Source organism: Cystobacter fuscus, from assembly GCF_002305875.1.
Taxonomy (GTDB): domain Bacteria; phylum Myxococcota; class Myxococcia; order Myxococcales; family Myxococcaceae; genus Cystobacter; species Cystobacter fuscus_A.
The window spans coordinates 5,164,866-5,221,589 of sequence record NZ_CP022098.1 but is presented as its reverse complement, the minus strand read 5'-3'; the positions used below and the strand labels follow the sequence as shown (position 1 = coordinate 5,221,589).

At 65.9% G+C, this 56,724-nt stretch carries 50 protein-coding genes and 2 pseudogenes (1 of these 52 cut by a window edge); 14 read left to right on the top strand and 38 right to left on the bottom strand.

The features are described 5' to 3' along the window. Window positions 1–892 carry the 3' portion of a lysophospholipid acyltransferase family protein gene (locus CYFUS_RS21515; protein ID WP_198316670.1) on the top strand. It extends 749 nt beyond the left edge of the window, so the window shows 892 of its 1,641 coding nt (coding positions 750–1,641); the start codon falls outside the window, past its left edge; it ends in the stop codon at window positions 890–892. 272 nt (window positions 893–1,164) lie between these two features. On the opposite strand, the gene CYFUS_RS21510 is transcribed toward CYFUS_RS21515, so the two are convergent. From CYFUS_RS21510 to CYFUS_RS21500, 3 genes are all read right to left on the bottom strand, one after another. Further along, entirely contained in the window at window positions 1,165–1,572 is a 408-nt protein-coding gene (locus CYFUS_RS21510; RefSeq protein WP_095986920.1) for a hypothetical protein, read from the bottom strand. Next, entirely contained in the window at window positions 1,562–3,022 is a 1,461-nt protein-coding gene (locus tag CYFUS_RS50780) for an RHS repeat-associated core domain-containing protein (RefSeq protein ID WP_232537697.1), read from the bottom strand. The genes CYFUS_RS21510 and CYFUS_RS50780 overlap by 11 nt, the downstream gene beginning before the upstream one ends. 570 nt (window positions 3,023–3,592) lie before the next feature. Next, a complete protein-coding gene (locus CYFUS_RS21500) occupies window positions 3,593–4,186 on the bottom strand; it encodes a hypothetical protein (RefSeq protein ID WP_095986919.1) in 594 nt (197 codons plus the stop codon). Window positions 4,187–4,648: 462 nt separating this feature from the next. On the opposite strand from CYFUS_RS21500, the pseudogene CYFUS_RS52815 reads away from it, so the two are divergent. Continuing rightward, window positions 4,649–4,843 (top strand): annotated as a pseudogene (locus CYFUS_RS52815) (IS5/IS1182 family transposase); the annotation flags it as partial. A gap of 4 nt (window positions 4,844–4,847) precedes the next feature. On the opposite strand, the gene CYFUS_RS50775 reads toward CYFUS_RS52815, so the two are convergent. Both CYFUS_RS50775 and CYFUS_RS21490 read right to left on the bottom strand, forming a co-directional pair. Then, window positions 4,848–5,168, bottom strand: a complete 321-nt coding sequence (locus CYFUS_RS50775; RefSeq protein WP_157758569.1) for a hypothetical protein — start codon at window positions 5,166–5,168, stop codon at window positions 4,848–4,850. Then, on the bottom strand, window positions 5,165–11,215 hold the full coding sequence (locus CYFUS_RS21490; RefSeq protein ID WP_232537696.1) for an RHS repeat-associated core domain-containing protein: 6,051 nt from the start codon (window positions 11,213–11,215) through the stop codon (window positions 5,165–5,167). Before CYFUS_RS21490 ends, CYFUS_RS50775 begins: the two co-directional genes overlap by 4 nt. A gap of 800 nt (window positions 11,216–12,015) precedes the next feature. On the opposite strand from CYFUS_RS21490, the gene CYFUS_RS21485 reads away from it, so the two are divergent. Beyond that, entirely contained in the window at window positions 12,016–12,420 is a 405-nt protein-coding gene (locus CYFUS_RS21485; RefSeq protein ID WP_232537695.1) for a hypothetical protein, read from the top strand. A gap of 224 nt (window positions 12,421–12,644) precedes the next feature. On the opposite strand, the gene CYFUS_RS21480 is transcribed toward CYFUS_RS21485, so the two are convergent. From CYFUS_RS21480 to CYFUS_RS50760, 4 genes are all read right to left on the bottom strand, one after another. After that, on the bottom strand, window positions 12,645–13,055 hold the full coding sequence (locus CYFUS_RS21480) for a hypothetical protein (RefSeq protein WP_095986917.1): 411 nt from the start codon (window positions 13,053–13,055) through the stop codon (window positions 12,645–12,647). Between the two features lie 40 nt (window positions 13,056–13,095). Continuing rightward, window positions 13,096–13,494 (bottom strand): DUF4288 domain-containing protein, encoded by a 399-nt coding sequence (locus CYFUS_RS50770; RefSeq protein WP_157758568.1) that lies wholly within the window; start codon window positions 13,492–13,494, stop codon window positions 13,096–13,098. Between the two features lie 391 nt (window positions 13,495–13,885). Then, window positions 13,886–14,206: a hypothetical protein gene (locus CYFUS_RS50765; RefSeq protein WP_157758567.1), complete on the bottom strand. Its 321-nt coding sequence runs from the start codon at window positions 14,204–14,206 to the stop codon at window positions 13,886–13,888. Continuing rightward, complete coding sequence (locus tag CYFUS_RS50760) at window positions 14,203–14,613, bottom strand: hypothetical protein (RefSeq protein WP_157758566.1); 411 nt, start codon at window positions 14,611–14,613, stop codon at window positions 14,203–14,205. Before CYFUS_RS50760 ends, CYFUS_RS50765 begins: the two co-directional genes overlap by 4 nt. 68 nt (window positions 14,614–14,681) lie before the next feature. Between CYFUS_RS50760 and CYFUS_RS53995 the strand changes: the two are divergent. Continuing rightward, a pseudogene (locus CYFUS_RS53995) lies at window positions 14,682–14,945 on the top strand (transposase); the annotation flags it as partial. Between the two features lie 67 nt (window positions 14,946–15,012). After that, a complete protein-coding gene (locus CYFUS_RS53990; protein WP_269770275.1) occupies window positions 15,013–15,429 on the top strand; it encodes a transposase in 417 nt (138 codons plus the stop codon). Window positions 15,430–15,752: 323 nt separating this feature from the next. On the opposite strand, the gene CYFUS_RS21470 is transcribed toward CYFUS_RS53990, so the two are convergent. The 7 genes from CYFUS_RS21470 to CYFUS_RS21445 form a co-directional block, all read right to left on the bottom strand. Then, window positions 15,753–16,064, bottom strand: coding sequence for a hypothetical protein (locus tag CYFUS_RS21470; protein WP_095986916.1), 312 nt, complete (start codon window positions 16,062–16,064; stop codon window positions 15,753–15,755). Window positions 16,065–16,489: 425 nt separating this feature from the next. Next, window positions 16,490–17,452 (bottom strand): hypothetical protein, encoded by a 963-nt coding sequence (locus tag CYFUS_RS21465; RefSeq protein ID WP_095986915.1) that lies wholly within the window; start codon window positions 17,450–17,452, stop codon window positions 16,490–16,492. Window positions 17,453–17,621: 169 nt separating this feature from the next. Continuing rightward, window positions 17,622–18,869, bottom strand: a complete 1,248-nt coding sequence (locus CYFUS_RS21460; protein ID WP_420042700.1) for an IS701 family transposase — start codon at window positions 18,867–18,869, stop codon at window positions 17,622–17,624. Window positions 18,870–19,577: 708 nt separating this feature from the next. Beyond that, on the bottom strand, window positions 19,578–25,028 hold the full coding sequence (locus CYFUS_RS21455; protein WP_232537694.1) for an RHS repeat-associated core domain-containing protein: 5,451 nt from the start codon (window positions 25,026–25,028) through the stop codon (window positions 19,578–19,580). A gap of 1,537 nt (window positions 25,029–26,565) precedes the next feature. Further along, on the bottom strand, window positions 26,566–26,886 hold the full coding sequence (locus CYFUS_RS50755) for a hypothetical protein (RefSeq protein ID WP_157758565.1): 321 nt from the start codon (window positions 26,884–26,886) through the stop codon (window positions 26,566–26,568). Window positions 26,887–27,005: 119 nt separating this feature from the next. Then, window positions 27,006–27,908, bottom strand: coding sequence for a hypothetical protein (locus CYFUS_RS21450; protein WP_157758564.1), 903 nt, complete (start codon window positions 27,906–27,908; stop codon window positions 27,006–27,008). 165 nt (window positions 27,909–28,073) lie between these two features. Then, window positions 28,074–28,781 (bottom strand): immunity 53 family protein, encoded by a 708-nt coding sequence (locus tag CYFUS_RS21445; protein ID WP_157758563.1) that lies wholly within the window; start codon window positions 28,779–28,781, stop codon window positions 28,074–28,076. A 302-nt stretch (window positions 28,782–29,083) separates the two neighbouring features. Here CYFUS_RS21445 and CYFUS_RS21440 point away from each other — a divergent pair, with 302 nt between their 5' ends. Further along, a complete protein-coding gene (locus tag CYFUS_RS21440) occupies window positions 29,084–30,160 on the top strand; it encodes a TauD/TfdA family dioxygenase (RefSeq protein WP_095986912.1) in 1,077 nt (358 codons plus the stop codon). A 71-nt stretch (window positions 30,161–30,231) separates the two neighbouring features. Here the strand turns inward: CYFUS_RS21440 and CYFUS_RS21435 are convergent, their stop codons facing one another. Beyond that, on the bottom strand, window positions 30,232–31,110 hold the full coding sequence (locus CYFUS_RS21435) for a GGDEF domain-containing protein (RefSeq protein WP_095986911.1): 879 nt from the start codon (window positions 31,108–31,110) through the stop codon (window positions 30,232–30,234). Window positions 31,111–31,152: 42 nt separating this feature from the next. Beyond that, complete coding sequence (locus CYFUS_RS21430) at window positions 31,153–33,357, bottom strand: carboxypeptidase regulatory-like domain-containing protein (protein WP_157758562.1); 2,205 nt, start codon at window positions 33,355–33,357, stop codon at window positions 31,153–31,155. Between the two features lie 126 nt (window positions 33,358–33,483). On the opposite strand from CYFUS_RS21430, the gene CYFUS_RS21425 reads away from it, so the two are divergent. Both CYFUS_RS21425 and CYFUS_RS21420 read left to right on the top strand, forming a co-directional pair. Further along, window positions 33,484–33,777, top strand: coding sequence for a DUF721 domain-containing protein (locus tag CYFUS_RS21425; RefSeq protein ID WP_095992147.1), 294 nt, complete (start codon window positions 33,484–33,486; stop codon window positions 33,775–33,777). Window positions 33,778–33,785: 8 nt separating this feature from the next. Beyond that, window positions 33,786–35,291, top strand: a complete 1,506-nt coding sequence (locus CYFUS_RS21420) for a CAP domain-containing protein (RefSeq protein ID WP_095986909.1) — start codon at window positions 33,786–33,788, stop codon at window positions 35,289–35,291. Between the two features lie 17 nt (window positions 35,292–35,308). Here CYFUS_RS21420 and CYFUS_RS21415 read toward each other — a convergent pair whose 3' ends face one another. Then, a complete protein-coding gene (locus tag CYFUS_RS21415; protein ID WP_002625343.1) occupies window positions 35,309–35,545 on the bottom strand; it encodes a hypothetical protein in 237 nt (78 codons plus the stop codon). A gap of 382 nt (window positions 35,546–35,927) precedes the next feature. On the opposite strand from CYFUS_RS21415, the gene CYFUS_RS21410 reads away from it, so the two are divergent. Beyond that, window positions 35,928–38,075: a transglycosylase SLT domain-containing protein gene (locus tag CYFUS_RS21410; RefSeq protein ID WP_095992146.1), complete on the top strand. Its 2,148-nt coding sequence runs from the start codon at window positions 35,928–35,930 to the stop codon at window positions 38,073–38,075. Window positions 38,076–38,164: 89 nt separating this feature from the next. Here the strand turns inward: CYFUS_RS21410 and CYFUS_RS21405 are convergent, their stop codons facing one another. After that, window positions 38,165–39,085, bottom strand: coding sequence for a pseudouridine-5'-phosphate glycosidase (locus CYFUS_RS21405; RefSeq protein WP_095986908.1), 921 nt, complete (start codon window positions 39,083–39,085; stop codon window positions 38,165–38,167). A 93-nt stretch (window positions 39,086–39,178) separates the two neighbouring features. Between CYFUS_RS21405 and CYFUS_RS21400 the strand changes: the two genes are divergently transcribed. Further along, window positions 39,179–40,087, top strand: a complete 909-nt coding sequence (locus CYFUS_RS21400) for a DMT family transporter (RefSeq protein ID WP_095986907.1) — start codon at window positions 39,179–39,181, stop codon at window positions 40,085–40,087. A 21-nt stretch (window positions 40,088–40,108) separates the two neighbouring features. Here the strand turns inward: CYFUS_RS21400 and CYFUS_RS21395 are convergent, their stop codons facing one another. Both CYFUS_RS21395 and CYFUS_RS21390 read right to left on the bottom strand, forming a co-directional pair. Beyond that, the gene (locus CYFUS_RS21395) at window positions 40,109–40,612 is read right to left on the bottom strand and encodes a protein-tyrosine phosphatase family protein (protein ID WP_232537693.1); all 504 of its coding nucleotides are present in this window, start codon (window positions 40,610–40,612) and stop codon (window positions 40,109–40,111) included. A gap of 34 nt (window positions 40,613–40,646) precedes the next feature. After that, complete coding sequence (locus tag CYFUS_RS21390; protein ID WP_095986905.1) at window positions 40,647–42,347, bottom strand: sigma 54-interacting transcriptional regulator; 1,701 nt, start codon at window positions 42,345–42,347, stop codon at window positions 40,647–40,649. A gap of 146 nt (window positions 42,348–42,493) precedes the next feature. Between CYFUS_RS21390 and CYFUS_RS21385 the strand changes: the two genes are divergently transcribed. Then, window positions 42,494–43,126: a hypothetical protein gene (locus CYFUS_RS21385; protein ID WP_095986904.1), complete on the top strand. Its 633-nt coding sequence runs from the start codon at window positions 42,494–42,496 to the stop codon at window positions 43,124–43,126. A gap of 3 nt (window positions 43,127–43,129) precedes the next feature. Here the strand turns inward: CYFUS_RS21385 and CYFUS_RS50750 are convergent, their stop codons facing one another. Genes CYFUS_RS50750 through CYFUS_RS21375 form a run of 3 tightly spaced genes read right to left on the bottom strand, consistent with a single transcriptional unit; the run spans window position 43,130 to window position 45,078 of the window. Next, a complete protein-coding gene (locus CYFUS_RS50750; RefSeq protein ID WP_157758561.1) occupies window positions 43,130–43,276 on the bottom strand; it encodes a hypothetical protein in 147 nt (48 codons plus the stop codon). A gap of 18 nt (window positions 43,277–43,294) precedes the next feature. Next, window positions 43,295–44,467 carry a DUF2314 domain-containing protein gene (locus CYFUS_RS21380; RefSeq protein WP_095986903.1) on the bottom strand — a complete coding sequence of 391 codons (1,173 nt, stop codon included), beginning with the start codon at window positions 44,465–44,467 and terminating at the stop codon, window positions 43,295–43,297. Then, entirely contained in the window at window positions 44,464–45,078 is a 615-nt protein-coding gene (locus tag CYFUS_RS21375; RefSeq protein WP_095986902.1) for a deoxynucleoside kinase, read from the bottom strand. The genes CYFUS_RS21380 and CYFUS_RS21375 overlap by 4 nt, the downstream gene beginning before the upstream one ends. Window positions 45,079–45,300: 222 nt before the next feature. On the opposite strand from CYFUS_RS21375, the gene CYFUS_RS21370 reads away from it, so the two are divergent. The 3 genes from CYFUS_RS21370 to CYFUS_RS21360 are packed head-to-tail and all read left to right on the top strand — an operon-like array spanning window position 45,301 to window position 48,245. Then, the gene (locus CYFUS_RS21370) at window positions 45,301–46,089 is read left to right on the top strand and encodes a lysophospholipid acyltransferase family protein (RefSeq protein ID WP_095986901.1); all 789 of its coding nucleotides are present in this window, start codon (window positions 45,301–45,303) and stop codon (window positions 46,087–46,089) included. 29 nt (window positions 46,090–46,118) lie between these two features. Continuing rightward, entirely contained in the window at window positions 46,119–47,510 is a 1,392-nt protein-coding gene (locus CYFUS_RS21365; RefSeq protein WP_095986900.1) for a tetratricopeptide repeat protein, read from the top strand. 48 nt (window positions 47,511–47,558) lie between these two features. Next, complete coding sequence (locus tag CYFUS_RS21360; RefSeq protein WP_157758560.1) at window positions 47,559–48,245, top strand: hypothetical protein; 687 nt, start codon at window positions 47,559–47,561, stop codon at window positions 48,243–48,245. Between the two features lie 96 nt (window positions 48,246–48,341). On the opposite strand, the gene rplQ is transcribed toward CYFUS_RS21360, so the two are convergent. The 13 genes from rplQ to rplR form a co-directional block, all read right to left on the bottom strand. Then, window positions 48,342–48,770, bottom strand: a complete 429-nt coding sequence (gene rplQ / locus CYFUS_RS21355) for a 50S ribosomal protein L17 (protein WP_095986898.1) — start codon at window positions 48,768–48,770, stop codon at window positions 48,342–48,344. Window positions 48,771–48,949: 179 nt separating this feature from the next. Next, complete coding sequence (locus CYFUS_RS21350) at window positions 48,950–49,993, bottom strand: DNA-directed RNA polymerase subunit alpha (RefSeq protein WP_095986897.1); 1,044 nt, start codon at window positions 49,991–49,993, stop codon at window positions 48,950–48,952. A gap of 165 nt (window positions 49,994–50,158) precedes the next feature. Further along, window positions 50,159–50,785, bottom strand: coding sequence for a 30S ribosomal protein S4 (gene rpsD, locus CYFUS_RS21345; RefSeq protein ID WP_071900177.1), 627 nt, complete (start codon window positions 50,783–50,785; stop codon window positions 50,159–50,161). Between the two features lie 69 nt (window positions 50,786–50,854). Continuing rightward, on the bottom strand, window positions 50,855–51,298 hold the full coding sequence (rpsK, locus tag CYFUS_RS21340) for a 30S ribosomal protein S11 (RefSeq protein ID WP_002625363.1): 444 nt from the start codon (window positions 51,296–51,298) through the stop codon (window positions 50,855–50,857). A 68-nt stretch (window positions 51,299–51,366) separates the two neighbouring features. Beyond that, on the bottom strand, window positions 51,367–51,750 hold the full coding sequence (gene rpsM / locus CYFUS_RS21335) for a 30S ribosomal protein S13 (RefSeq protein WP_095986896.1): 384 nt from the start codon (window positions 51,748–51,750) through the stop codon (window positions 51,367–51,369). 51 nt (window positions 51,751–51,801) lie between these two features. Continuing rightward, window positions 51,802–51,918: a 50S ribosomal protein L36 gene (gene rpmJ, locus CYFUS_RS21330; RefSeq protein ID WP_043321360.1), complete on the bottom strand. Its 117-nt coding sequence runs from the start codon at window positions 51,916–51,918 to the stop codon at window positions 51,802–51,804. Window positions 51,919–51,997: 79 nt separating this feature from the next. Beyond that, window positions 51,998–52,216, bottom strand: a complete 219-nt coding sequence (gene infA / locus CYFUS_RS21325) for a translation initiation factor IF-1 (protein ID WP_043409051.1) — start codon at window positions 52,214–52,216, stop codon at window positions 51,998–52,000. Window positions 52,217–52,670: 454 nt separating this feature from the next. Next, entirely contained in the window at window positions 52,671–53,318 is a 648-nt protein-coding gene (locus CYFUS_RS21320) for an adenylate kinase (RefSeq protein ID WP_095986895.1), read from the bottom strand. A gap of 138 nt (window positions 53,319–53,456) precedes the next feature. Beyond that, on the bottom strand, window positions 53,457–54,803 hold the full coding sequence (secY, locus tag CYFUS_RS21315; RefSeq protein ID WP_095986894.1) for a preprotein translocase subunit SecY: 1,347 nt from the start codon (window positions 54,801–54,803) through the stop codon (window positions 53,457–53,459). 126 nt (window positions 54,804–54,929) lie between these two features. Then, window positions 54,930–55,448, bottom strand: a complete 519-nt coding sequence (gene rplO / locus CYFUS_RS21310; protein WP_095986893.1) for a 50S ribosomal protein L15 — start codon at window positions 55,446–55,448, stop codon at window positions 54,930–54,932. A gap of 17 nt (window positions 55,449–55,465) precedes the next feature. Then, window positions 55,466–55,729: a 50S ribosomal protein L30 gene (gene rpmD / locus CYFUS_RS21305; RefSeq protein ID WP_002625371.1), complete on the bottom strand. Its 264-nt coding sequence runs from the start codon at window positions 55,727–55,729 to the stop codon at window positions 55,466–55,468. Between the two features lie 2 nt (window positions 55,730–55,731). Beyond that, a complete protein-coding gene (rpsE, locus tag CYFUS_RS21300) occupies window positions 55,732–56,250 on the bottom strand; it encodes a 30S ribosomal protein S5 (protein ID WP_002625372.1) in 519 nt (172 codons plus the stop codon). Window positions 56,251–56,277: 27 nt separating this feature from the next. Then, a complete protein-coding gene (rplR, locus tag CYFUS_RS21295; protein ID WP_095986892.1) occupies window positions 56,278–56,634 on the bottom strand; it encodes a 50S ribosomal protein L18 in 357 nt (118 codons plus the stop codon). Between the last annotated feature and the right edge of the window lie 90 nt (window positions 56,635–56,724).

Below are 56,724 nucleotides of genomic sequence, written 5' to 3'. Positions count from 1 at the left end.
GCCGCCACGGATGCGGACGCGGATGTCGGGGCTGCTCTCGTTGGCCAGGCAGATCGCCTTCCAGACGCTGGCGAGCGAGCGGGTGAGCCGGACGGTGGTGTCGGCGCGGGGCATGGTGGACGCGGCGCTCACGAGCCTGGGGCTCGGGGGGAGCACGTCGGTCGACGAGTACGGCAAGGACGCGGCGCTCGGAGGGGTGCTGCAGCCAGTGGTGGACTTCCTCTACGAGCACTACTGGCGGGTGTCGGTGCAGGGGGCGAGCCACGTGCCGACGGGGCCGGTGCTGCTGGTGGCCAACCACTCGGGGGCGCTGCCCTTCGACGGGCCCATGTTGCAGCAGGCGCTCTCGCGCGAGCGGCCGGACCTGCAGGAGGCGCGCTGGCTGGCGGAGGACCAGGTGTTCCACGCGCCGATGATGGGCACGCTGATGAACCGGCTGGGGGCGGTGCGCGCCTGCCCGGAGAACGCGCTGCGGCTGTTGGACGAATTGCGCCCGGTCATCGTCTTCCCCGAGGGCAGCCAGGGCATGGGCAAGCCGTTCGCCCAGCGCTACCAGCTCAAGCGCTTCGGCCGGGGAGGCTTCGTGAAGCTGGCGCTGCGCACGGGCGCGCCCATCGTCCCGGTGGCCATCGTGGGGGCCGAGGAGACGGTGCCGCTGTTGGGCAAGCTGCCGGCGGGCTTCCTGGGTCTGGACTACCTGCCGGTGACGCTGCCGCCTCTGCCGGCGCGCTGGACGCTGCGCTTTGGCGAGCCCATCAGCATGGGCGACCTGCCCCCCGAGGCCGCCGAGGACCTCTCCCAGGTGCAGCGGCTCACCGAGCGCACCCGCGAGTCCATCCAAGGCATGTTGCAGGCCCTCCTCAAGGAGCGCCGCTCCGTCTTCTCGGGGTGAAGGGTTTCAAGTGCGCCACCAGTAGCCGCTCTGAGGGCTCAGAGCAGCTGGTGGGCATCGTCGTCCGATGCGGGAGCGCGTTACGGACCACTACCCGCTGGGTACTCGCGGATATCCTGCGCGTCGTTCCACCTGCATCCCGCGTCGAGGCACTGGTCGATTCGCCACCAGTGCCCGCAGTACGGGACCGCGAGCACGAGCAGCAGGAGCAGGACCACGGCCAGTGCAAAAGAGAGCCGACGATTCATGAGCCCCCTCGGTACATCAGTGCTCTAGGAGTCCAAACGAGCACTGGTGAAGGTGGGAGGAAATTCTGTCGCCACATCAATACAGTCCTCGCCTGTGTAGAGGGCGTAATGACGGAGGTTGACGTGGTCCAGAACGCCTCCCGACTCCTCTCGAAGCCACTCCAGCCAACGAGAATGAGCCACCAGGAAAACCCCCTCCGTGGAATAGGGCCTGCGCTCGTGCCAGGTTCGGAGGCGGAAGCTCTCGTTGATGTTCCGGTACCCCACGAACCCCTCGAAGGTCAGCTCGACAGCGCGCTCGCTGGCGACATCGGCGAGGACAATTTTCAAGCCCAGGCGCGTGTCGGTCAGGCTCATGCATTCAAGATGCTTGAACCCCGAGGTGCCCACGTCGATGGGCTCATACGTCTCCGTCATGAGGTCATGGGCCATATCGAATTTTTATCCTCTTCTTTCCATCTTGAATTTCCAGGGTGGGTCTACCATCCGAGCTTTCCGGCCTGACGACCACCGTTCTTCCATCGGGAAGCCATCCGACCCTACCTCTTTTATCGGGGATGTCACGCACCCCAGTTGGCCGCAGGGCATCAAAGTCAGCATTTGCGTTGTCCGCATTGCCAGGAAGTATCCATTGGTCTGCCCGGCCCTTGGTCTCGCGCCCGGGAGTTGCGCTTGCCATAATGTCTTCAAGAGACTTGGAGTCATCCTGTCCATCAGCGGGGCAAGAGTCGTCGTCCTTCTTCTCGTTGAACCAAGCACCCAACTCAGCTCCGGCCCAGGCTGCTCCTATGGTCGCGCCAGTCCACAGCAGTGCGGAACCCGCCGCAGCGCCTACAGCCTCACACCCGCCAAAGGCGCAGAGTAACAACGCAATGGGATTCTTCCCAGTCGGGTCCACGAGGTTGACTGGGTTGTTTCCAGCGTACCCGTATAGGGGGAGGTTTCGCGCTCCCTGGACGTACCATTTGAGCATTTCCGGCCGCTGCAATATCGGCTCAGGCTGCAAGTACCTGCCAATACTCGGGTCGTAGTAGCGGTTCCAATTCTCGAAGAGGTCCGTCTCCGCGTCGTAGTACTGGCCGGGGAAGCGCAGCGGCATCCAGAAGGGTTGGGCCCCCGTCTGGTAGCGCTGGTATTCATAGCCCTCCAACACCACTCCCTGGGACGTCGTGTTCGCCGGCCCACCGGGCCAGGCCAGCCTCACGTTCGCGCGCCCCGTGGAGGGCGTCACCCAGTCCGACCAGGTCCGCCCCCGACCCGTTCCCGACACGGACGCCAGCACCGTGCCCAGATTCGCATCCACCACCTCCACCTGGCCCGCCGTCAGGTCCACCTTGTGGAACAGGGCCCGCATCTTCACGGAAGTCGCGTTGTTGGCCAGCGGCGATGTCCCCGTGGGCTGTTCCATGGCTCCCAGCGTCTGGCTGGAGGCACTGTTGTTGTTGAGCGGATGCGCGGTCTCCGCCACCAAGCCCACCCGGTTGACATGGCCGAACGGTTCGTAATCTACCGCTCCCGACACCCGCCCACTGTCATCCAACATCAGCACCGGCTTGCCCAGGTGGTCCGTCACCGGGAAGTACACCCCACACGCCGCTGCCTCCCCGTTACGCGAGCAGTCCGCTGACGTGTCCGCCAACCGCGCCCACGTATTGCTCAGCTTGCCCCGCACCAGCACCACCGGCCGCCCCTCCAGCCACACGTAGTCGTCCTGCGTGTAGTGCGCCACGGGCGCCACCACGTCGCTGCTTTCCCGGTCCACCAGCAACTGGTTGGCCCCCATGTAAAAGAACTCGTCGCTCGTCCCTCCCGGGTAGCTCTTCTGCCTCCAGCGTCCCAGCCCGCCGTAGTAGTAGTTGTAGAAGGCCCCATTCACCTCCACCGCCCGGAAGACGCTCTCCGTGGCCAGAGCCCACCTCGGTGTTCACTTCTCACGCGAGGTGAGCGCGCCAGGGAACGCTAGGGACTTGGAGACGAAGTCATGCAGACGCAACGAACACGGATACCACAGGCGTCCGCTTCAGCGCCACACTTCAAATCCAAGAGCTGCTGGCCGTTGCGGACAAGCTGACCACTGGATTCCGTCGCAGGCTCCTCGGCCGAAACATTCTCCCACCCACTGCGCAGGGTGCATGAGGATTCATCATGACTGAGCGTATATGAGCACTCTCCCTGTAGGTACTTGGGGAGAGACAGGGGCTTCTGTGCTCCCGCGCATGCGGCGACCCCCATGCCAAGAATCATTGGCAACCAAGAGATTCTCTTCCCAGGCAGACGGAGGTGATAGCGCATGTCGAGCATGTATCCTTTGAGTTGTCGGTGACCGGCCTACCTGTCACCGAACTGTGTTACCGCGCAGCTTAGATGAGGGAAATCGGCCCGGAATCGGACCGACTGGATGAGGGGAGGAGCCGTAGGGGCGTAGGGCGGCCCATCACCCAGGAGGTTCGGGTCAAGGCATGACGGGTGAGGTAGTGCGCAAGTCCCAGGAGGGCGGGGCCCACGAGGCAGGAGATGCCGCTCCGAGGGCCCGGACTGGGCGCGGAGAAAAGGAGGCCACCGCCCGGAAGACGCTCTCCGTGGCCACTCCCACCGACTGCCCGTACTCAAACGCCAGGGTGGTGTTCTCTCCAAGGTCCGCCTTGCGCGTGACGCGTCCCTCCGCGTCGTACTCCAGCGTGTACCCCAACTGGCTGTTGGCCTCGCTCGAGCCCCACCCCACCAGCCGGTCCTTGTGCCCGCTGTCTGTCGCGTAGTTCAGCGAGAAGGTGGCTCCGTCGCTCGTCATGGCCGTGCGGTTGCCCCGTCCGTCATACGTATAGGCTCGCGAGCCAAACGCCCCACCCGTCGCGCTGAAGTTGCCCGCCGTCCGGCCCGCTCCCGTCAGGCGCAGCGTCCTGTCGTAGGCGTACGTCTCCTGCATCGGCGTCGCATTCTGCCCCAGCAGGCACGTGTCCGTGCGCACCACCTGGTCCGCCTTCCACGTGTACGTCCGCTGGTAGATGTCTCCCGTCCCCGCCCCCATCGCCACCGTGCCCGAGGACACGCGCAGGCTGCGCAGCCGCCCCGTCAGGTCCGAGCTCGGCCGCGGAGGAGAACCTTGAAAACACCCATGGAGGCAACCTTATACGTTGTTCCTCCATGGGTAGAACAAAGTGTTCAGCTTTTTCCGAGGAACTCTACCACTCGACCAAGATATCTGAGGCATGCAACCAAGTGGTCGCCTTGAGACTCCCTCAGATACAGTTCGTGCCATCCATCAGGCGGAAACTCATGCTTTACGTCTCGCAGCCACTCTCGGAATCGTACATATTCTTCATCGAGTTGCCCCATACGCAAGGCGGCCGACTCCAAACCCAAGACAAAACCATACAAAATCTTGACATCAGGCCGTCCGATGAATGGCAAGAAAAAAGGGCGATCTCGTCCATCCCAGATCAGAAGCAAGGTATTCAAGACGGAAAACCCACTCATATTCTATCCTATCCGGAGGGCTACTGGAGTGCGCCTCCAGCCGCGCATTGCTCGCCGTGGCATCGACGCCTCGAAGGGTTTGGACCGCCACCGTTGGGTGGCGGAGCGAACTCTGGCGTGGCTGCCACGCTACCGTCGGCTCACCATCCGCTACGAAGTGCGTGACAACGTCCACTTCGCCCGCCTCCAGCTCGCCTGCCGCCTCATCCTCTTCAGTCAGTTGAGTTAGCTACTCAAGGTGCATCCTCAACTCTGACCACGACTCCGGAGCCGATAGTCTTGCCTTCCCACATAGAGAACCTGACACCTGGCCTCACGAAGGGGAGGAGTTCATCTGCTGAAAGAAATAGCAGAGCGACTTCATCGACGGCCCCACCTGGAGGAACGGGCTCTCCGTATTCCGCAAGCAGCATCCGACAATCATAACCGTGGGATTGAAGCTCTGGGACGTTCTCAAAGAAAACTGGGCACCCGAAGGTTCTCGGAGGAATGGGCTGACTTCTTCCTCCCTCCTCAGTCCGCTTGAGACGGATGTTGGTAATGAACCGCTTCATGGCAGTCTCCACGGTATGGGTGAGTAATTGAGGATCTGAGGTTGAAGGCCTGGCAACGCCTCGGTCGGGAGAACATAGGCAGGGATACCACGGTCTACCGTTGCACTGATCCCCGGTGTGCGCAGAACGCTCTCAGGTACCTGTGTCCGCACGATGGTGTACGGGGCGTCGCCAAAGGCCTGAACGGCTTGACGAGCGTAGCTTGCCGCCGCTTCGCCGCTCGTCGTGAAGTATTTGCCTTCCAGCCCAGGCAAGTTCCTGAACGCTCCGGTGGCTAGGATATCTTCAAGCTCATCTGGACCAACAGCGCGGTAGATGTCAACGAGTTTTTCGCCTCCGCCCTTTGCGGCCTTACCGCAGAGGCCAGCAACTTTCGAGGCACCCGCAGGGACGTAGGGCACAGCCATCGCGGCCACATCGAAGCCGAGTGCCGTCCAGTCTCCAACAACGATATCATAGATGACGTTTCCGACGTCCCAAACGGTGTCGATTGGAATAAGGCCATTGGGGTCGACGAAATGGAGAGGGTTGTTCAGTGCGTATGCGTATGGCGTCAGAACTTGGCCCTGCCGAGCAAAGCCATGAACTATCGTAGGCATTTGCAGCACCGGCTCCGATTGCAAGTACCGACCAATGCTCGGGTCGTAGTAGCGGTTCCAGTTCTCGAAGAGGTCGGTCTCGGCGTCGTGGTACTGGCCGGGGAAACGCAGCGGCGTCCAGAAGGGTTGGGCCCCGGTCTGGTAGCGCTGATACTCGTAGCCTTCCAGCACCACGCCCTGGGACGTCGTGTTCGTCGGCCCACCGGACCAAACCAGCCTCACGCTCGCGCGTCCCGTGGAAGGGGTCACCCAGTTCGACCAGGTCCGCCCTCGGCCCGCTCCCGACACGGAGGCCAATACCGTCCCCAGGTCCGCATCCACCACGTCCACCTGTCCCGCCGTCAGGTCCACTTGGTGGAACATAGCCCGCATCCTCACGGATGTCGCGTGGTTCGCCAGCGGCGACGTCCCCGTGGGCTGCGCCATGATGCCCAGCGTCTGGCTGGAGGCACTGTCGTTGTCGAGCGGATGCACCGTCTCCGCCACCAGTCCCACCCGGTTGACGTGGCCAAACGGCTCGTAATCCACCGCTCCCGCCACATGGCCGCTGCCATCCAACATCAGCACCGGCTTGCCCAACTGGTCCGTCACCGGGAAGTAGACTCCGCAGGCCGCGGCCTCCCCGTTGCGAGTGCAGTCCGCCGACGTGTCCGCCAGCCGCGTCCACGCGTTGCTCAGCTTGCCGCGCACCAGCGCCACCGGCCGCCCGCCCAACCACACGTAGTCGTCCTGCGTGTAGTGCGCCACAGGCGTCACCACGTCGCTGCTTCCCCGGTCCACCAGCAACTGGTTGGCCCCCGTGTAGAAGAACTCGTCGCTCGTCCCTCCCGGGTAACTCTTCTGCCTCCGGCGTCCCAGCCCGTCGTAGTAGTAGTTGTAGAAGGCCCCATTCACCTCCACCGCCCGGAAGACGCTCTCCGTGGCCACCCCCACCGACTGCCCGTACTCAAACGCCAGGGTGGTGTTCTCTCTCATGTCCGCCTTGCGCGTGACTCGTCCTTCCGCGTCGTACTCCAGCCTGTACCCCAGCTGGCTGTTGGCCGCGCTCGAACCCCACCCTACCAGCCGGTCCTTGTGCCCGCTGCCTGTCGCGTAGTTCAGCGAGAAGGTGGCTCCGTCGCTCGTCATGGCCGTGCGGTTGCCCCGTCCGTCATACGTATAGGCTCGCGAGCCAAACGCCCCACCCGTCGCGCTGAAGTTACCCGCCGTCCGGCCCGCTCCCGTCAGACGCAGCGTCCTGTCGTAGGCGTACGTCTCCTGCATCGGCGTCGCATTCTGCCCCAGCAGGCACGTGTCCGTACGCACCACCTGGTCCGCCTTCCACGTGTACGTCCGCTGGTAGATATCTCCCGTCCCCGCCCCCATCGCCACGCTGCCCGAGGACACGCGCAGGCTGCGCAGCCGCCCCGTCAGGTCCGAGCCCGCCGCGGAGGGGAAACTGGTGGAGCAGCCCGCGGGCGGCACCGAGCCGTCATCCCCCAGTCCGTACTCCACCGTCATGGAGCCATTCGCTCCGGGCGGGTTCAACGTGTAGCCCCGCAGCCCTCCATACGGCTCCCACGTGACGTTGCTCAACAGCCGCCGTGTGATCCACGCCGTCCCGTCGTACAGCGTCACGTCCACCGCGCTCACCCGGTTGGTGTTGCCTCCCGTCCCGTACACATACGTCACCGTCCGCCCGTTCGGGTACGTCACCGACTGGAGGTTGCCGTTGAGCGTGTAGGTGTAGCGAGTGTGCGGGTTCGCATTGACTTCGGTGCCACACGTCGTGGCCCCCGCCCTCACGCGAATCTCCCCCAGCAGGTTGCCCCACAAGTCATACGAGAACCAGGTGGTGCCGAAAGAGTCCTCGCGGTGGCGAAGCCGGCCCTTGGTGTATTCCACCGCCGGACAACTCGAGGGAGGCGTTCCCTGGGCATCGTAACCCAGACGATAGAGAAGCTCGCTTCCCGTGGCATGCACTCGCTGGACGGAAACCAGGCGCGAGAGCATGTCGTAGGTGGAAAATACATACTCGCCGGCCTGACGCATCGCGGCCGTCTCCTTCACCACCTGGTTACCCTGGGCATCATAAGCGTAGCGCACCGGCCCATCGGCGTGCGGCAGGGACACCTCCACCACCTGGCCGAAATCGTCATGCGTGTACGTGGACACGGGCTGAGCGCAGGTCGCGAACGTGTCCGTGGACTGGCAACCCACCTTCACTCCGGACACGTTGCCCTGCACGTCATAGGTGAAGAGCGTGCGCTGGGAGACGCCGTCCTCCGGGAACTCGTCCACCTGTACCAGCCTGTTGGCCCGGTCATAGGCCAGCGAGGAGCACAGCTGAGACAACGGCGTACCGTTCTCCAGCGACCCCATCCCCGTCTTCACCCCGCCACACCACGCGGGCGGATTGTTGAAGGCGTGCCCCACTCCCGTCAGGTTGTCCGCGCCATCGAAGGACTTCGCCGCGCTGAAGCTCCCCGCACCTTCTCCCCACTTGCTCCACGTCGGCCGCTTGTGCGCATCCGCCGCGTACTTCATCACCCGCCTCGTCTGCGTCCCGCTCCCCGTCTGGCTCAGGAATCGCTCCTCTTTCAGCGTTCCATCGGGCCAGTAGGCGTAGACGGTCTTCTCCGTCCAACCCGTCCCATCCGCCCCACGGGCTCGTGCCACCCACTGGAGTTTGTCCGACATCGCACCACTGGTGCAGCGCCCGTCCGGCGAGGTACCGGTGCGGTAGCAGAAGACATCGAAGTCTCCCTCGGGATGGCTGATGTAGCTCAAGTACTTGTCGCTCTGATAGCCGTAGGTGATGAGTTTCGACCGATACGCCTGATAGGCGCCATCCTCCGTCCTCACGAGCCGGTCTTCATCGTAATAGTTCGTGGTGGTCCGTCCATTGGCGTCGATGACGGTCTCGATTCGGCTCCAGTTGGAATTGAAATCGTAAAGGTGCCCGGTCATCAGACTGACCGAATTCGGACCCACCGGGCCTCCGGCGGGGTAGACAATCTCCTGGGACAACCGGTTGGCATGCGCGCTAGTGGCGTTCGGCTCGAAATACACGTAGTGCGTCACGGGATGGGGCACCGTCGTGGGACAATCCGTGGCGGACTCACTGCTCACCCAGCATGGACCATGAACCTCCCTCACCCGGCCAAATGGATCCTCCTCGGTTCCATTGATGGTAGTGAAAAAGAAGGTGCCCACGAAACGGCGTTCGGTCGTCCAGGTGCCGTTGCTGCCGCGGACCCGCGTCCAACCAGAGCGAATGAGGGCCTTCTCGCGGTCCGTTCCGGGGGCATAGACGTGAAGCGTGCGCTTGAGATCCGCGGCCCCTCCCAGGACACTGGCCTCCTCCTCCACTTGCGGCAGTTGCTGGCCGTTGGCGTAGATATAGGTGTACCGTGTTTCCTCCAGGGCCCCCGTCCCGAGCATATCCGAGGCACCCCGCTTGACACTGGCGAGCTCCAATCGTGGAGAGGCTTCGGGTGACAAGGAATAGCCAAATACCTGCCAGTTGTCCCGCTTGTCCTTGCGCGCGATTTCCTTGCCGGGATTTCCGGGCGACGAGCAGGTCCACTCCGAGCGGACCGAGCCCGGGCTGCAAGCTCCACTCACCGCGCACTCATCCTGCGTCTGGTACATGCGCGGCGCATTCTCCTGGCCATAGTTGGAGAGCGTCGCATAGGTGCTCAACACGCCGGCGGCCCCCTCATTGCCGTCACCCCGTCCCGCGTAGGAATCCACCGCCTGGCGCACCTGGGGCATCCGGCCACAGCAATTGGAACCCGGTTGGCAGGCCCCCGCCGTGGGCTCCCAGGAAAGCGAGGCGCCATGGCCTCCTCCTGTCGCCGAGTCCACACGCCCATCCGACCCGTACGTATGCCGCACCAGCAGCACTCCCGCCTCCGAGCGCTGAAACTCTCCCGCCGCGTAGAGATAGCGCTCCAGGCGCGCGCGTTTTTCCGCCTGTGCGATACGCCCTGGTCGCTCGATTCCCCCGTGTGTGGTGTAGGCGTACACCACCGAATCCTTCGGTTTATCCTGGTAGGCAAGAGTGCGCACCCGATCGATGACACAGTCCACGCCCCCCGTGGAACGCGCAAGCGCACGGTACTCGAAGCTCAGGCTCGCTCCCGCGGGACTCTGCACGCTGGAGAGATAGGGTACTCCTGGACTGCTTCCCGGCGCGCCCTGCGCGCAATCATTCAGGTTGGGCTGGGCATAGTTCAGCTGCGCCAGATCGACTCCCGCCCCGGAGACCACCCGGGACAAGAAATAGCGGCGCCTCCCCTCTCGCGGTGCCAGGAAGAGGGCTTCATAGACCAGCAGCGTTCCATCCGACTGGCGCAGCTCATAGCCCGTGGGGGTCCGCTTCAAGCGCTCTGGACGGGACTGGTTTCCTTCCGCGGGCGCGGCCTCGCAAGTCGAGCCCGAGCACGGGAGGAAACGCAACAAGCCTCCATCCGGCGTACGGACACTCCAGTGGTACTGGTGTTCCACCACGACGCTCAGCCAGTTGTGCCACCATTCCACGGACTCGGGATTGTTGGGGCTTCCGCCAAAGGGCTTGGGCACTCCCACCAGGGGGGCATCGTATATCCACTCATCGCCCCGGGAACTGAACGTCCGATCGAAGGTCAAGGTGGTGAAGCCATCCTCTATACGCAGATCCTCCACCTGCTCGAAGCTGGAGCCCGAGGCGAGATTGACGGGATCGTATCTGTAGAGGCATCGATTGCTTCCCACCGGCCCGCCCCCATCGAGTTCTCCGGGCATGCAGTCCTCGTCCACCGCACCATCACAATCGTTGTCCTGACCATCCGCGCAGATTTCCGCTCCACAGAACAAACCACCGTCACCGCCCGCGTCAGGGATGGTCGCGGTCCCACCGTCCTGCAGGCAGACCGTCCCACCGAACCCGTCTTCATCCGTCTGCCCATCGAGATCATTGTCCTTGCCATCACACACCTCGGATTCCGGCACCGGGTAACTGCACATCACGATGGGATCGAAGAATTCATTTCCACTCGCGGTCTCCGTCAGTTGAGCAGCAGGATTGACGACACACTGACCCTGACCAAAAGCGCCTGGCTTCACGCAATCCAAGTCGCTGTTGCATTCCCACTGAGGCCCCTTCGCACAGGCATTGAGGCCCAGGGTCCCAAGGAACAGATAATCTCTTCGAGCGTCGGGAGACACGTTGCCCGCACCATCGGTGGCATAACGAGTACACCGCTGACTCCCCACGGTTCCGCCGGGGCAACTGCAGTCCCAGGTGATGATGGAAGCACCGATTCCATCGGGATTGGAGCGCAGTTCGTGGTAGCCAAAATCATGGGCGTGAGCGGAAGTCATGACCAACAAACAAAACAGCATGACCAGACAAGCAGCAGACGGCCAGGACGCTCCAGACGACGCAAGGAGCCCATTGAACCAAGGAAAATCTCTATTTTTCATGAACAAATATCCAGAAGAAAGCCAAATCTGGCTTGAGAACGTAGCGCGCTCCTACTCAACAACTCTCACCGAAAGAGGAGCTCACGGCGCAGAGGCAGCATCAACCCTCGTTTGAGGGTGGAACGCACGATCTCCCCTTGGGAGATGGGTAGAGCTGAGAGCAGCGCCAGCCCCCGGGACAATCTCCGTGCCCCTGGCAGGGCTGGCTGCACACGTATCCCTCGCGGCGGCCGGGCTTCACGTGGAGACAGATGCCAGACAGACATGCGCTGGACCCATTCTCCCCGCAGTCCTCGCCTATCTGCTTCGTGGCCTTCTCTGCCCGTAGCACACGAGGCTCCGCCAGCGGTTCCTGGTGCACGACGAACTGGGGCTCGCTCTCTGTTCTCCCACAGCCGCCCCCAAACACAGTGGTAAATCCCAACGCGACAACAATCCATCTCATGGGCAAAACTCTCTTCCACCTTCAGAACAGGCACGGTCCTTCACGCCAAACCTCGGCTCGGGAACCAAGCGACCTTCGAGGTCCATCCACCGTTGCGGCAACCACCCCAAGTCACTCGAGATCCACAGACAAGCACGTCTCATGCCAACCTGCTCGCCCCCTCTGTCCCCGACTGTTCCGCCACCACACCCCATCGCGTTCCCGACCCGGCGGGTGAGCGTGGAGCAGGACGGTAGTCTCGGCACAGAGACTCTGGCCATGACGTCCACGAGCGCGCCGATGATGGGGACGCTGATGAACCGGCTGGGGGCGGTGCGCGCCTGCCCGGAGAACGCGCTGCGGCTGTTGGGACGAGTTGCGCCCGGTCATCGTCTTCCCCGAGGGCAGCCAGGGCATGGGCAAGCCCTTCGCCCAGCGCTACCAGCTCAAGCGCTTCGGCCGGGGAGGCTTCGTGAAGCTGGCGCTGCGCACGGGTGCGCCCATCGTCCCGGTGGCCATCGTGGGGGCCGAGGAGACGGTGCCGCTGCTGGGCAAGCTGCCCGCGGGCTTCCTGGGCCTGGACTATGTGCCGGTGACGCTGCCGCCCCTGCCGGCGCGCTGGACGCTGCGCTTTGGCGAGCCCATCGGCATGGGCGACCTGCCCCCCGAGGCCGCCGAGGACCTGTCCCAGGTGCAGCGGCTCACCGAGCGCACCCGCGAGTCCATCCAGGGCATGTTGCACGCCCTCCTCAAGGAGCGCCGCTCCGTCTTCTCGGGGTAGGCACGCTGCCACGTTGCACGGTGATTGACCCAGACGAAAGCCAACTCGCGGCGACCACTCCGAGGAAACCAGAGCGGCTCCCCACCACACCAGTCCGATGAGACCGCCCTACGCGCTCTCCGCCCGCACAGCCCCAACGCGAGGCAGGACGGTACGTGGAGCGCCGGGAGAGAGGGGCAGGAGCGGAGTTCCGGCTCCTTGCCTACACCAACAACCGACTCTACTCAGTCCTTGGAACGTGGCACCCAATCAGGTGAACCGGGATCGTACCAGTCTTGGGCCCGCAGCCAGTCCTCGTACCGAACGAAAATAGAGCGCATCCCGGTTGGTCGCTCGCGTTCTGAGAGGAACTCGTCGAGAGTCGAAAACAGGAAGGCGACCCGCGCCTCCTCCGTTGCAGCAGAAGGATCGCCAGCCCGCTCTGACTGGTCAATCCTCAAGAGGATCTGGGACCACGCCAGGTTGTTCCCGTCGTTCAGCCTCAACACCAGCCACTCCCTGAATCCGACGAGAAGGCCACCATTCGTTGCGACATCGAAACCATCCACGAATGCAACGGCGACATCAAACTGTACGCACCGCAAATACATGCCGGGGCACCTTCTCACCATCTCCAACACGTGCGGCAAAGGCATGTTTGTCTCCAGAACCCAAAATTGAGGTAACCAGATGCTTTTAGCCTTCGTCATAAAGAACGGCAACAGATTCCCCTCGAATCAAGGCATCCAATTCAGCCTTGCTATTGACCGTGAACGAAGAATAAGTGGCCTCGACTCCGTCGTGAAGCCTTGTGACCAATGCCTGATTGGAAAGGATTGGGTCCGCCGCACACGTAATCAGCTTCCTGATTCCACCAAAAACAATCTCAGCGGGCTTTCCATTCCATGTGATTTCGTCTTGTGGGTCGGTCGCCTGCCGTCCGCGCTCCTCAGCACGAGCCAGCGCCTCTGCTGGAGTCCGCGCAGCAATCAAATAGACATTCTCCCAGACGGTGAATTTCCTTTGACGGCCGCTCTTGAGTCGAAAAAACAAAACAACACTGGCAGCATACCACGTTTTCGCTTTGCCTCTCAATTGTGCTACTCCCTCTCATTGGCGTTACGACAATCCGTGAACTTTTGCGCTTACTGAATCGCCCGGACTCTTTCCTCATCCATACTTTTCCTAGGCTTGCTTTCTCCTCCCGAAGGAGCCCAAGCAGATGCTCACATGGATCTCTACCCGTCCCCTGAATCTTCTTTTTCATCTCTGACGTGGTGTAGTTTCTCCATCGATCCCGATTAGGGCCACACGTCCCGTCCGCAAGGTCAGCCGGCATGACAAGTGCATCCAGAGGAGTCATGAGAACATTCGTCTCTACGCCCACCCATTCGCCTGGTCCTGGACCAGTCCCAAAATACATGAGTGGGTGGAGAGACACCGCTCCTGGCTATGGCCAACAATTTCGGTTGCAGTCCATAGCTGCTCAAGGTGCATCCTCAACTCTGATCATAACTCCAGAGCCGATGGCCTTGCCTTCCCACAGCAAGAACCTGACACCTGGTCTCATGTGAGGGAGGAGTTCGTCTGCTGAAAGAAATAGCAGAGCGACTTCATCGACGGCCCCACCTGGAGGAACGGGCTCTCCGTATTCCGCAAGAAGCATCCGACAATCATAACCGTGGGATTGAAGCTCCGGGACGTTTTCAAAAAAGACTGGGCACCCGAAGGTTCTCGGAGGAATGGGCTGACTTCTTCCTCCCTCCTCAGTCCTATTAAGACGGATGTTGGCGATGAACCGTTTCATGGCAGCCTCCATGGTATGGGTGAGTAGTTGAGGATCTGAGGTTGAAGGCCTGGCAACGTCTCTGTCGGGAGAACATAGGCTGGGATACCACGGTCCACCGTTGCACTGATCCCCGGTGTGTGCAGAACGCTCTCAGGAACCTGCGTCCGCACGATGGTATACGGGGCGTCGCCAAAAGCCTGAACAGCTTGCCGAGCGTAGCTTGCCGCCACTTCGCCGCTCGTCGTGAAGTATTTGCTTTCCAGCCCAGGCAAGTTTCTGAACGCTCCGGTGGCGAGGATGTCCTCAAGCTCATCTGGACCAATGGCGCGGTAGATGTCAACGAGCTTTTCGCCTCCGCCCTTCGCAGCCTTACCGCAGAAGCCGGCAACTTTCGAGGCACCCGCAGGGACGTAGGGTACAGCCATCGCAGCCACATCGAAGCCGAGTGCCGTCCAGTCTCCAACAACGATATCATTGATGACATTTCCGATACCTGCCGCTCTACATCTTCGCAGGCTACTTCCTGCTGTGCGCCAGGCTGCGCACCGCAGACCTCGACGCCGTCGCGGGCTCGCTGGAGGAAGTGCAACGCATCGTCTCGCGCATCCGCGCGCGCTGGCCGAAGACGCGCATCCTGCTGCGTGCGGATTCCGGCTTCGCCCGGGATGAACTCATGACCTGGTGCGAGTACAACGGCATCGACTTCGTGTTCGGTCTGGCTCGAAACGCCCTGCTGGAAGCCATGATAAGCGGGGACCTGAAGCTGGTGCGCGCCGTCTTCCGCCAAGAGCGCGAAGGCGCACCGGGAACTTCGCTACCGCACGCTGGAGTCTTGGACGCGCGAGCGCCGCGTTGTCGCCAACGCCCAGGAGCACGAGGCCCGGGATCTGTACGAACAGCTCTACTGCGCCCGCGGCGACATGGAGAACCGCATCAAGGAGCAGCAGTTGGACCTCTTCGCCGACAGGACCAGCGCCCACTCCCTGCGCGCAAACCAGTTGCGCCTCTGGTTTGCCTCCGCCGCGTACGTCCTGCTGAACCTGCTGCGCCACTTCGGCCTACGCGGCACCGAGATGGAGTGGGCGCAGGCGAGCACCATCCGGTTGAAGCTGCTCAAGGTTGCCGCCATCGTCCGCGTCAGCGTCCGCTGCGTCGTGCTCTCGCTCAGCGCGGCTGCGCCGGTGAAGGACCTCATCGCGTGCATCGCCCAACAGCTCCGCCAGGTCCCAACTCCCTCCTGACGCCTCGCAGCTCTCTGACAACCTCGACGGGCCTCAACGCCGGCCGGTGCAGGCCACTGTCATGCCCGCAGTTCGCTGCCGTGTGTCCATTCGCCACGCGCCGCGCGCAGACGCCGCCAATCCACTGGAATCCTCATAGAAGAGCAAGGATTCCGAATCAACCAACAAGGGCTCGGGCTGCAGGTGCCTGCCGATGCTCGGGTCGTACGTAGTAGCCATCAGCTTAGCGCACGACCCGGAGGGCCCCCCATCAGCAGCCCTCCTTGGCCCCTCTGCATCACATCTCCCCATTCGTTATGCGTCCGGCTCAGCGCGTTTCGAACTCACACGTATGGATCAAAGTCGAACTCGGCCTTAGCCTCAGCCAACAATTGAACTGTTTTTCCGCTCAAATGCAGAGACGGACGCACAGACTCATGCTCATCGACAAAGAGATCCACGAAAACCTGCCACATTGCCAGCATGCCCGACTCCCGCCTCTTCTCTTCATCCGAGGATAGCGCATTGGTCAGACACTTTTGCACCAAGTCCTCAAGATGGTCTGGGTCGTATCGATCTGACTCCAATCGCGCCAGCTCCAGATCGGAATGAGTCATCATGTCCGTTGCAAAGACGTGAACAACAAGCTTGGGCATGTGTTATCTCCAGGTATATTCGGTAGTCGCCACAATGGGACCTTTGCAACCATGCGCCTTGATAACAACCTGACCATCTCGACATCCGCAAAGGTCATATCTTGATATAGGCGCTTTCTTGCCAAGCCATTCGCGCTTCACATCGTATTCTTTTCCATAGATCCCAGCCTGTTTCAACTGCCACTTCGACAGAACGGTGTCGCAGGGATCATCGCCATTGCCGTCATCACATTTCTTCTTGTCAGGAGGCGGGCGGCATCGTTCACCATTGGGGCCGCATGCACTATCTCCAAGCTCGGAAGGCCATAGTCGGGTCGTAGTAGCGGTTCCAGTTCTCGAAGAGGTCGGTCTCGGCGTCGTGGTACTGGCCGGGGAAGCGTAGGGGCATCCAGAAGGGTTGGGCTCTTGTCTGGTGACGCTGGTACTCATAGCACCCCCTGGGACGTCGTGTTCGCCAGCCCACCGGGCCAGGCCAGCCTCACGCTCGCGCGCCCCGTGGAGGGAGTCACCCAGCCCGACCAGGTCCGCCCTCGGCCCGTCCCCGACACGGACGCCAACACCGTGCCCAGGTCCGCATCCACCACCTCCACATGGCCCGCCGTCAGGTCCACCTTGTGGAACAAGGCCCGCATCCTCACGGACGTCGCGTGGTTCGCCAGCGGCGATGTCCCCGTGGGTTGAGTCATGGTGCCCAGCGTCTGGCTGGCGGCGCTGTTGTTATTGAGCGGGTGCGCGGTCTCCGCCACCAGGGCCACGCGGTTGACATGGCCGAAGGGCTCGTAATCCACCGCGCCCGCCACCTTCCCGTTACCATCCAACATCAGCACCGGCTTGCCCAAGTAGTCCGTCACTGGGAAGTACACCCCACACGCCGCCACTTCCCCGTTGCGCGCGCAGTCCGTCGACGTGTCCGCCAACCGCGCCCACGTGTTGCTCAACTTGCCCCGCACCAACACCACCGGCCGCCCGCCCAGCCACACGTAGTCATCCTGCGTGTAGTGCGCCACCGGCGTCACCACGTCGCTGCTTCCCCTGTCCACCAACAACTGGTTGGCCCCCGTGTAGAAGAACTCGTCGCTCGTCCCTCCCGGGTAACTCTTCTGCCTCCGGCGTCCCAGCCCGTCGTAATAGTAGTTGTAGAAGGCCCCATTCACCTCCACCGCCCGGAAGACGCTCTCCGTGGCCACTCCCACCGACTGCCCGTACTCAAACGCCAGGGTGGTGTTCTCGCCCAGGTCCGCCTTGCGCGTGACTCGTCCCTCCACGTCGTACGCCAGCGTGTACCCCAACTGGCTGTTGGCCGCGCTCGAGCCCCACCCCACCAGCCGATCCTTGTGCCCGCTGTCCGTCGCGTAGTTCAGGAAGAAGGTGGCGCCCTCGTTCGTCAATTTCTCGGCCCAACAATATACTACAGTTGGACCTGCATTCCAGGCGCCCTGTGGCGGTAATGATAGAGCTTGGCGAGCGCCTGATGACGGCGCCGCCATCGACTCCACTGGAGAATGAAATTCAACGCGGGCTTTACCACCCACTTCGCGAGCTTGCACAGCAGGTGCCTCACTTCTTGAATACTGAAGCGGATGAGCACAGGCCCTGCCGCCGTCGAAACGCTTCCATGCGGCTTCTTCGGTGCGGCGGGCCCAGGCGTTTTGGGATGGGTTTTTCCTCGGGTTTGTTGGCCTCCACCCTCGCAGCGGCCAAGAACGCATGGGCTACCAAGCACAACGTCATGTGCCGATACCACCCTCTCCAGCGCCTCACTTCATACTCGTCCAACCCCACCTCTCCCTTGGCCGACTCAAAACATTCCTCCACGGGCCATCGGTTGCCGGCCGCTTCCACCATGGCGGCCAATGTCGTGGTGTCTGGTGCATGGACCAGATAGAACGCCACGTCCTTTTCATCCGACAAGTTTTTGCGGAAGAGAAACCATCGCGCCTGGGTCCCTGCATGCGCGTTGACCCGCACTCGCGCCCAGTTGTACCACCGCGGTCCTTTGGCTCCCGCTCCCGCCGACAGCCTCGTCCATTCTTGTTTCTCCACCTCTTTCAATACCCTGCCCGCTGTGACTTGCTCTATTCCGCGCCATGCGTAGGTGTTGGACGCCACCGCCAGCACATACCGTTGCGCGTGGCTCTCCAGAAACCGTCGCAACTCTCCATCCCGTCCATACACTTCGTCTCCCACTATCCAGGCCGGACGAAGCCCCGCGCTCAACGCTCGCTTCACCATGGCTCTTGCCAACTCGGGCTTGGTCGCGAAGCGCTTGTCCTCTGGAATTCCTGCCTGGCGACATCTCTCCGCGTCCTCCAACCAATGCTCGGGCAAGTACAATTCTCGGTCCACCAGCGTATGCCCCTTGGGGGTGACGTAGGCCAGAAAGACGCCGACCTGGCAATTCTCAATGCGTCCCGCTGTGCCGGTGTACTGCCGGGCTACTCCCGCGGACTTGTCTCCCTTCTTCAGGAAGCCTGTCTCATCGACAGCCAGTATTCCCCCTTCTCCCAACTGCTCTCGGGCATACGTCAACACGTCATCGCGCAGCGCCTCCTCGTCCCACTGCGCTCCATTGAGCAGATGTTGAAAAGCATAGGGCGTCGCCTGGCCCATCTCCTCGCTCAAGCCCCAGGAATTCTTGCGCTCCACTCGTGCCAGCAAGCCCTGAAGGAACGACTCGACCGAGGCGCGTGTCTCCGGCCGCGCGAAGTGCCGTTGGACCCATCCCTGGACCTTGCGCCAGGCCTGAGTCCATTTGCTCACGAGAACCACCTCTTGGTGGTCAGAAACGACTGCGCTGCTCGACATGGCGGCCCCCGGGTGATGGTGACTTCTCCCATGGGTTGTAACCGCTCCACCTCCAGAGTCACGGTCCCTTTTGTTTGCTTCCTCTTCTGGCTGCCCACCAGACAAGTTGTACCCGCGACCCCACCTCCGCAGTTGCGCTCGCCTCAAACTGCGTTATCTCAGGATTGGAGTGGAGAGCATCGAAGGAGGTAGTGGGCCGACGAGCGATGGCTTCGCGCAAGACGTTAGGAGGTGATGCCTCGACCGACAGCGGCCAGGGGCTTCTCTATCTACTTCGAAAGTCCGACTGTAGTAAATATGAGGGGATAGCTCAGGGAAGAGACATCAGGCATTGAAATGTAGCGGCAAGCCTCGACTACTCCATGCTTGCGAAGCTTGCCGCTTGGCTTCATGGCTGCGCATCCCCATGCATCGCAGTATTAAAGTAGAGGATTCAATTCACTTTAAAAACGAGCTTGGAGGATGGCAACTGTCATTACAATTCGGGCGGCTTCAGATGGGGATGCTCTTTGTAGAGTGGACTCATCACACCATCCATCATAAGCCCCATGAGTCTTGCAACCTGAAGCCGGTAATTCCGAAACACTTCATCTGACTCGGTTGTCTGGACCAGCCGAACAGACTCGTTTAGTTGTGCTCCAATGGACAACATGAGTTCAGAAACCGATTTTGCCGTTGATTCTGTCATCTTCATCTTCCGCGGTCCCTTCAATACATACCAGGTGTGCAACCATTCCGCTCCAAACAGGCATTTCTGCACTTCCAGTAGGAGAAACCATGATCGGGCGTTGGTAGCATGTCAATACATTCCAGTGTGCACTCCTCAGCCACCTGTTTGCAGCGCTCATCGGCTGTTTGCCGGGGAGGCGATCGTGGCGAGTCCTCACACTGATCCTTCGGCGGATCCTTGGGCCTACAGATGCCCGATCTGATGCAGTAGTCGAGCAAAATACCGGTGCCAATGGTGGCGCCACCACCGATGATGAGTTCTTCCAGGGCGATGCCACTGATGATGATAGGTACTGCGCGTCCATCAGGGTCCGTGAATCTGACTGGATTGTTCAGGGCGTAGGTGTAGGTGGGCGCTGAATAACCCGCGAGAGCCTGCGTCTTGACGTACTCGGGGTTCAGCGCCAACGGCTCCGGCTGCAGGTACCTGCCGATGCTGGGATCGTAGTAGCGGTTCCAGTTCTCGAAGAGGTCCGTCTCCGCGTCGTGGTACTGGCCGGGGAAGCGCAGCGGCATCCAGAAGGGATGGGCCCCCGTCTGGTAGCGCTGGTACTCGTAGCCTTCCAGCACCACGCCCTGAGACGTCGTGTTCGCCAGCCCACCGGGCCAGGCCAGCCTCACGCTCGCGCGCCCCGTGGAGGGAGTGACCCAGTCCGACCAGGTCCGCCCCCGGCCCGTTCCCGACACGGACGCCAACACCGTCCCCAGGTCCGCATCCACCACCTCCACTTGGCCCGCCGTCAGGTCCACCCTGTGGAACATAGCCCGCATCCTCACGAACGTCGCGTGGTTCGCCAGCGGCGAAGCCCCCGTGGGCTGTGCCATGGTCCCCAGCGTCTGACTGACGGCACTGTTGTTGTCGAGCGGATGCGCCGTCTCCGCCACCAGTCCCACCCGGTTGATGTGGCCAAACGGCTCGTAGTCCACCGCTCCCGCCACGTGGCCGCCGCCATCCAACATCAGCACCGGCTTGCCCAGGTGGTCCGTCACCGGGAAGTACACCCCACACGCCGCCGCTTCCCCGTTGCGAGCGCAGTCCGCCGACGTGTCCGCCAGCCGCGTCCACGCGTTGCTCAGCTTGCCGCGCACCAGCACCACTGGCCGCCCGTCCAGCCACACGTAGTCGTCCTGCGTGTAGTGCGCCACCGGCGTCACCACATCGCTGCTTCCCCGGTCCACCAGCAACTGGTTGGCTCCCATGTAGAAAAACTCGTCGCTCGTTCCTCCCGGGTAACTCTTCTGCCTCCGGCGTCCCAGCCCGTCGTAGTAGTAGTTGTAGAAGGCCCCATTCACCTCCACCGCCCGGAAGACGCTCTCCGTGGCCACTCCCACCGACTGCCCGTACTCAAACGCCAGGGTGGTGTTCTCGCCCAGGTCCGCCTTGCGCGTGACTCGTCCCTCCACGTCGTACGCCAGCGTGTACCCCAACTGGCTGTTGGCCGCGCTCGAGCCCCACCCCACCAGCCGATCCTTGTGCCCGCTGTCCGTCGCGTAGTTCAGGAAGAAGGTGGCGCCCTCGTTCGTCATGGCCGTGCGGTTGCCGCGTCCGTCATACGTGTAGGCTCGCGAGCCGAATGCCCCACCCGTCGCACTGAAGTTGCCCGCCGTCCGGCCCGCTCCCGTCAGACGCAGCGTCCTGTCGTAGGCGTACGTCTCCTGCATCGGCGTCGCATTCTGCCCCAGCAGGCACGTGTCCGTGCGCACCACCTGGTCCGCCTTCCACGTGTACGTCCGCTGGTAGATATCTCCCGTCCCCGCCCCCATCGCCACGCCGCCCGAGGACACTCGCAGGCTGCGCAGCCGTCCCGTCAGGTCCGAGCCCGCCGCGGAGGGGAAGCTGGTGGAGCAACCCGCGGGCGGCACCGAGCCGTCATCTCCCAGGCCGTACTCCACCGTCATGGAGCCGCTCGCTCCGGGCTGGTTCAGCGTGTAGCCCCGCAGCCCGCCAGAGGGCTCCCAGGAAACGTTGCTCAGCAGCCGCCGCGTGGTCCACGCCGTGCCGTCGTACAGCGTCACATCCACCGCGCTCACCCGGTTGGCGCTACCTCCCGTCCCATACACATACGTCACCGTCCGCCCGTTCGGGTACGTCACCGACTGGAGGTTGCCGTTGAGCGTATAGGTGTAGCGGGTGTGCGGGTTCGCGTTGGCCACGGCGCCACACGACGTGGCCCCCGCCCTCACGCGAATCTCTCCCACCACGTTGCCCCACAAGTCATACGAGAACCAGGTGGTGCCGAAAGAGTCCTCGCGGTAGCGCAGCCGGCCCTTCGTGTATTCCATGGCCGGGCAGCTCGAGGGAGGCGCTCTCTGCTCATCGTAGCCCAGACGATAGAGCAGCTCACTTCCCGTGGCATGCACCCGCTGGGCGGAGAGCAGGCGCGAGAGCATGTCGTAGGTGGAGAATACATACTCGCCGGCCTGGCGCATGGCCGCCGTCTCCTTCACCACCTGGTTGCCCTGGGCATCATAGGCGTAGCGCACCGGGCCATCCGCGTGCGGCAGGGATGCTTCCACCACCTGGCCGAAATCGTCATACGCGTACATGGACGCGGGCTGGGCACAGGTGGCGAACGTATCCGCCAACTGACAGCCCACCTTCACGCCGGCAACATTGCCCTGCACGTCATAGGAGAAGAGCGTGCGCTGGGAGACGCCGTCCGCCGGGTACTCATCCACCTGCACCAGGCGGTTGGCCCGGTCATAGGCCAGCGAGGAACACAGCTGCGACAGCGGCGTACCGTTCTCCAGCGGCCCCACTCCCGTCTTCACCCCGCCACACCACGCGGGCGGATTGTTGAAGGCATGCCCCACTCCCGTGAGGTTGTCCGCGCCATCGAAGGACTTCGCCGCGCTGAAGTTCCCCGCGCCTTCTCCCCACTTGTTCCACGTCGGACGCTTGTGCGCATCCGCCGCGTACTTCATCACCCGCCTCGTCTGGACCCCACTCCCCGTCTGGCTCAGGAAACGCTCCTCCTTCAGCGTTCCATCCGGCCAGTAGGCGTAGACGGTCTTCTCCGTCCAGCCCATCCCATCCGCTCCGCTGGCACGCGCCACCCACTGGACTTTGTCCGACATCGCGCCACTGGTGCAGCGCCCGTCCGGCGAGGCGCCGGTACGGTAGCAGAAGACATCGAAGTCTCCCTCGGGATGGTTGATGTAGGTCAAGTACTTGTCGCTCTGATAGCCGTAGGTGGTGATTCTCGATGGAGCCGAATTATAGACGCCCTCCTCCTTCCTCACGAGCCGGTCTTCATTGTAATGGTTCAGGGTGGTCCACCCACTGTTGCCGTTGATGATGGTCTCGATGCGGCTTGAATCGAAACTGAAAGAGTAGTCGTGACCGGTCACCGAGCTGACCGAATTCGCACTCACCGGGCCTCCGGCGGGGTAGACGATTTCCTGGGACAACCGGTTGGCAAGCGCGCGAGTGGTGTTCGGCTCGAAATACACGTAGTGCGTCACAGGATAGGGGGAGGTCGCGGGACAATCCGTGGCGGACTCGCTGCTCACCCAGCAGGGTCCATGAATCTCCCTCACCCGGCCCAATGGGTCCTCCTGGTTTCCATTGAAGGTGGTGAGGTAGAAGGTGCCCAAGAAACGGCGTTCGGTCGTCCAGGCGCCGTTGCTCCCGCGGATCCGCGTCCATCCGGAGCGGATGAGGGCCTTGGTGCGATTCGTTCCGGGAGCATAGACGTGAAGCGTGCGCTTGCGGTCCGTGGCCCCTCCCAGGACACTGGCCTGCTCCTCCACCTGCGGCAGTTGCTGGCCGTTGGCGTAGGTATAGGTGTACTGTGTTTCCTCCAGGGCCCCCGTCCCGAGCATGTCCGAGGCGCCCCGCTTGACGCTGGCGAGCTCCAATCGGGGCGAGGCTTCGGGGGACAGGGAATAGCCAAACACCCGCCAGTTGCCCCGCTTGTCCTTGCGCGCGATTTCCTTGCCGGGATTTCCGGGCGACGAGCAGGTCCACTCCGAGCGGACCGAGCCCGGGCTGCAGGCACCACTCACCGCGCACTCATCCTGGGTCTGGTACATGCGCGGCGCATTCTCCTGGCCATAGTTGGAGAGCGTCGCATAGGTGCTCAACACGCCGGCGGCCCCCTCATTGCCGTCACCCCGTCCCGCGTAGGAATCCACCGCCTGGCGCACCTGGGGCGTCCGGCCGCAGCAATTGGAACCCGGTTGGCAGGCCCCCGCCGTGGGTTCCCAGGAAAGCGCGGCGCCATGGCCTCCTCCTGTCGCCGAGGCCACACGCCCATCCGCCCCGTACGTATGCCGCACCAGCAGCACTCCCGCCTCCGAGCGCTGAAACTCTCCCGCCGTGTAGAGGTAGCGCTCCAGGCGCGAGCGTTGTTCCGCCTTTCCGATACGCCCTGGCCGCTCGACTCCCCCTTGTGTGGTGTAGGTGTACTCCACGAAATCCTTCGGTCTATCCTGGTATGGCAGGGAGCGCACCCGACCGAGGACACAGTCCACGCCCCCCGTGGAACGTGCGAGCTCACGGTACTCGAAGCTCAGGCTCGCTCCCGCGGGACTCTGCACACTGGAGAGATAGGGGACGCCCGGACTGCTTCCCGTCGCGCCCTGCGCACAGCCGGTCAGGTTGGGCTGGGCATAGTTCAACTGCGCCAGGTTGATTCCCGCCCCGGAGACCACCCGGGACAAGAAATAGCGGCGCCTCCCCTCTTGCGGTGCCAGGAAGAGGGACTCATACACCAGCAGCGAGCCATCCGACTGGCGCAGCTCATAACCCGTGGGCGTCCGCTTCAAGCGCTCTGGACGGGACTGGTTTCCTTCCGCGGGTGCGGCCTCGCAAGTCGAGCCCGAGCACGGGAGGAAACGCAACAAGCCTCCATCCGGCGTACGGACACTCCAGTGGTACTGGTGTTCCACCACGACGCTCAGCCAGTTGTGCCACCATTCCACGGACTCGGGATTGTTGGGGCTTCCGCCAAAGGGCTTGGGCACCCCCACCAGGGGCGCGTCGTATATCCACTCATCGCCCCGCGAGCTGAACGTCCGCTCGAAGGTCAAGGTGGTGAGGCCATCCCCGACACTCAGGTCCTCCACCTGCTCGAAGCTGGAGCCCGAGGCGAGATTGACGGGATCGTATCTGTAGAGGCATTGATTGCTTCCCACGGGGCCGCCACCATCGATTTCCCCGGGCACACAGTCCTCGTCCACCGCGCCATCGCAATCGTTGTCCTGGCCGTCCGCGCAGATTTCCGACCCACAGGACAAACCACCGTCGCCCCCCGCGTCCGGACCCGTCGAGGTTCCACCATCCTGCAGGCAGACCGTTCCACCGAACCCGTCTTCATCCGTCTGCCCATCGAGATCATTGTCCTTGCCATCACACACCTCGGGTTCCGACACCGGGTACGCGCACACCACGACGGGGTCGAAAAACTCATTCCCAGTCGCCGTCACCGTCAGTTGAGCCTCCGGATTGAGGACACACTGCCCCTGGCCAAAAGCGCCTGGTTTCGCGCAGTCCAGGTCGCTGTTGCATTCCCACTGAGGCCCTTTAGGGCAGGCACTGAAGCCCCCGCCCTCAAGGAACAGATGGTCTCTGCGCTCGTGGGCAGGCACGTTGCCCGCGCCATCAGAGGCATAAGCAGCACACTGAGCCCCCCCCACGGATTCGCCGGGGCACTCGCAGGTCCAGGAAACGATGGCCTGACTGGTTCCATCGGGACTGGAAACCAGTTCTTTATAGCCAAAATCGGCACGAGCGGGCGTCATGGCCAACAGACAGAACAGCGCGGCCAGACAAGCAGCAGACGACCGGGACGCTCCAGACGACAAGAGGAGCCTGGTGGAACAAGGAGAATTTTTATTCGTCATGAACAGACACTCAGACAATGGAAGACCAATCCGGCTCGAGGACACGCCCGCGCCGGCTCAACGAATGGCCCGGAAATGGGGACTCAAGGAACCGAGGTATCAGCCCTCGTGGCGGGTGGAACGCACAACCGCCTCTTGGAGGTCGGGTAGAATTGAGAGCAGCGCCAGTCCGAGGGGCAGTCCGACTGCGCCTGGCAGGACTGGCTGCACACATAGCCCTCGTGACGGCCGGGCTTCACGTGAAGGCAGATGCCCGACAGGCATGCGCTGGCTCCGTTCTCCCTGCAATCATCCCCCAGTTGCTTCGTTGCCTTCTCGGCCCGCAGCGGACGAGGCTCCGTCAGCACTTGCGGCTCCACTTCGGCCCGGGACTCGCTCTCTGTTTTTCCGCAGCCCACCCAGACCCCAGCGGCGAGCCCCAACGCGACAGCAATCCACTTCATGATTCTTTCTAGAAGAGAAGTCCTGGTCCATTGAACGACCAGCACTTTTCGCAATCTCCGGCCACTGTCCTCTACCCCACCCGCCACGCAAGTGCTGTGAACCGGTTCACACCCTTCGCGAGAAATCTCGATTGTACCCAGGGCGCGGTTCCTTCTCACCCAGTGTCTGGCTGGAGGAACTGTCGTTGTCGAGCGGATGCGCTGTTTCCACCACCAGTCCCACCCAGTTGACATGGCCGCCGTGTGGCGCGCGCTCGCCAAGGGCATCGCCCTCGGCGTGTCCGGCGCCGAGGACTACGCCCAGGTCCTCATGACGTACCACCCGCAGGAGGCGACACCTCCAGCCCAACCTCTCCGGCATCGAGGTTCTCGGCGCCGGGGGAGGCGGAAACACCTTCGTCCGCGGCGTCAACTTCAACGGGAGCGCGGTCACCATCGACGGCCACGCGTGGCAGTCCTACTCCACCGCCCTGGCCAATGGCCTCGGGGTGAAGCGAGTCCATCCAGGGCATGTTGCTGGCCCTACTCAAGGAGCGCCGCTCCGTCTTCTCCGGGTAGGCACGCGGCCACGTTGCACCTTGGATCGTGGCACCCAATCAGGTGAATCACCAGGAGCAGGACCACGGCGAGTGCAATCGAGAGTCGGCGATTCATGAGCTGTTGCGTCCGCACCGCCATCAAGGTGCATCCTCAATCCTGACCACGATTCCAGAGCCGATCGTCTTGCCTTCCCACAGCGAGAACCTGACACCTGGCCTCAGGTAGGAGAGGATCTCATCTGCTGCAAGAAATAGCAGAGCGACTTCATCGACGGCCCCACCTGGAGGAACGGGCTCTCCGTATTCCGCGAGAAGCATCCGACAATCATAACCGTGGGACTGAAGCTCTGGGACATTCTCGAAGAAGACCGGGCACCCAAAGGTCCTCGGAGGAATGGGCTGACTTCTTCCTCCCTCTTCAGTCCGACTGAGACGGATATTGGCGATGAACCGCTTCATGGCAGCGTCCACGGTAAGGCACTGTAAAAGAATAAATTGACCACCTTCATTCAGCGGCCTACTCGGAGGCCAATCATAGACATTGGCAACATTATTTATTTACGGCGCCTAAGAGTGAGTCATTCGTGTACTTCCGGGATACCGATCTTCCTGAGGGCCAGACCCGCCTCCGAGCGGACTTCTTCAATCTCGCTCTTCTCCAAGTGGCGAAGCACGAGAACAGCACGCTTCCGCAATTTGCCGTTCCTCGTCTCCCTGGCGAGGACTCCGAGTCCATGCGGGACGAAAGCTCTTGCCGGCATGGACGCGACCCCCGCCAGACTCGAGAGTGCATCCAGCGCGGCCTCGTCGCCATAGCGGCCTCCAAGCAGCTCTCCGATGACGAATGCCCCCACCGGATTGGAACCCTTGTCGAAGTTGGCAATCAACAACGGCCGGAGCTGCTCTCGCTGACTCGACGATAGAAGCGTCCATCTGTCCCCAATCTCTCTCAAGAACGGCCAGATGTCCTCGTGCTTCCAGAATGCCGGATCAGCAAGAAGTGACGTGAATCGCTCGAACGCGTCTTCAGGAAATTCGTCGTACCCGCGCAGCCCGAACACGAACTCCATCAGGAGGTTGAACAGCTTGCCTTCGGACCGAGCATGAACTTCTGCCCGAACAGCATCGAGCACATCCGCCGGTTCGCGATCCTTCGGTATGCCGTGAGGGCGCTGTGAACTCCCCTCCTTCTTGTCGAACATGTAGGAGATGCACTCCGCTGCCTGACCTCGAACCTTGGGGTGCTCCTTCTGGTCCGAGAGAATCCGGATCATGAGGTCCCACAAGCTGACGTCGCCATGCCAGGTCAGCGCATAAAGGATACCCTGTCGCACCTCGACACGCTCCTCGCTGGCGAGCAGCTCGAGCAGCCGCGCCGTCGTCGAGCTGTCCGCCGAAAGCAGCTTCGCCGCCTCGACGATGGCGACGGGATCCGGTCCTCGGATGTCCCTCAGTGCGGCTTCCCTCTGCTCTTCGGTCAAGGGCTCTCTCTGGCGCATATGCGAATTCCGATCTTCGCCACCCCATGGGAGTGGACAGTGCACCAACCCGCGGGCCGAGACACGCTTGACCCCGACGTCAGGACTCTCGCCTCATGAACCTTCTTCATGTCATTAGCATCTTGATGAAATCAACTCGAGCGGTTGTCATGTAGCGCGAGCCCATACCCGGAAGCAGTTCAGGATGGCTCGGAGCTTCCGGGGATCTCCCGCTCCGATGAAGCACCCCTCCTTGATGGAGCACTCCATCCAATCGTCTCCCCCCTGATTCCCGTTGGTCTCCGAGGGAGGCTCCCTCGTGCGCTGAACCAGGGCATCGGCCATGCGCCCCTCCAGGTTCGTCCCACGCAGGTCGACCTTGAGCAACCATCCCGGGTTGTCCAGGGATTGGATGTTCACCCCCTGATGATGCGCCCACTCCTCCCGGCACTGGGCCTCATACCACTGCTCCAGCCACTCCATATCGGAGAGGGTGTCTTCCTGGTTCCATTGGCGCTTCATCGCCGGGGCGAGCCTGACCATCTCCTGTTCGATCAACCTCTCGAAATGCGCATCCAGCTCAGGTCCGAAGCCATTCGGCACATACCGGGCAAAGCCCAGGTCCGAGTCACTGAGCCATCTGAGCTGTTCACGATGCGGCGCCAACGCCACTCGCGCCCCTTGCATCGCCTGCTGGAGGGCCTGAACCGAATCGACCCCCCAGGCCTGCTGGCGGATCGACTCGACGCCCTCCAGGCCACTGATTTCAAAGGGGCAACGAAAATCCCCCGTCTCCCCGTCCTGCTCGGGCTGGAAGAACGCGACCTCCACGTGTCCGCGACCGTCAACCCTGTCGTAGCGCCTCCGTGCGACCACCCCTTGACTCATCGGATCCTCACCGCTCGGTTCGCCACGACCACTCCTGTTTTTCATTCTCACCGCTCGCCGTTCAAATCAAGACACTCGCCATAACCAGAACCATCCCCCTGCGCTCCTTCATCTCACTGCAAGAGCACAGAAAAAACGCAAGAACCCAGAGCGCCTTGAGCACTTCGACCTCCTCCCGAAAGAAACGGCCAAGGCTTGATCCGGGCCGCCCGGAGATTGATCGTACCCGAGGACCTCTCGCGTCCCTCCAACTTGTTCGGACGTCGCGATTGCTGCTAACGCTTCGCCCCATGATGGCCTCGACGACAGCCACTCCCCCTGGCATCTGGCCCGGCCGCGTCCTCGAGGGGCCGGCCGCGTGGCGCGGCGCGGACCTCGCCCGGAACGAGACGTGGATCCACCGCTTCTCGTCCGGCGAGCTCGCCGAGCTGGACCGGGCGCTCGCCGGAGTGCGCGGGCTGCCCCGCCCGGTGCTCGATGTCACCCGGGACAACTTCGTCCTGCCCACGCTGGCGCCAACCCTGGCGCGCGTGAAGCACGAACTGCTGCATGGCCGCGGCTTCATCCTCTTCCGGGGCCTGCCCACGCAGCGCTACTCGCTCCCGGAGCTGGCCACGCTGTTCTGGGGGCTCGGCACGTATCTCGGCACGGCCGTGTCACAGAACGCCCAGGGGCACGTGCTCGGGCATGTGAAGGATCTGGGATACGATGCCAACAACCCCAGCACGCGCCTCTACCAGACCAACCAGCGGCAGGGTTATCACACGGACTCGGCGGACATCGTGGGACTGCTGTGCGTGCGCACCGCCATGCGTGGAGGGCTCAGCAGCCTCGCCAGCACGGTGACGGTCTACAACGAGATGTACCGGCGCCGGCCGGACCTCTCCCGCGTCCTCTTCGAGCCCTTCCACACCGACCACCGCAGCGAGTACAAGCCCGGCCACAAGCCCTACTTCTCCATCCCCGTGCTCAACTTCCACGCGGGCGAGCTCACGGGCATCTACCAGCGCCGCTACATCGAGTCCGCCCAGCGCTTCGAGGACTCCCCCCGGCTGACGCCCCAGCAGGTGGAGGCGCTCGATCTGTTCGACTCCCTGCTCGATGACCCCGCGCTGCACCTGGAGATGCGGCTCGAGCCCGGGGACATGCAGTTCATCCACAACCATCAAATCCTCCACGATCGGACGGCCTTCGAGGACTGGCCAGAGCCCGAGCGCCGGCGGCACCTGCTGCGGCTGTGGCTGTGCCCGCCGGATGGCCGTCCACTGCCGCCGATCTTCACCGAGCGCTATGGCAGCGTGGAGGTGGGACGGCGCGGCGGCGTCCACGTGCCCGCCAGCGAATTCAAGGCGCCCCTGGATGTTTGAGTGAGCCCGGTGGCACCCACCTCCATGCCAATGCCAAACCACGAGCGCATGGCGTGGAATGACAAATCAAATCACGCGCAGACGCGGTTGCGGCCCGCCGCCTTCGCCTCGTACAGCTTCGCGTCCGCGGCCCGCTTCAAGTCCACCGAGTCCCGGTGCCCCGACCCCAGCACCGCCACCCCCAGCGAGATGGAGATGGGAATCAGGGTGTTGTCGAACTCGAAGCGCTGTTTCTCCACCAGCCGGCGCGCCTTCTCCGCCAGCTTCACCGCTCCCGCGACATCGACCTCGGGCAGCAGCATCCCGAACTCCTCCCCGCCATAGCGCGCGAACACGTCCTCGCGGCGGATGCGCGTGCGCAGCGTGGAGGCGAGCTGCTTGAGCACGTAGTCCCCCGCCAGGTGCCCGTGCTGATCATTCACCCGCTTGAAGTGATCCACGTCGAACATCACCAGCGCCAGGCTGCGCTCGTAGCGGCGCGAGCGTGACACCTCGCGCTCCAGCGCCTCCTCGAAGTAGCGCCGGTTGTAGATCTGCGTCAGCCCGTCCATCGTCGTCAGCCGGTAGATCTCATCGTGGTACGCCGTCTCGATGTTCCCCCCGGCGATGAACTTGAAGATCGTCCGGCCAATCTTCACCAGGTCCCCATTGCACAGGGGCGTCTCCCCCCGCACCGGCTCGTCGTTCACGAACGTGCCGTTCGTCGACTCCAGGTCCTTGATGAACACCCCCCGCTTGCTCGTGGTGATGCACGCGTGGTTGCGGCTGATGGACTCCTGGTCCACCTGGATCTCCGCCTTGGCCGAGCGGCCAATGAGCGTCTCCGTCTTGCACAGGTCGTACTTGCGCCCCAGCTCCAGGCCGTAGATCACCACCAGCGCCGCGTCGAGATCGACTGGCCGCTCGGAAATCTTCGAGATGACCGTGACGACGGTCTCGTTCTGACCCATGACCGTCAGGACGGTAGCCCAGGGAAACCCTGGAAGCCAACTTCAGGGGGTCGCCTCCAGGGCCGACCAGGCAACCACCAGCTCTCCCAGCCGCGACAGGTTCTCGTCTCGCGTCAGCGCCTCCAGAGGCAAGAGCCCGCCGTCCGGCAGCCCGCCCTCGCGCAGGGACCACGCCTGCAACTCCAGCGACGCGAAGGAGCCCAGGTGGTTGCCCTGGAACGTGCGATCCTCGAGCGGCGCGGGAGGCAAAGGCAGGCGCACGCCCTCGGAGTCCCTCGACGCGTCCAGCAACACCCCCCACCGCCGCCCCGCCCTGTTGGAGAACACCGCGCGCAGCACCGTGCCCGGGGGAAGTGCCGGAGCCGGGGGGGGACGCAACCGCCGGCCGCCCTCGTCGTCCACCGGGGAGTAGCGCGCGCCCTCGGGGACGGGCAGGAATGGACCCTCGATCTCCACCGGAGCCGCGCCCGTGGGATCGAAGGGCAGCGCCGCCAGCGAGCGATGGATGAGCCCGCTCACCGCCCCCTCCGGGGAGGACGCCGTGAGGTGCAACACGTAGGGACTGCCCTCGAGCCCATGGTGGGTGGGAGCCATCCGCACCCGCACGAGCCCCGGCGCGGACAGGCCGGGCTGGGTGTCCGTGTTCGGGTCCGCAGGCGCCGTGTTCATCCCCAGGCCGAGGCCCAGGGGGACTCCGCCCCGTCCCGGCACCCGTGCCGAGCCCAGCACCCACACGCGGTCCATGTAGCGGCCCTGGTGGCCAGGCAGCGAGGGCACGTCCAGGACGAAGGGAAAGCCCAGCGCCATGCTCCGCCCCGCGGAGAAGTCGGGAGCGAGCCGCGTGAAGGCCCCCGCCCCCTCTTCCAACGTGAAGCGCGCATCCCGCACCACCCAGGACTTGAAGGTGCCCAGCGAGGGCGTCACCCGCGCGAGCAGGGAACCCACGTCCACCCCTCCCCCCAGTTGCAGCGCGTTGAGGGGAAGTTCGCCCCCGAGCCCCCATGCCGTCCGCACGCCACAGGTGCCTTCCCGCGTGCGCGGCTCCTCGTCGCACACCCCCGCGCTCCCACGCCCCTGAACCTCCAGTTCCCGCAGATTGGAGCCCGCGAGCACCGCGAAGGCCCCCGCGGGCAACGTCGCCAACCGCTGCTGGCTGGCCGAGATGAAGTCCACCTGGCGCTCCGGAGCCAGCAGCGACGACGCCGCCGCGCTCGGCCCCTCGTCCGGCGAGGACAGCCCCACCACCCCCACCATCGTCAGGTGCTCCGACAAGACCTGGACCGTGCCCTCGAAGCCTCCGATCCGTTCGATGGGATTGCGCCTCAAGGGCAATGACAAATCCATGGGCCCCGTCTCCCCCGCATGCGCCACCGTGAGGTAGTCGAAGCCCTCGTGGAAGACGGAGACGCTCCCCGCCTCCACGCCCCCGGGCGGCAGCGCCACCCCTCCCTCGTCCGTGAGGGCCTGGCCCACCACCGCCCCCACCGCGTCCGCCACCACCACGCGCGCGCCAGCAATGGGGCGGCCCGTCTGCTCGTCCGTCACCACCACGCGCATCCGCCCCGGCTCCGGCGCCTCCAGTACCCGCACGCGCGCCGTGCACACCGCGCCCCCGACCTCCGCCCGCACCGTCTCGCGCGCCTCGGACGTGGGCGCCGACAACACGAAGGAGGAGGCGCCCCCCACGTCCACGCTCACGCTCGCCTCCAACGCCGTCCACCGCTGCGCGGCGGGCTCCACCGCCACCGGCGCGCCCGTCTCGTCCCAGGCCAGCAGCGAGAAGCGCACCCGAGATCCCACCCGCCCCACCACATGGTCCGGCGTCACCCGGCACGTCCGGGCCCGGGCCCCCGAGGCGCTGGTGCACCGCCCATCGCGGCACACCCGCCCCGACGCCGCGCACGCCTCGTCCGCCGAGCACATCGCCTCCACACACTGGTTGGCGTCACACTGGCAGCCCAGCGGGTTCTCGTCGCAGGCGGAGATCCGGTACGCCGTGCCCCGCCTCGCCGCCGTGCAGTCCTCTCGTGTGCGACACGCGGGCTTGCAGCGCGCTTCCGCCGTGTCGCAGATGAAGAGCCGGGGATCCGGGCAGTCCTGATCCACCTGGCAGCTCCCCGGCAGCAGGGGGGTCTCCTCATCGGGATCCGGAAGGAACGGGAAGAATCCGTCACCGGAGCAGGCGGCCATCCATACGGCACTCCACAGCAGCAGGGCGCATCGCGCCAGAAGACGGGCTGGATTCATCGGCGGCTCCGGTGGGGCATCCAGGCAAGCGGCACCCCTCGGGGGTTGTCAAGCCGGGCCCGGAGCGAAGCGCCCCGGGGAGAACGGACGTTGGCATTCCGCTCGCCCCGGTCGATGATGCGTCCCATGGCCCGGCGCGAACCGCAGACCCTCGATCAGCTCCTTCCCCGTGTCCTGGCCCGCCTGGCCGAGCAGTCCGGCAAGGGGCGGACGCTCGGTCCGGTGTGGCGAGCCACGGTGGGGGACGCCATCGCCCGGCACTCCCGGCCCGCCTCGCTCGAGGGCGGCACCCTGGTGGTGTCCGTGGCCAGCGCGGAGTGGGCACACACCCTGTCGCGCCAGGAGGACTCGCTGCGCGAGCAGCTCAACCACCGGCTGGGCCCCGGTGCGGTGTCCTCACTCGTCTTCCAGTTGGAGTAGCCCCAGCGATGCTCGCCCTCGTCCTCGGCGCCCTCGTGGCCGCCGCCCCCCTGACGCCCCCCGACATGGAAGAGCGCACGGCGCGCCATGTGCTCCAGGAGTTCGAGCGCGTGGGCCGGCGCTCCCCCCAGGTGGATCCGGCCCTCACCGAGGCGGCGCGCGTGCTGGCGCGCCGGGCGCTCGACGACAGCCCCGCGGGCGCGGTGGAGGAGCCCGCCCTCACCGAGGCCATCAGCGACGCGGGCGGCGCCGATCCCACTCCCCGCTCCTATGTCGTCCGCGCCGGAGAGCGCGAGCACGCCCTGGAGACGATCCTCGAGCGCAAGGACTTGAGCCAGGAGCGCGCCACGCACCTGGGCGTGGGCGTGGCGGTGGACGGCTCGCGCTCGGCCCTCGTGGTGCTGCTCGCCGAGCGCAAGGCCACGCTCCAGCGCTTCCCTCGCGTCTTCGACACCCCCACCACCCAGGGCCTGTGCGGCGAGTTCACCGCCCCCCTGCGCGGCGCCCAGGTTTTCGTCACCCTGCCGGATGGCCGCGTGGAGCGCCCCGCCCTCACGCGCCAGGCGGAGGCCTCCTTCTGCACCCGGCTGCTGCTCGCCCAGCCGGGCCGCTACACGGTGGAAGTCGTCGGCCGGGGGGAGCGGGGCCCGGAGGTGGCGGCGCTCTTCCTCGTGGACGTGGGCACGCCGCGGCGGCAGGGCGAGGGCACGCGCGTGGAGGAGCCCACCAGCGTGGAGGCCGCGCGCGAGGCGGTGCTCGAGCGCATCAACGCGCTGCGTCGCGCCCAGGGCCTGCCGCCGCTGAGCATTGATCGCACCCTGGAGGAGGTGGCCCAGGCCTACAGCGAGCGCATGGCGCGCGAGGGCTTCTTCGCCCACGTGGCGCCGGATGGCTCGGACTTGAGCAGCCGCCTGCGCGCCGCGGGGGCCCAGGCGCGCGTGTCCGGGGAGAACCTGGGCACGGCCTCCGGAGCGCTCGCCGCCCACTCGGGCATCGAACACAGCCCCGGCCACCGCAACAACCTGCTCGGCGCGCACTTCACCCACGTCGGCCTCGGGGTGAGCTTCCACTCGGTGGACGGGCGCCCCCAGGTGCTGCTCACCGAGGTATTCGCCTCGAGCGGTGGCGCCTCGCGCCCGGCGGATCCCCGCGAGGACGTGTACCAGGCACTCGCCGCCCACCGTGCCTCGCATGAACTGGCGCCCCTGCGGCGTCTGCCCTCCCTGGAGCGCATCGCCCTGGAGCAGGCCCGGCGGGCACTCGCCGCCAACGTGCCTCCCTCCCAACTGCCGGGAGAACCCGTGCACGAGCGCGTCTTCCGGGCCTTGAATGACAATGCCCGGAGCGCCTCGGTGGATTTCTATGTGACGGACAATCCCTCGCGGCTACCAGATTCCAAGAATCTGGCGGATCGCAAGACAACCGTGATGGGTGTGGGCACCGTGCGCGGCGACTCTCCCACCTACGGAGAAGGGCGATACTGGGTGGTGGTCATCTACGCCGCCACCCGTTGACGCGATGGGCACGCGCGTCAGATGGCGCGGCGCTGGGTGGCGTAGGCCTCGATTCCCATCTGGGGAGGCGCCACCTGTTGGTTGAGCTGGCACTTCACGCAGGTGAAGGATTGCCAGCCACGACGCACCGCCTCGTCGAGACAGTTGTCGTAGTAGTTGCAGTTGAGGTTGCGGTGGGTCTCGACACCGGCACGCTTCGGCCCGGCCTCGGGGTTGATGGTCTGCGGAAGATCAGTCGGACACGGCTTGAACATGGAACAGCGCCCTCCCTGTGAATCAGTCGTCCCCCCGTGACACGCTTCAGCCTTTGAGACAACCTCTCAGGTCATGCGATGCAACACGCCGCACACCCTAGAGAACAGCATTCACTTGTCGCAACCAACCCAGCTTCCCGGTGGTGGGTAGTCACCACTTCCGACTGTTGGCCGATTGCCCGGTCGTCGGCCAACAGTCCGGGTTGCTGACGTTGCGGGGGGGGATCTAGGGCTTGTCGGCCCGTCTGTCAAACCGACCCCGGAGCAGGGAGACAGACATCCACGAAACGGGACAGGTGGGAATGTGTGCTCCCGGGCCCATGTTGTGGTTCCCTTGGTCCGCGCGACAGCGGTGGATGAAGCGGAGCACAAGGAGAAGCGCATGCGACGGTGGACGGGCAGTGGGCTGCTGACGGTGATGGTGGGCACGGGGGCCTGGGCCCAGTCCGCCTCGACGCTGGAAGCCGTCCGGCTGCACCGCGCCGAGGCCCGGACCCAGGCGAGCCAGGAGCTCGAAGCGTGCGTGGCCCGCAAGTGTCCGGAACAAGGCCGGCTCGCCCTGCTCACCGGCACCCTCGCCCTGGCGGAGGGGGATGTGGCAGAAGCGCGCACCCTGCTGACGGGCGCGGAGGTGCCCGCGCTCTTGCGGCCCTACCTCGCCTACTACCAGGGACAGGCGCACTTCTACGCGGGGGACGCGGCGGCGGCGGCGGCGGCGTTCGCCCGGGCGTTGGAGAAGGCACCCCCGGCGCTGGCCCCCGAGGCCCGGGCCCGGCTGGGTGAGTCGCTGCTGGCCGCGGGCAGGGCCAAGGAGGCCGCCCCCATGTTGGAGGCCGCGGCCACCCAGGAGCCTGGCGCGGAGCTGCTCTTCCAGCGCGCCCAGGCGCGCAAGGCCCTGGGCAACACCGCCGGAGAGCAGGCGGATCTGCGCGCCGTGGCGCTGCGCTACCCCACGCACCCCTACGCGGACGAGGCCCTGGGCCTGCTCGAGGCCCTCAAGCCCCCGCTCCGGCTGACGCTCGCCGAGCACCTGCAACGCGCCCAGGGGCTGCTGGACGCCGGCGACGCCCGGCGCGCCCTGGTGGAGCTGGAGCGGGCCGAGGCCGCGAAGCTCGTGCGCGCCAGACCCGACCAGGCGCGCGTGGCGCTGGTGCGCGCCCAGGCGCTGTTCGCCACCGGCCAGAAGCCGAAGGCCGAGGAGGCCCTGGCCGTGGCGCGCCGGGGCCCTCCGTCGGTGGCCGCCGAGGCCGCCTATGTCACCGCCCGCCGGGCCATGAAGACGGACGACAACGCCGCCGCCCGCAAGCTCATGCAGGCCCTGGAGAAGGAGTTCCCCACGGAGGCCCCGGCCGACGAGGCGGGCTTCTTCGTGGGCTGGTTGGACTTGCAGGCGGGACACTTCGCGGACGCGGTGAAGGCCTTCACGGACTTCGATCAGCGGCACGCGCGCTCGCGGCGCCGGGACGAGGCGATGTGGTACCGGGCACTGGCGCACCTGCGGCTCGGGCAGTACCCCCAGACGCGCGCGGTGCTGGACACCCTGGTGAGCACCTTCCCCCAGAGCAGCCTGGTGCCCCAGGCGCGCTACTGGGCGGCGCGCGGCCAGGCGCTCGAGGGCGCCTCGGCGGACGTCATCGGGCCCGCGTACGAGACCGTCATCACCAGCGCGCCCAACTCGTACTACGCCCTGCTCGCCACCGAGCGGCTGCGCGAGCTGGGCAAGCAGCCGCCTCCGCCCTTTCCCGAGGCGCCCCGGCCGCCCAAGGGCAGCGAGGTGCCCGCGGAGCTGAAGCTGGCGGTGGCGCTCACCGAGGCGGGGCTGTTCCGCGACGCGGCCGAGGACGTGCGGGCCCGCGCCGCGCGCATCCGGGATCCGGAGCAGGCGCTGGCGTTCGCGGGCGCTCTCCTGCGGCTGGGCGAGTACGGCAACGCGCACATGGTGGCGGCGCGGCACCTGTGGGGCCGGGCGTTCGGCGCGCGCATGCCCGAGGCGCTCGCCGCCTTCTATCCCCGCGCCTTCGAGAACGCGGTGCAGAGCGAGGCGTCGCGCTACGAGGTGAGCCCCTACCTCGTCTGGGCCATCATGCGCCGCGAGAGCGCCTTCCGGCCCGAGGTGGCCAGCGCCGCGGACGCGCGGGGGCTGATGCAGGTGATTCCGCCCACCGCGCGCGCCATCGCCCGCAAGCTCGCCGAGCCGGAGCCCGCGCCCGCGGAGCTGTTCTCGCCCTCGCTGAGCATCCGGTATGGGGCATGGTACCTGTCGCAGTTGATGAAGCGCTTCGCCCATCCGGCGCTCGCGGCGGCCGCGTACAACGCGGGGCCCGAGGCGGCCGTCAAATGGGTGAAGGACAAGGGCGTGCTCCCGCTGGACCTGTTCGTCGAGGAGATTCCCTTCCGCGAGACGCGTGGCTACGTGAAGCAGGTGCTCGCGGACCTGTATCTCTATCAATCCTTCTACGGCAAGGACACCTCGCCGCAACGTCTGTCATTGACGGTGCCCGTCCCCCACACCGAGGGCGTGGAGTTCTGACACGTCGGGTCAACCCCAGACACCATCGGTCCAAACCAGACACGCCCGCCGGGAAACCCCTCCCGGCGTGTTCACGAGGCTCCCGGGCGTCAGCGCCCCGCAGCGCCCTGGGCGTATGCCACCGCGAGCTGTCCGGCGAAACGGGCGTTGTTGGTGAGCAGGGCGAGGTTGGCGCGCAGCGTCTTGCCGCTCGTGCGCCGGGCCATCTCCGAGAGCAGGAAGGGGGTCACCGCCTTGCCGCGGATGCCCTGCCGCTCGGCCTCCGCCAGCGCCGAGGCGATGTGCAGTTCCACCTCGGCGCGCGGCAGCGCCGTCTCCTCGGGCGGAGGCACGGTGAAGAGCAGGCCGCCCTGCCCCAGCGTCTCGAAGCGGGCGCGGCAGATCGCCGCCGCGCTGGCGGCATCCTCCACGCGGTGCTCCAGGGGCAGCCCGGACGAGCGGCTGTAGAAGGACGGCAGCTCATCGGTGCCCACCCCGAGCACGGGCACGGCCGCGGTCTCCAGCGCCTCGAGCGTCTTGGGCAGATCCAGCACGGACTTGGCCCCGGCGCACACCACCGCCACGGGGAAGCGTGTCAGCGCCCAGATGTCCTGGGAGATGTCCATCTGCTCGGCGACCCCGCGGTGCACGCCGCCAATGCCGCCGGTGGCGAAGACGCGGATGCCCGCGGCGGCGGCCACCTCGCACGTGGCGCTCACGGTGGTGCCTCCCGTGGCCTTCTGGGCGATGGCCACCGCCAGATCGCGCGAGGCGAGCTTGAGCAGGCGCTCCTTGCCCTCGGCGAGCCGGCGCATGTGCGCCTCCTCCAGCCCCACCCACACCTCCCCGTCCACCACGGCGATGGGAGCAGGCACGGCACCCGCTCGGCGCACGGCTTCCTCACAGGCCCGGGCCGCCCCGAGGTTGTCCGGATAGGGCAGCCCCTGGGCCACCACGCTCGTCTCCTGTGCCACCAACGGCACGCCCTGCTCCCGAGCGCGCCGCACCTCTTCTGAGTAACGCAAGTGCATGGGCCCAATACGCCATGGCCTTACCGGCGGGACAAGTGCGGAAGATGGCCCCCGGTTGCCAGCGTCGTCCACCAGCGCTATTCCGCCCCCGCCTTGAACGCCACCAGCACCCCCGCCGTTGTCCCCGCGCCCCGCGCCATCTCCTGGTCCGACCTCACCCTCATCGTCGTCATCTTCATCTGGGGGACGAACTACACGGTGGTGAAGGGGGCCCTGGAGAGCATTCCCCCCCTGGCCTTCATGTCGCTGCGCTTCGCGATCGCCTCCATCGCCATGGCGCTCGTGCTCCATGTGCGCGAGGGCTTCACTCCCCTGCCCCGTGCCACCGTGCTCAAGCTCGTGGGGCTCGGGCTCGTGGGCCACACGCTCTACCAGTTCTGCTTCGTCATGGGCGTGGCCCACACCACCGCCGCCAACAGCGGCCTGCTCTCCTCGGGCACGCCCGTGCTCACCGCCCTGCTCGGCGCCCTGCTGGGCGTGGAGCGGCTGCGCCGGCCGCTGATGATGGGGCTCATGCTCGCGATCCCCGGCGTGGTGCTCATCGTCTCGGCGCGGGGCCCGGGACTGGATGCGTCCACGCGCGTGGGAGATCTCTTCATCCTCGGCGCCTCGCTGTGCTGGGCGCTGTACACCGTGGGGCTGCGCTGGCTCGGCCCCGGCCTGTCCGCGCTGCGCATCACCGCGCTCTCCATGCTCACCGGCGCCCCGGGCGTCATCCTCCTGGGCGTGCCCGAGGTGCTGTCCCTCCAGGGCGCCACCATCGGCCCGAGCGCCTGGGCGGGCGTGGTGTACTCGGCGCTCGTCCCCCTGGTGCTGGCCTATGTCGTCTGGAGCCGCAGCGTGCAGTCGGTGGGCAGCAGCCGCACGGCGCTCTACAGCAGTGGCACGCCCGTGGTGGCCGCGCTCACCGCCTGGGCCGTGCGCGGCGAGCGCCCCACCTGGGTCCAGGCCATGGGCGCGGGGCTCGTCATCTCCGGGGTGCTCGTCAGCCGCAGACGGTGAGCGGCGCCCGGAGCTCTCCCGTCAGGAGGGACGCGAGGCCCGGTATTCCTCGAAGTGCTGCCGCGCGAACTCATACATGCCCAGCGCGGGCGCGTACCCGGGATAGAGGACGCGGAACTCCAGCTGCGCCTCCTCGAACGTCCGGGTCGCGAAGCGCTGGGTGTGCGCCACCAGATAGAGAAACGCGATGGTGGGCGAGCGCGAGGCGCCCTGGTTGCAGTGCAGCAGCACCCGCTGTCCCGCGCCCAGGGCCTCGTGGATGAAGGCGAGCGCCGCGTCGATGGCTTCCTTGGGGATGTACGCGGGATCGGTCATGTCGACGAGGTTGAGCATGAGCCGCGCGCCCCGCCGCGCCACCACGGCCTCGGGATGCGCCTCGGGCACCAGGGGCGTGCGGTAGCCCAGGGCCCCGCGATGGTAGGGCTCCTTGCAGGCGTGGACGACGCTCCACCCCGACTGATGCCGCACGGTGTTCTCGTAGTCGAGCTCGTTGCCGACGTGCAGTCCTGGCCAGATTTCCACCATCTTCCTCACCCCCCGCCGTCTCGGCAGAACCCCCTCACACCCGTCTGCGCTCAACGGTGAGCCCATAATCCTCGATCTTCTTGTCCAGGGTCGGGCGGCTGATGCCCAACAGTCGCGCGGCGACGATCTTCCGTCCCCCCGCCGAGCGCAAGGCCTCGGCGATGGTCTCCCGTTCCAAACGAGACACGCGCTCCTGCAGCGAGAGCGACGGAGGAGCGGCGTCCTGGTGGAACTCGGGAGGCAGGGCCGAGACGGGGATGCTCGCGCCGGCATGCAGCAGGGCGAGCCGCTCACTGAGCAACTCCAGCTCACGCACGTTGTGGGGCCACGCGTATTCCATGAGCAGACGCCGCGCCTCGGGAGTGAGCACGGGGGGCGCCTCCCGACCCGAGCGCGAGCCCCGGGAAGCGAAGCGCTCGAAGAGCTGGGGAATGTCGGCGCGCCGCTCGCGCAGCGCGGGCAGCGCCAGCTCCAGTCCCGACAGCTGCAGGGCGAGCGACTCGTCGAGCTCTCCCTGGAGGGCGAGCATGCGGGGCGGGGTGTGCGTGGTGACCAGGAGCCGCACGTCCACGGGCTCCTCGCCTCCCTCGCGCGCGGGAGCGCTCTTTCGCGCGAGCAACCGGGCGAGCCGCTCGGCCATGAAGCGCGGCAGACGCTCCACGTGCTGGAGCAACAGGGAGCCCCCATCGGCGCGCAGGAGCGCGGAGGGCATGGGCGGCGCGCCGGGTGTACTGGCGCGGCCAAAGAGCACCTCCTCCAGCGAGGTGCCCTCCCGGCAATCCACCTGCACGAGCGGCCCGAGCGCCCGGGGAGAGCGCGCGTGGATGTAGCGGGCGGCCAGGCACTTGCCAGTCCCCGGCTCGCCGAAGAGCACCACGGGGGCGTCACTCGCCGAGGCGCGGCGGGCCTGCTCCACCACCTTGCGGAAGGAGCGCGAGCCGCCCACCAGGTCCACGCGTCCGGACGGCGTGCTCGCGCGCGAGCGCACCGCGGCATAGGCCTCGCCGCCGAGCCGCCCGAGCATGGCGGCCAGCCGCGCTTCCGCGTCGGTGAAGGGCGGCTCGGAGCGCTCCAGGTAGAGCAGGCCGAAGGGAAGACCACCCGAGGCCACCAGGGGCGAGCACACCACCCCCTCCGCGCGGCTCTGCTCGGCGTGCTCCATCGCGGCGCGGGCCATGTCCCGAGGCACCTCCACGGAGGAGGCGCCCACCACGGCCGCGGTGAGCATGCCCTTGATGCTGCCCAGGAGCGCCGCGGACGTCTCCGCGCGCAGCGCGTGCAGCGCGTGCTCGGCGAGGTGCCGCAGCACCATGGCCTCGCTGGTGGCTCCCAGCAGCGCCACGCCCGCCGAGTACAGCGCCGCCTCGGTGCCCACGTGGGGCAGCACCTCCACGACGGGCGCCTGGCGCGTGGCCCCCCGCGCTTCGCCCACGCCCACCGACGGCCCGGAGGGCGAGACGAGCACCAGCGTCTTGCCCACCTGCACCCGGTCTCCGGGGTGCAGCGCCACCTCGCCGGTGATGCGCTCGCCGTTGACCGAGGTGCCATTGCGCGACCCCAGGTCCTCCACGTGCACCTGCTCCTCGCGCACGAAGAAGCGCGCGTGGCGGCGCGACATCCGATCGTCCTCGGGCAGGGGCAGCTCACACGAGGGGCTGCGGCCCATCGTCGCCTCTCCGAGGAGTTCATGTCGAAGGCCAGCGCTGGGACCGGAGAGAAGCAGCAGGGAGGGCATGAGCGGCGACGGGGCTATATCACCGAAGCTTCACGGAGGGTGCGTGGCCGTGGCCCGGGGAGGACGGCGCGGGGACGGTCGGCGCCCGCCGCGCCGGGTGGTAAGGTTGGACCCCGCGAGGTCCTCGCGTTCGCGGAGGATGCAACGTGTCACGACAATTCATCGATACCCGGCGAGCCTGGCGTCTGCGCGGCCGCACGCAGAACTACCAGATCGTGAGGAACTTTGGCCTGGCCGAGCAGCCCGAGGAGCTCGTGTCGGCCAGTCTCCTGGTGGCCGAGCTGGACCGGTGGCTGTCCTCCACGTTCACCCAGCGCACGCTTCACGAATTGTACGAGGCCGTCACGGGCACTCCCCCGGTGAGGGAGCCGACGCTGAAGGATCCGCGGACGGCCGGACGCATCAAGAGCCGCCTGGCCGAGGCCTTTCGCCGGGGAGAGTTGCTCGCGCTGCCCGCGGGGCCGGTGCGCCTCAAGAAGTGGCCCACTCCCGCGGCGCCGAAGGGCTCGAGCCCTCCGCTCGCCGTTCCCCTGCTCGAGCAGGTGCCACCGGGCCCCGCTCCGCGCGAGAAGGAAAAGCAAGAGGAGAAGAAGCCCACGGCCTGGGTGGAGTTCGAGCTGGTGGACGCGGAGGGCGGGCCACTCGTGGGAGTGGGCTACAAGCTCACCCTGCCGGACGGCTCGACGCGCGAGGGCAAGGTGGACGCCCAGGGACGGGTCCGCGTGGAGGGCATCGAGCCGGGAGAGTGCGTGGTCACCTTCCCGGAGCTGGACGCGTGAGGCTCAGCTGGAGAAGAGGTAGGGCCGCTTCTTCTTGACGATGATCTTCATGGGAGTGCCTGTCTGCAGCTTCACGCCCTGGGTGGCCAGGCGCCGGCGGGTCTCCTTCACGGTCTTCTTCTCGGGGGACTTGGCGTCGGAGGAGGACATGGCACGGGAGTCTACACCCTAGCTGGGGCGCTCGGCCTGGAGCAGGGCGCGCACCTCTTCGTCCTCCAGGGTGCGGCCCTCGCGGCTGAGGGCGAGCGCGTTCACGTCCGCCTCGGGCACTTCCACGTGGGCGCCCTTGCGCCACTCGGTGGTGTGCACGGCGCCATCCACCAGGCGGCCGACGATGGTGGCGTCGTCCCAGGAGAGCACCTCCAGCCAGAGCTGCTCCGTCGCATCACCGCCCTCCGGGTGCGTCTCGAAGGGGGCGCGCACCAGGAAGGTGAGCGGCTCCATGAGGCCGCGGCGCAGGAAGCGCGCCTTGAAGGCGGGCAGGAGCGACTGGGACTCCTCGTGCATGGACTCGGTGCGCTCGGTGGGCTCCTGGAGGAAGCGCTCGCGGAAGGGGCGCAACAGCTCCGCCGTGTTGTGCCGGCCCTGGGGTGACACCACGGTGAGGTAGAGGCCCTCGTGGCCCTCGAAGGCGTCCAGCGGCACGCCGAGCAGGTTGGTGCGCGCCTCGTCCGAGGGCACCAGCATGAAGGGCTGGCCCTCGCTCGTGCCCATCTGGGTGCGCAGCGGCGGCCCCTGCCCGAAGGCCAGGTCCGTGCACAGCTCGTGGAGGAAGGCCTCGGCGGGCAGCAGATCCTGCTCACCCAGGTGGAAGATCTCCAGATCCCTCGCGCCGAACTTCGCCATGCCGTGCGAGTGCACCCACAGGGGCGTCTCCCCCTCGATGACCTCCACGGCGTGGAGGTTGACGTGGTCGCGGATGTCGAAGTCCAGCTCGGTGATCTCCGCCACGTCATCGGCCTCGTGGACCTTGGACGAGGTGATGTCCACCAGCACGCCGGTGGCATGGGTGAGCAGGACGCGGGCGCACATGAGGGCCACGAAGACGGGCACGGTGGGCTGGGCGGAGCCCGTCTCGAAGGCCAGACGGTAGAAGGCCCGGGCCCGGCCGAGCGCCTCCAGGGCGGGCTCGCTGCCGGAGAACAAATCGTTCGTCCACTCCCGGGGGGTGGGCCGCGACTCGAAGACGACCTCCACCCGGGTCTCCTCGGCCTCGAGCGTGAAGCCCTGCCCGTCGGGAGCGAGCACGAACGCCATCTCCTCGGTCTCGAAGGAGGCGAGCAGGGTCTCGGGAGCCACCGGCACGGCGCTCTCGATGGCGACGAGGTAGACCTCCTTCACAAGTACTTCTCGATCTGTCGCAAGAGGTCCACGCGGTCCACCAGGTCCGTCACATAGTCCAGCTTGTCCGTGGGGAGAACCAGGACAGGGGACAACTTGTAGCCACTGAACCATTCCTCGTACAGGCCGTTCAGCCGCTTGAGGTACGAGGGAGGGATATCCTGCTCCATCTCCCGTCCGCGCAGACGGATGCGCTGGCGCAGGGTGCGCACGGGGCAGCGCAGGTAGATCATCAGGTCCGGCGGAGCGAGCGTCTGGGAGAACGTCTCGTAGAGGTCCGAGTACAGGGCCCAGTCGCGCTTGTCGATGAAGCGCTGGCGGTGGAGGTTCTTGGCGAAGATTTCCGCGTCCTCGTAGAGCGTCCGGTCCTGCAGGACGGTGCCGGGGGAGCGCTCGAGCTGGCGTTGGAGGCGGAACTTGGTGGTGAGGAAGAAGAGCTGGGAGCGGAAGGCCCAGGTCTTCATGTCCGCGTAGAAGTCGGCCAGGTAGGGGTTCTGCTCGTTGGGTTCGAAGAAGGGAGTGAGGTCGTACTTCCGGCAGAGGAAGGACGTGAGCTCCGTCTTCCCCGCGCCGATGTTTCCCGCGATCGCGATGAACTTCTTTCGGGCCAAGGCGTTCCGCTTCTATCCCCACCCGCGAGCACACACCAGCGGCAAGGTGATGGTAGATAGGCTCCCCGTCATGCCGTCCCCCGCCCCCGCCCTCTGCGATTCCCCCACCCGAGCGGTGAGGAAGAGACGTGGGGGGCCCGGATGTTCCGCCTTGCCAGGTGGGAGTCCGGGTGCCGTACCGGGCGGCACGCTCCCCCTTTGGACGAAGCCGAGGTCGCCAGGATGCTCCGCAACCTGTTGTGCATGGTGGTCGCCGTGGTGGCCACCGCCGTGTTCTTTCCACTGACGGTGGTGGTGGCGCTGGTTACCCTCAATCCTGGCGCCACGGTGTGGGTGGCGCGCCGGCTGTGGTCGCCGGTGCTCATCGCGACGGGCGGGGCCCGGGTGGTGGTGACCGGCCAGGAGAACGTGGACCCCAAGCGCCCCACCATCTACGTCTCCAACCATCAGTCGACGCTGGACATCCCCATCCACTTCGTGGCGGTGCCGGTGAACTTCCGCTACGTGGCCAAGCACCAGCTCAAGTACGTGCCGCTCATCGGCTGGTATCTGTGGATGGCGGGCCATGTCTTCATCAACCGGGGCCGGCGCGAGAAGGCCATCGCCTCGCTGGATGACGCGGCGCGGAAGATTCGCGGCGGCACGAGCGTGTTCCTCTACCCGGAGGGCACGCGCTCGGACGACGGCCGCGTGCTGCCCTTCAAGAAGGGACCGTTCGCCCTGGCGCTCAAGGCGAAGGTGCCCGTGGTGCCCATCACCATCGAAGGCTCGGGCACGGTGATGCCGAAGAACTCCTGGAACATCCAGCCGGGCCCCGTGTACGTGAAGATTGGCAAGCCCATCGACACCACGCGCTTCGCCGACAACGACCGCGAGGGCCTGGCCCGGGCCGTGCGCGACGTCATCATCGCGCAGAGCCTCGAGCTGGGCGGCAAGGGCGGTGACTCCGAGGAGGCCGTGGCCGCCATGGGCGTCGAGGGCCAGAGCGTGTCGCGTCGCAGTGCATCCTGAGTCCACGAGAGCCCCTTAGAGGAGACCGCGTGCCCCTCCCCCCTTGTTCCCCTTCCCGGCGTGCCGGCGTGCGCCGCCGGCTGAGTCCCTGGTTGTGCGTGCTCGGCCTGGGCCTGACCACGGGCTGTCAGCACGGAGCCACCGGGCGACCGCTCGACGCGCGTGCCCAGGCCCGCGAGTACCTCGCGAGGAACCAGCCCGAGCGCGCCCTCCCCTTGCTGGAGGCCGAAGCGGCCCGGGCGCCGGAGGACCTGGAGCTGGCGCGCACGCTCACCGAGGCCCAGGTGAAGGCGGGCCGGGCGGAGGCGTGGATCGCCGAGCTGCTCCGCCGCAACGGCCAGGCGGAGCGGGCGGTGAACCACTACATGCTGGGGCTCGCGTACTTCTCGCGGGCGTCGGATGCGGGGACGACCGCGGTGACCGCCTTCCAGCGCGCCCTGGAGCTGCGGCCGGACGAGCCCGAGTTCCATTACCGCCTGGGGCTCGCCCTGCTGGAGTCCGAGCAGTACGCGGCGGCGGTGGGCCCGTTGCGCCGGGCGGCCGAGCTGGCGCCGGAGCGCGCGGGCATCCGCCTGCCACTGGCCAAGGCACTGCATCGCACCGGGGACGAGCCGGGGGCGGTGGCGGCCCTGTCCGTGCTGGTGAGGAAGGAGCCGAGCCCCGCCGAGGTGGCGACGGCGCGAGCGCTGATGAACCAGCTCGCGGATCCGTTCACGCGCTTTCCCAAGGCGGCCGAGTCCAAGCTGGAGGAAGGCATGCGCTACCTCCAGGAGCTGGACGCGCCCCACCCGGCCATCATCGCCTTCGAGGAGATCCTTCGGGACTATCCGGACCTGGCGGTGGTGCACGCGCTGATGGGGCTGGCGTGGCAGCGCCTGGATGACGCGGGCCGGGCGGTCGAGGAGTTCAAGCGGGCCATCGAGCTGGCGCCGGCGGACGGCAAGAACCACTTCTACCTGGGGGAGCTGTACCTGGCGAGGCAGCGGCCGGAAGCGGCGCTGCCTCACTTCGAGAAGGCGGTGGAGCTCAACCCGTTGTTGGACATGGCGTGGTTCCGGCTCGGCGACATCCGGCTGGAGCGCAAGGACTTGAAGGCCGCGGGCGAGGCCTTCCGGGTACTGACGCACCTGGAGCCGGACGAGGCGCCGCCGCGGGGCAAGCTGGCGCTGGTGCTCCAGCTCGAGGGCGACTGGGCGGGGGCGGAGCGCGAGCTGAAGCGGGTGGTGGACAAGGAGCCGGAGAACCTCGAGTTCACCCTGCGCCTGGGCATCCTGTTCACCGAGCAGGCACGCCAGTCCTCGCGTCCGGAAGAGCGCCGGGAAGCGGCGGCGAAGGCGGAGCAGTGGCTTGGCAAGGTGCTCGAGGCCCAGCCGGAGAACGCGGTGGCCTCGCGAGCACTGCAACAGCTCAAGCGGCCGTGAAGGGCCAGTAGCCAGCGGCGGCCCGGGCCCTCTACACTGAGGGAACCGATGAGTGATGGTGCCGATCAATCGCAGCCGCCCCGACGGGGGACGCCGTCGTCGACGACGACTCCTCGCGTATCGTCCACGGGCACGCCTCGTGTGTCCTCGACGACGACGCCGCGTGTGTCGTCGACGACGAATCCCCGGGTGATGTCCGCCGCGCGCACGGCGCCCCTGCCCAAGGGCCAGGAAGAGGCGATCAGCCAGCGGCTGAAATCCGAGTCCGCCAACGTGGCGCTCAACGCCGTGGCCGTCCTGAAGGAGATGGTCGGCGACTTCCGTCAGCAGGACCGCTTCTTCAAGTACAAGGCCTTCATCGTGGGCGGCTGGGTGTTTCTGTCGCTCGCCACCGTGGGACTCACCTGCGCCCGGGGCGTGAAGGAGACGGGTGACTTCGGCGCGAAGCTCATCCCCATCACCAGCCGCGCCTCGGTGACGATCATGAACAAGAGCGACGAGACGTGGCGCGACGTCATCGTCGTCGTCAGGGACAACCGGGGCGCGGAGTGGCGGGCCTCCGTCGCGCGCGTGGATCCGACCAAGGAGCTCACCGTCACCCCCAAGCAACTGCTGGGCGCGGACGGACGGGCGGCTCCCTCGGACATCAAGATCCGCGATGTCGAGATGCGCACGTCCGAGGGCCGGGCCCGACTGCTCGAGAACGGCCACAACCTCACGGAAGAAGCGCCCTAGCCTTCCCGCGCGGCTAGGGGGCCCTCCAAAAAGCACGAGAGCGCCCTTCCCGGAGGAAGGACGCTCCCGTGAACCACACACGCTCAGGACGGCCGACTACTCCGCCTTGTTCTCGGAGGCCTCGCCCTGGGCCTCGGTCTCCGGCGCGTCGACCGGGGTGCTCTTGGCGGGACGATCCACCAGCTCCAGCAGGGCCATCTCGGCGCCGTCACCGCGACGGAAGCCGAGCCGGACGATGCGGGTGTAACCACCCGGCCGGTTGGCGTAGCGCTCCTTGTACTCCCCGAAGACCTTCTTCAGGATGACGCGATTGCGGACGGTGCGCTCCGCGAGGCGCACATTGGACAGACCGCCGCGCTTGCCGAGGGTGATGATGCGCTCGGCGAGGGCCCGGGCCTCCTTGGCCTTGGGCAGCGTGGTGCGGATGGCCTCGTGCTCGAGCAGCGAGGTGACCATGTTGTGCAGCATCGCGAGCCGGTGGCTCGTGGTGCGGTGGAGCTTCCGTTGTCCAACCTTGTGACGCATGGGACTGACTCCGGGCCTTGAAGGGGCCCACCACTCCGGCCGTACGAGGTACCGGGTGGAAAGGATGGAGGCCGGCACGGGCTCCACCGCTGCGGGGTTGGGCCGGTGAGGGCCCCCTGCTCGCCCCGGGGCATGAAACCATGCCGCCCCGGGTGGGCAGGGACTTCAACAGACGACGACTAGGCCTTCGGCGCGGTGGCCGCGGGGCTCGGAGGAGGCGCGGCGGGCGGGGTCTTCGGCGGCCAGTTCTCCAGCTTCATGCCGAGCGACAGGCCCATCTCCGCGAGGATCTCCTTGATTTCCTTCAAGGACTTGCGGCCGAAGTTCTTGGTCTTGAGCATCTCGGCCTCGGTGCGCTGCACCAGGTCGCCGATCGTCTTGATGTTGGCCTGCTGCAGGCAGTTGGCCGAGCGCACCGAGAGCTCCAGCTCGTCCACGGAGCGGAAGAGGTTCTCGTTGAGCTTGGCCTCCTCCTTGGGGGCCTCGACGGCCACGGGCTCCTCGGTCTCGTCGAAGTTGACGAACACCGTGAGCTGCTCCTTGACGATCTTCGCCGCGTAGGCGACGGCGTCCTGGGGCGTGACGGAGCCGTCCGTCCACACCTCGAGGGTGAGCTTGTCGTAGTCGGTGACCTGACCGACGCGCGCGTTGGTGACCTGGTAGTTCACCTTGCGGATGGGCGAGAAGAGCGAGTCGATGGGGATGGTGCCGATGGGCGAGCCAGCCACCTTGTTCACGGAGGCGGGCACGTAGCCACGGCCGCGGCGGCACGTGAGCTCCATGCGGACCTTGCCGCCCTCGGAGATGGTGCAGATGTGGTGACCCGGGTTGAGGATCTCCACGTCCTGGTCGGCGATGATGTCACCGGCCTTGACCTCCTTGGGACCCTCCGCCTCGATGCGCAGCGTCTTCTGCTCGTTCGTGTGCATCCGGAGGAGGACCTCCTTCAGATTCAACACGACGTCCGTGACGTCCTCGGCCACCTCGGGGATGGTCTGGAACTCGTGGTCCACGTTCTCGATCTTCACCGTGGTGACGGCCGCGCCCTGGAGGCTCGACAGCAGCACGCGGCGCAGGGAGTTGCCCAGCGTGGTGCCAAAACCCCGCTCCAGCGGCTCGGCGACGAACTTGCCGTAGGTGGGGGTGAGCGAGTCCTGATCGACCTCGAGCCGACGCGGCTTGATGAGGTCCCGCCAGTTCTTCGCGATGAAAGTATCAGCCATGTCCTTCTTCTCCTCGTGACGTGGACCACCACCAACTTCCCCGCCCCGGCGGCGGGAGGATGGGCACGTGGGGTGTCTGCGGCAGAAGCACGACGCCCCGGCGGTGAGGCCAGGGCGTGTGCGGAAGCATCGGCGGCGAGCCCGGGGACGGGCCTGCCCGTCCGATTACTTCGAGTACAACTCGACGATGAGCTGCTCCTGGATGGGCATGGTGAGGTCCTCGCGGTTGGGCGGGCTCTTCACCGTGGCCTTGAAGGACTTCTTGTCCAGGTCGATCCACTGCGGCACGCCGCGGCGATCCACGGTCTCCAGGGCCTCGGAGATGCGGAGGATCTTCCGGCTCTTCTCCGCCACCTCGATGGTGGTGCCCGGCTTGACGGCGAACGAGGGGATGTTCACCCGCTTGCCGTTGACGGTGAAGTGGCCGTGGCGCACGAGCTGGCGCGCCTCGTTGCGCGTGTCCGCGAAGCCCATGCGGAACACCACGTTGTCCAGGCGGAGCTCCAGCTGCTGCAGGAGGTTCTCACCCGTCTTGCCCTTGGCGGCCGAGGCGCGGTGGTAGTAGCCCCGGAACTGGCTCTCCAGCAGGCCGTACATGCGCTTGACCTTCTGCTTCTCGCGCAGCTGCACGCCGTAGCCGGAGAACTTCACGCGGCCCTGGCCGTGCTGACCGGGGGGATAGGGACGCCGCTCGATGGCACACTTGTCCGTGTAGCAGCGGTCACCCTTCAGGTACATCTTCAGGTTCTCCCGCCGGCAGATGCGGCAGGAGGAGGCGGTATAACGGGCCACGATGCTTCTCCGTGTCGAAAGATGGTCTGGGGCCGCTCCCTCCCAGGGAGGAAGCGGCCCGGAATGGAACTAGACGCGGCGGCGCTTGGGCTGACGGCAGCCGTTGTGCGGGATGGGCGTCACATCGCGGATGAGGGCGATCTTCAGGCCAGCGGCGGCCAGCGCGCGCAGGGCGGACTCACGGCCCGCGCCCGGACCCTTCACCAGCACCGTCACGTTCTTCAGACCGTGCTCCATCGCCTTGGCCGCGGCGTCACCGGCGGCCACCTGGGCGGCGAACGGCGTCGACTTGCGGCTGCCGCGGAAGCCACGGGCGCCCGCGGAGGACCAGGAGATCACGTTCCCGGACACGTCCGTGATCGTGATGATGGTGTTGTTGAACGTGGACTGGATGTGGACCACGCCGTTGAGGATGTTCTTCTTGCCCTTCTTGCTCTTCTTGCGCGCTGCGGCGGTCTCGCCGCCCGCCGCGGGGGCCGCAGCCGCCGCCGGCGCGTTGGTCTCTTCAGCCATGGAACTCGTTGCTCCTGGAAGTAGGTGATCGACGCCAGCTCCTCACGGGGCCGGCGCAGGTGGGAGGACTAGCGCGGGCCCGCCGCCGGCTTGGCGCGCACGATGCCGCGCTTGGGACCCTTGCGGGTGCGCGCGTTGGTGTGCGTCCGCTGGCCACGCACCGGCAGACCCTTGCGGTGACGCAGACCCCGGTAGCAACCCAGGTCCATCAGGCGCTTGATGTTCATGGTGACCTCGCGGCGCAGGTCGCCTTCGACCTTGTAGTTCGCCTCGATGAGCTCGCGGATCTTGCGCGTCTGCTCCTCGGTGAGGTCCTTGGTCCGGGTAGCGAGGTCGATCCCCGCGCCCTCGATGATGTCGTGGGCGGTCTTGTTGCCGATCCCGTAGATGTACTGCAACGAGATCACCGCGCGCTTGTTGGGCGGGAGGTCGATGCCGGCGATACGAGCCATCTTCGTCGTTCCTTCTGGGTGAGTTGGTCTGGAGCCAAGTCCCGTTGGGGACTAGCCCTGGCGCTGCTTGTGCCGGGGGTTGGAGGCGCAGATGATGCGCACGATGCCCTTACGGCGAACAACCTTGCACTTGTCGCAAATCTTCTTGACGGACGCCCGAACCTTCATGGCGGTACTTCCCTTCCTTCGCTTTTAGAAAAGAAAAGCCCTGAAGGCCTGGCCGCCATTCCGCGGAACCAGGCCTCCGCTACTTCGCTCGGTAGGTGATGCGGCCCCGGGACAAGTCGTACGGGGACAGCTCCACCTTCACCTTGTCGCCCGGGAGGATGCGGATGAAGTGCATCCGCATCTTGCCCGAGATGTGCGCGAGCACCTTGTGGCCATTGTCCAGCACCACGCGGAACATCGCGTTCGGGAGGGGCTCCATGACCGTCCCCTCAACTTCGATGGAATCATCCTTCGGCAATCAGAAGCCCTCTCGCGGACCACCTGAACTTTGGAAGCGCGGCGGGATAACACTTTGGTCCTGAAGTGGCAAGCATCCTCGCGCTGGAAAACCACGAAACCGGTAAACCCCTGGGTACTGCGTCGTATTCCGCCATCCTACCCGGACCGACGTCGGGTGAGGATCTCCGGCCCTCCCTCGGTGATGAGCACCGTGTGCTCGAAGTGCGCGGAAAGCTTGTTCTCGACGGGGATCGCTGTCCAGTCGATCCTCGAGCACCACCTGCTGGGACGTGGCCTGGTTCACCATGGGCTCGCCCGCGAGGACCACTCCCGGACGGAGCGCCATGCCACCGCCCGCCCGGGTGCCCTCGTCCAGGGCCTCCCGGGTGGCGGCCACCAGGGCCCGCGCCCCGGGGAAGCATCTCCCAGCCAGCACCGTCGTGGCCGGGCGCCGGGGAAGGAAGCCCTCGTCCCTAGGCCTTGCCCACGGCCTTCTTGAGCTCCTCGTAGATGCCCTCGGGAGGCCCCACTCCGTCGATGCTCTTGAGCAGGCCGCGCTGGGCGTAGAACTGCTTCAGCGGCGAGGTCTCCTTGTCGTACTTCTGCAGCCGCTTCTCGATGACCTCGGCCTTGTCGTCCTCACGCTGGATGAGGCCGGTGCCGTCCTTGTCGCAGAAGCCGGCCCGCTTCGGAGGGCTCTGGTAGACATGGTAGACGGCGCCGCAGTTGGGGCAGGAGCGACGTCCCGAGCCGCGCTCGATGAGCTTCTCGTGCGGAACCTCGAGCGACACCACGGCGTGCAGATTCTTGCCCAGCTTGGCGAGCATGCGCTCGAGGGCCTCGGCCTGGGGGATGGTGCGGGGAAAACCGTCCAGGATGAAGCCCTGGGCGCAATCGGCCTCCTTGAGGCGCTCCTCCACGATGCCGATGACGAGCTCGTCGGGCACGTAGGAGCCCGCGGCCATCAGCGGCCCGGCCAGCTTGCCCAGCTCGGTCCCCTCGCGCACCGCCTTGCGGAGGATGTCCCCCGTCGAGATCTGCGGAATCGAGTAATCCACGTACAGCTTCTTCGCCTGGGTCCCCTTCCCGGCGTTAGGCGGACCCAACAGGATGAGGTTCATGTGTTCTCTCTCAGCTCGTCAGGAAGGAGCGCGGGGGGCCATAAGCCACCCTTTTCCCGCTGCTCGTTGCACCCCAGGAACGGCGAAGCGCCCCTCCCCGGGGCGAGGGGGAGGAGCGCCCGCGAAGCGGCAGCTGGACTAGGCCGCGACGCGAACCCGGCCACGGATCCTCGGACCACGCGGACCCGCGAAACCCTCGTAGTTGCGGCTGATGAGATGGCCTTCGATCTGCTGCACCGTGTCGAGTGCCACGCCCACGACGATCAGCAAGGCCGTGCCGCCGAAGGTGAAACGCACGTTGAGCAGGTTGGTGATGATGGACGGAATCACGCAGATGGCGGCCAGGTAGATGGCTCCACCGAAGGTGATGCGGTTGAGGACGCCCTCGATGAAGTCCGCGGTCTGACGGCCCGGACGGATTCCCGGGATGTAGCCACCCTGCTTCTTGATGTTGTCCGCCACGTCGTCCGGCCGGAAGGTCAGCGCCGTGTAGAAGAACGAGAAGAAGACGATGAAGAGCACGAACAGGCCGTTGTACACCCAGGGGCTGCTCTCGATGCTGCGCTGAAGCCCCTGCAGGAACGGGAACCACGTGCCCAGCGTCGCCGGGAAGGACAGGATCGCGCCCGCGAAGATGGGCGGGATGACGCCCGCGGTGTTGACCTTCATGGGGAAGTAGGTCGCCTGACCGGCGAACATGCGCCGCCCGGCCATCCGCTTCGCGTACTGCACCGGGATGCGCCGCATCCCGCGCTCGACGTAGACCACCACGCCCACCACGCCCACCATGAAGACCAGCAGGGCGAGCACGGCGGCCATGCTGACCACTTCCTGCTGCACCAGGTCCAGCAGCGTCTTGCCGCTGGGCAACAGGCCCGCGACGATGCCCGCGAAGATGATGAGCGAGATGCCGTTGCCAATGCCGCGCTCGGTGATGCGCTCGCCCAGCCACATGATGAACGCGGTGCCCGCCGTCAGGCTGATGACGGTCATGAAGGTGAACCAGAGGTTGTCGTTGGGCACCACCACCTGGTTGAACCCGCTCTGCCCCGCATCGGAGCGGCCCAGCGACGCCAGCCAGCGCGAGATGCCGATGCCCTGGATGGTGGACAGCACGATGGTGCCGTAGCGGGTGTACTGGTTGATCTTCTGCCGGCCGCCCGCGCCTTCCTTCTGCAGCCGCTCCAGGCTCGGCACCACCACGGCGAGCAGCTGGATGATGATGGAGGCGGACACGTACGGCATGATGCCCAGACCGAAGATGGACATCTGGTTCAGGGCGCCGCCGGAGAACAGGTTGAAGAGCGAGAACAGGCCACCCGACTGGCGCTGGGCGTCCATGAACGCGTTCATCGCCGCCCGATCCACCCCGGGCGTGTTGATGAAGATGCCGATGCGGTACACCGCGAGCAGCATCAGCGTATAGATGAGCCGACTACGCAACTCCGCGATGCGGAAGACGTTGGCGAAGGCGTTCAGAGCCACGTGGGATCCATCCCCTAAAAAGGTTTCTGCGAGAACAGCAGCGCCCCAATCCGAATTCGGAAAGGGGCGCGGAATCCTACACGGATGGGAAGGCGAGCACCACTGGGAGTGTTACTCGCCCCGCCCTCACTTCCGGGCCTGCTTGACACCCTTGCCCGAGTGGGCCTTGACGGCGGACTCGGGCTTGTGCGCCACCAGCGGAAGCTCCTCCGCCGTACCGCCCGCCTTCTCGATGGCCTCACGAGCCGCCGCCGAGAGCTTGTGGACCCGAAGGGTCAGCTTCTTGGTGAGCGAGCCGTTGCCGAGCACCTTCACGCCGTCGTAGCGGCCCTTGACCAGACCCTGCTTCTCCAGCGCGGCCACGTCCACCGTGGCGCCCGCGTCGAAGCCCTCGAGGTCCGACAGGTTCACCACCGCGTAGATGGTCCGGTTGGGCGACGTGAAGCCGAACTTCGGCAGCCGGCGCTGCAGCGGGCTCTGACCACCTTCGAAACCCTCGAACCGCATGTTGCCGGTACGAGCCTTCTGGCCCTTGCCACCGCGGCCGGCCGTCTTGCCCAGACCGCTACCCTGGCCACGGCCCACGCGCTTCTTGCGGTGCCAGGAGCCCTCGGGCCGCTTCAGATTGTTGAGCGTCGTCGACATTGTCTGAGTCCTCTTCCCTAGGCCTTCGAGGCCTGGCGGGCGCGCGCGGCGTCCCGGGCCCGGATCTTCCGAGGCTTGCGGCGGGTGGCCTTGGGAGCATCACCCTGCACCGTCTCGGCCGTCACCAGGTGACGGACCTTGTTCACCATGCCGCGGATGGCCGGCGTGTCCTGCAGGAGCCGCTCGGAGCCGAACTTCTTCAGTCCGAGGCTCGCGATGGTCGCGAGCTGATCCACGGACGAACCCGCGGCGCTCTTCGTCAACTTGACCTTGATCGCCATGATTAGCCCCTCGCCTCTTCGGACTTCGTGGGACCCACGTCCTTGCCACGCAGGCGCGACACCTGCTCCGGGGAGCGCAGCGTCTTCAGGCCGGCCACGGTCGCCTTCAGCACGTTGTGCGGATTGCGCGAGCCCTGGCTCTTGGTGAGGATGTTGCGGATGCCCGCCGCCTCGAGGACCGCGCGCACCGCGCCACCGGCGATGACGCCCGTACCCTCACCGGCCGGCTTCAGGAGCACCCAGCCCGCGCCGAAGTGCCCGAGCACCTCGTGAGGAATGGTGTGACCCTGCAGCGGAACGCGGAACAGGTTCTTCTTCGCGTTCTCGCCACCCTTGCGGATGGCCTCGGGAACCTCGTTGGCCTTGCCCAGCCCCACGCCAACGTGACCGGCGCCATCGCCCACCACCACGAGGGCGGCGAACGAGAACCGCCGGCCGCCCTTCACCACCTTGGCGACGCGGTTGATGTTCACCACGCGGTCGGTGAGGTCGAGATCGTTCGGATTGATCGGAGTTGCCACTTGGGAACTTCCTTCTTCGAAAGGTGTCTAGAACTTGAGCCCGGCCTCGCGCGCGGCATCGGCCACGGCGGCGATCCGACCATGGTACGGGAAGCCGTTGCGGTCGAACACCACCGCCTCGACATTGGCCGCCTTGCACTTCTCGGCGATCAGCGTACCCACGCGCTTGGCGTCGGCCTTCTTGTCGCCCTCATCCTTGCCCTTGAGTTCCTTGGACAGCGAAGAGGCGTACGCCAGGGTGCGGCCCGTGGTGTCGTCCACCACCTGCGCGTAGATGTGCTTGAGGCTCTTGTAGACCGTGAGCCGCGGGCGCTCCGTGGAACCGGAGAGCTTCTTGCGGATGCGGTTCTTCCTCTTGATGCGCGGATCGAGCTTGTTCGACATGGATGATTCCTTCTCCGTCCGGCGGTGATGGGGATTTCCACCGCCGGATGATTGCGAGGCACCACCTGGCGCCCCGCGGTTGGGTGTTCA

What these genes read in the sequence shown, in the direction of transcription:
- CYFUS_RS21460 (WP_420042700.1), bottom strand. Translation starts at nt 18,869, where the DNA reads ATGTCGAGCAGCGCAGTCGTTTCTGACCACCAAGAGGTGGTTCTCGTG.
- rpsM (WP_095986896.1), bottom strand. Translation starts at nt 51,750, where the DNA reads ATGGCTCGTATCGCCGGCATCGACCTCCCGCCCAACAAGCGCGCGGTG.
- CYFUS_RS21490 (WP_232537696.1), bottom strand. Translation starts at nt 11,215, where the DNA reads ATGAAAAATAGAGATTTTCCTTGGTTCAATGGGCTCCTTGCGTCGTCT.
- CYFUS_RS21410 (WP_095992146.1), top strand. Translation starts at nt 35,928, where the DNA reads ATGCGACGGTGGACGGGCAGTGGGCTGCTGACGGTGATGGTGGGCACG.
- CYFUS_RS21405 (WP_095986908.1), bottom strand. Translation starts at nt 39,085, where the DNA reads ATGCACTTGCGTTACTCAGAAGAGGTGCGGCGCGCTCGGGAGCAGGGC.
- CYFUS_RS21390 (WP_095986905.1), bottom strand. Translation starts at nt 42,347, where the DNA reads ATGCCCTCCCTGCTGCTTCTCTCCGGTCCCAGCGCTGGCCTTCGACAT.
- CYFUS_RS21415 (WP_002625343.1), bottom strand. Translation starts at nt 35,545, where the DNA reads ATGTTCAAGCCGTGTCCGACTGATCTTCCGCAGACCATCAACCCCGAG.
- CYFUS_RS50755 (WP_157758565.1), bottom strand. Translation starts at nt 26,886, where the DNA reads ATGAAGCGGTTCATCGCCAATATCCGTCTCAGTCGGACTGAAGAGGGA.
- CYFUS_RS21320 (WP_095986895.1), bottom strand. Translation starts at nt 53,318, where the DNA reads ATGAACCTCATCCTGTTGGGTCCGCCTAACGCCGGGAAGGGGACCCAG.
- rplO (WP_095986893.1), bottom strand. Translation starts at nt 55,448, where the DNA reads ATGTCGACGACGCTCAACAATCTGAAGCGGCCCGAGGGCTCCTGGCAC.
- CYFUS_RS50765 (WP_157758567.1), bottom strand. Translation starts at nt 14,206, where the DNA reads ATGAAACGGTTCATCGCCAACATCCGTCTTAATAGGACTGAGGAGGGA.
- CYFUS_RS21395 (WP_232537693.1), bottom strand. Translation starts at nt 40,612, where the DNA reads ATGGTGGAAATCTGGCCAGGACTGCACGTCGGCAACGAGCTCGACTAC.
- rplR (WP_095986892.1), bottom strand. Translation starts at nt 56,634, where the DNA reads ATGTCGAACAAGCTCGATCCGCGCATCAAGAGGAAGAACCGCATCCGC.
- CYFUS_RS21480 (WP_095986917.1), bottom strand. Translation starts at nt 13,055, where the DNA reads ATGCCTTTGCCGCACGTGTTGGAGATGGTGAGAAGGTGCCCCGGCATG.
- CYFUS_RS21510 (WP_095986920.1), bottom strand. Translation starts at nt 1,572, where the DNA reads ATGGCCCATGACCTCATGACGGAGACGTATGAGCCCATCGACGTGGGC.
- CYFUS_RS21470 (WP_095986916.1), bottom strand. Translation starts at nt 16,064, where the DNA reads ATGCCCAAGCTTGTTGTTCACGTCTTTGCAACGGACATGATGACTCAT.
- CYFUS_RS21420 (WP_095986909.1), top strand. Translation starts at nt 33,786, where the DNA reads ATGCTCGCCCTCGTCCTCGGCGCCCTCGTGGCCGCCGCCCCCCTGACG.
- CYFUS_RS21350 (WP_095986897.1), bottom strand. Translation starts at nt 49,993, where the DNA reads ATGGCTGATACTTTCATCGCGAAGAACTGGCGGGACCTCATCAAGCCG.
- CYFUS_RS50760 (WP_157758566.1), bottom strand. Translation starts at nt 14,613, where the DNA reads ATGGCTGTACCCTACGTCCCTGCGGGTGCCTCGAAAGTTGCCGGCTTC.
- CYFUS_RS21435 (WP_095986911.1), bottom strand. Translation starts at nt 31,110, where the DNA reads ATGGGTCAGAACGAGACCGTCGTCACGGTCATCTCGAAGATTTCCGAG.
- CYFUS_RS50750 (WP_157758561.1), bottom strand. Translation starts at nt 43,276, where the DNA reads ATGTCCTCCTCCGACGCCAAGTCCCCCGAGAAGAAGACCGTGAAGGAG.
- CYFUS_RS50775 (WP_157758569.1), bottom strand. Translation starts at nt 5,168, where the DNA reads ATGAAGCGGTTCATTACCAACATCCGTCTCAAGCGGACTGAGGAGGGA.
- CYFUS_RS21440 (WP_095986912.1), top strand. Translation starts at nt 29,084, where the DNA reads ATGATGGCCTCGACGACAGCCACTCCCCCTGGCATCTGGCCCGGCCGC.
- rpsK (WP_002625363.1), bottom strand. Translation starts at nt 51,298, where the DNA reads ATGGCTGAAGAGACCAACGCGCCGGCGGCGGCTGCGGCCCCCGCGGCG.
- rpmD (WP_002625371.1), bottom strand. Translation starts at nt 55,729, where the DNA reads ATGGCGATCAAGGTCAAGTTGACGAAGAGCGCCGCGGGTTCGTCCGTG.
- CYFUS_RS21370 (WP_095986901.1), top strand. Translation starts at nt 45,301, where the DNA reads ATGCTCCGCAACCTGTTGTGCATGGTGGTCGCCGTGGTGGCCACCGCC.
- CYFUS_RS21425 (WP_095992147.1), top strand. Translation starts at nt 33,484, where the DNA reads ATGGCCCGGCGCGAACCGCAGACCCTCGATCAGCTCCTTCCCCGTGTC.
- CYFUS_RS21360 (WP_157758560.1), top strand. Translation starts at nt 47,559, where the DNA reads ATGAGTGATGGTGCCGATCAATCGCAGCCGCCCCGACGGGGGACGCCG.
- CYFUS_RS21430 (WP_157758562.1), bottom strand. Translation starts at nt 33,357, where the DNA reads ATGAATCCAGCCCGTCTTCTGGCGCGATGCGCCCTGCTGCTGTGGAGT.
- rpmJ (WP_043321360.1), bottom strand. Translation starts at nt 51,918, where the DNA reads ATGAAGGTTCGGGCGTCCGTCAAGAAGATTTGCGACAAGTGCAAGGTT.
- rplQ (WP_095986898.1), bottom strand. Translation starts at nt 48,770, where the DNA reads ATGCGTCACAAGGTTGGACAACGGAAGCTCCACCGCACCACGAGCCAC.